Below are 57,671 nucleotides of genomic sequence, written 5' to 3'. Positions count from 1 at the left end.
TACCCCCCATCGTGTATAATCCTCGCCCAATTGCACCCTGTTCTTTTGCACACCACTTCTACTGAGGATGCTTATGTCATCCAATACCGAGTCATCCAGCACTGGCTCAACCATTACCGGGTCCTCTGCTAACGGCAAAGTGATTGTCGGTATGTCCGGCGGCGTCGACTCGTCCGTTTCTGCCCTCCTCCTCATGCAGCAAGGCTATGAGGTAGAAGGCCTGTTTATGAAAAACTGGGATGAAGACGACGGCACCGAATATTGCACGGCTAAAGAGGATCTTGCCGACGCCGAGGCGGTTTGCGCCAAACTGGGCATTAAGCTGCACACCGCTAATTTTGCCGCCGAGTATTGGGATAATGTATTTGAGCACTTCTTAGCTGAATACAAAGCAGGTCGCACGCCCAATCCCGATATTCTGTGTAACCGGGAAATCAAGTTTAAGGTGTTCCTGGAGTACGCCGAGATGCTGGGTGCCAGCAAAATCGCGACTGGCCACTATGTACGCCAGGGCGTGCGTAACGGTCGCCCGCGTCTGCTTAAAGGCCTGGATGGCAATAAAGATCAAAGCTACTTCCTGCATGCGGTGCCGGAAGCTGCTATTGCCCGCACTCTATTCCCTGTGGGTGAGTTGGAAAAACCCGCCGTGCGTGCGCTTGCAGAACAGCACGGGCTGATTACCGCCAAGAAAAAAGACTCCACCGGGATCTGCTTTATCGGCGAGCGGCGCTTTCGCGACTTCCTTCAGCAGTACCTGCCCGCCCAGCCCGGCACTATTGAAACGCCGGATGGCGATGTCATCGGCAAGCATATGGGGCTAATGTACTACACCCTGGGCCAGCGCCAGGGGCTAGGCATTGGTGGGCTTGCCAACTATTCAGAAGAGCCCTGGTACGTGGCGGCGAAAGATCTTGATCGCAATGTGCTGGTCGCGGTGCAGGGTAAGCATGATCAGTTGCTCTATTCCGACACATTGGCTACAGAGGCCATGGACTGGGTGGCAGGCGAGCCGCCGGTTCAGCAGGGCCGCTTTACCGCGAAGACGCGCTATCGGCAAAGCGACTGCGGCTGTGAAATGCGCGTTCTGCCTGATGGCGGCGTAGAGGTCACGTTCGATGATCCTCAGTGGGCGGTCACCCCTGGTCAGTCGCTGGTCCTTTACGAGGGCGACATTTGCTTAGGCGGCGGCGTTATCCGCTCGACCTGGAAGAAAGCCGCGGAGGCCGCTGCATGAGTCCAATCACCCCGATTCATCGCGCCCCTGATTCCCCGGCCGCTCGCCAAGCGCTTGCCCTAGCGGGGGTGTTTCAAGCCGCCAGCCTAGTTGACGAACTCGCCCGCACCGGTCAAGTCGACCCGCGCGCCTGGGAAACGCTGATTGAAGCCACCGTGGATACCAACCCGGAAAGCTTCGAAGCGATCTATGGCGGGCACCCCAACAATCTTCGCCGCGGTCTGGATACTTTGGAAGCCCTGGTGGGGCGTAAACAGGCGAATCCGGTGGTGCTGCGTTACGGCTTCTCGCTGCTGATGCTGATGAACAAGCTGCGCACCAATAACGACATGATGGATTCGCTAGGCCAAAAGCTAACCCGCATTCAGGGTCAGGCCGAACACTTCGGCCCCACTCATGAAAACGTGATCGCCAGCCTAGGGGAAGCGTACCAGGAGACGATCTCCACGTTTAAAACCCGTATTGTGGTGCAGGGCGACCCTTCGTTACTGCAAAGCCGCATGATGCCCGAGCGGGTGCGCGCCTGTTTAATGGCCGGCATTCGCTTTGGGCTATTGTGGCACCAGCAAGGCGGGCGGCGCTGGAAGCTGGTTTTCCAGCGCACAGCGCTACGCCGGGCGCTGGACAGCCTCAGTTAAGCCACTATCGAATCGATTAATCTGCTCTCGACTAATTTTCTTTCGACCCTCCTGGAAACGATGCCATGCAACTCTCCGCTTTAACCGCCCTCTCTCCCGTTGACGGCCGCTACGCCACTAAAGCCGCCGCCCTGCGCGAACACTTCAGTGAATTTGGCTTGATCCGCGCCCGTGTGATTGTGGAAGTTCGCTGGCTACAGCGCTTGGCCGAGCACGCGCAAATTACCGAAGTGCCGAGGCTGTCCGCTGAAGCTACCGCGTTTCTAGAGCGGTTGATTCGTGAGTTTTCGCTCGAAGATGCCGAGCGCATCAAAGAGATTGAGCGCACCACCAATCACGACGTCAAAGCGGTAGAGTATTTCTTAAAGGAGAAGATTGCAGGTCAGGCCGAGCTACATGCAGTGACCGAATTTATTCACTTTGCCTGCACTAGTGAAGATATCAACAACCTCTCATACGGCGTGATGCTCAGCGATGGTTTAAATGCCATGCTGCCCACCATGCACGAGGTCGCCGACGACATTGCCAAACTAGCAATTGCCCACGCCGCTCAGCCGATGCTGTCGCGTACTCACGGCCAAACGGCTACCCCAACCACGCTGGGCAAAGAGATGGCCAACGTGGCGTATCGTTTAAAGCGCCAGCTTAAGCAGATTGAAGCAGTGGAAGTGCTGGGCAAGATCAATGGCGCCGTGGGCAACTATAACGCCCACCTGACCACCTACCCTGAGATCGACTGGGAAGCCAACGCCCGCACCTTTGTGGAAGGCTTAGGATTGACCTTTAATCCTTATACTACCCAGATCGAACCCCACGACTACATTGCCGAACTGTTTGATGCCATTTGCCGCTTCAATACCATCCTGATCGACTTCGATCGCGACGTATGGGGCTATATTTCTCTGGGCTACTTTAAGCAGCGCACGATTGAGGGCGAAATTGGCTCATCCACCATGCCGCATAAAGTGAACCCGATTGATTTTGAAAACTCCGAGGGCAACCTGGGCCTGGCCAATGCAGTACTTAGCCACCTAGCCCAGAAACTGCCGATCTCGCGCTGGCAGCGCGATCTAACTGACTCCACCGTGCTGCGCAATCTGGGCGTGGGCTTGGCGTATGGTCTGATTGCTTACCATGCCAGCCTGAAAGGTATCAGCAAGCTGGAAGCCAACCCTGAGCGTTTAGACGCTGACCTGGATAACAGCTGGGAAGTGCTCGCCGAGCCTATCCAAACGGTGATGCGCCGCTACGGCATTGAGAAGCCTTACGAAAAACTCAAGCAGCTGACCCGTGGCAAACGTATTGACCAGGCGGGCTTTGCGGCGTTTATTGATACACTTGAACTGCCCAGCGAGGTCAAAACCGAATTGAAGGCGCTCTCACCGGCCAACTATATTGGTAATGCCCAGGCTCAGGCCGAGGCGCTGACACAACAGCTTGGCTCTTTATAGCAACATTTTATAAAGACATTTAATAACGCCACCTTATTTCGCCATCTTACTAACGCCAGGGCATGCCATGAACCATCACGATAAGCCGTTAACCCTGCTGGGCGACCTTACCGCCGCAGACTTTCTGGCCAATTATTGGCAGCAAAAGCCGCTGCTGATCCGTGGCGCGATGCCAGACTTCATCAGCCCTATTGAGGCTGACGAGCTGGCAGGTCTCGCCTGCGAGCCTGGCGTAGAAGCACGCCTAGTCGAAGAAGAAGGCCCGGATGGCCCTTGGCAGGTCTCCCACGGCCCCTTTGATGAAGCCACTTTTGAACGGCTACCGGAAAACAATTGGAGCCTGCTGGTACAGGCAGTTGATCACTATGTGCCCGCAGTGGCGGCACTGTTGGACGAGTTTAACTTCCTGCCGCGCTGGCGGCTTGATGACGTAATGATCAGCTACGCGCCTCCTGGCGGCAATGTGGGCGCGCATATCGACCAATACGATGTGTTTCTGCTCCAAGCCAGCGGTCATCGACGCTGGCAATTGGGTGGCAAGCTCACGGAAGATGCGCCGATCATCCAAGGTATCGATCTCCGTATCCTGAAAGAATTCACCGTAGAGCCCGACTCCGACTGGGTGCTTGACCCCGGCGATATGCTGTATCTCCCCCCCGGCTGGGCACATCACGGCGTTAGCCAGAGCGATGACTGCATGACCATTTCGGTGGGATTCCGGGCACCTTCCGCCGATGAGGCGATCACCTCCTACGCAGACTATTTAGGCGAGCAGCTTCCCGCCTCCCAGCGTTACAGCGATGCGGGCATGGCGCCTGCACAGCAGGTCGGTGAATTGGACGACGCCGCCGTTGAGCGTATGCGTCAGTTGATCATGTCGACGCTGGATAACCCCACCCAGGTCGCCCAGTGGTTTGGCCGGGTGATGACCCAGCCAAAATATGTTGATCAAGTGGTCCCCCTTGAAACACCGCTAACCGAAGCGGCGCTTGTTGCTCAATTACAAGAGGGTGAACCACTTTACCATATGCCTGGCTCGCGCTTTGCCTGGCGTAGTGATGCCAGCGGCACCACGCTGTTTGTCGACGGTGACGGCCACGCCTGCTCAGCGGAGTTAGCCAAACGACTTGCCGACACCACCCCACTTTACGCCGAAGACCTTGAACTTGACGGCGCAGCGGCGCTCATCACCCAGCTGGTCAATACCGGCAGCCTCGGCTTTATGAGTGATGAAGGTGATGACGACGAGGAGTATTAATGGCGATTACCCACATCAGTACGGGTGACTGGGAGACGTTGGGCCAGGCTGCCAGCGAGATCCGGCGCCGGGTGTTTATTGAAGAGCAAAACGTGCCCCAGGATGAGGAGTGGGATGGTCTGGATCCTGAGTGCCAGCACTTTTTGGCCCTTCTCGACGGGCAACCGGTAGGCACCGCACGGCTACTGCCCGATGCTCACATTGGCCGTGTTGCGGTACTTTCCGAAGCTCGCGGCACAGGCATTGGCGTACTGCTGATGCAAGCTGCTATCGAATCGGCTCGCCACGCGGGCCACTCACAGGTAGCCCTCAGCTCACAGGTGCACGCGCTGGCGTTTTATGAACGGTTAGGCTTCGTCGCTCACGGCGATGAGTTTCTGGATGCAGGCATCCCCCATCGAGAAATGACGCTTTCGCTCGCATAAGCTATCTTGATTGATCCCAAGCACTGCCTCGGCAGTGCTTTTTTATGTCTTCCTGCCGAAAAACCACTACACAAACCCACCGCTTTCGCCCCCCTCTGTAGTCGGGTTACAACGACCTGTGCCCCCAAGTGTCAATTGTTCATTGAGCCATCCTCGTGGATAGTTGTTGCATTGCAGCGCTATGGCGACGAGGTAAATGCATCAATCCCACGACGCTGTATCAGATGCACTTAGTTCTGATGTCTCTAGTACCCAATACGATTGGCTTAGAGACGATTGGCTTAAAGACAAAAACGCGAAATTCAATGATGCTGAATACAACTTCGCAGGTGCAGCATTAGCAAGCACTGATTGGCGAGACACCATTAGCATTGAAGCACTGCTATCACAACCGAAGAGGGTAAGCTCATGACAGGACTGCTCGACGATATCAAAGCCATGGCCCAGCTACGCGAAGCACAAGGCGGCAAATGGGAAGCCATCAAACCTGAGTATGCTGCCCGTATGCGTGCTCAAAACCGTTTTCATACCGGCCTGGACATTGCTCGCTACACCGCCAAAGTCATGCGCGAAGATATGGCCGCTTACGATGCTGATACCACAAAGTACACCCAGTCACTGGGCTGCTGGCACGGCTTTATTGGTCAGCAGAAGCTTATTTCGATCAAAAAGCACTTTGGCACCACCAAGCGTAGCTACCTCTACCTGTCAGGCTGGATGGTGGCCGCGCTGCGCTCCGAATTCGGCCCGTTGCCCGACCAGTCAATGCACGAAAAAACCTCCGTCGCGAACCTGATCGAGGAGCTCTACACCTTCCTAAAGCAAGCCGATGCCTGGGAACTTAACCATCTGTTCCGCGACCTGGACGAAGCCAAAGAGGCTGGCGACAAATCAAAAGAGCAGGAACTGATCAGCAAAATTGATAACTACGAAACCCATATCGTCCCCATCATTGCTGATATCGACGCCGGCTTTGGAAACGCAGAAGCCACCTACCTGCTAGCCAAGAAGTTTATTCAAGCGGGCGCCTGCTGCATCCAACTGGAAAACCAGGTCTCCGATGAGAAACAGTGTGGTCACCAGGACGGTAAGGTCACCGTGCCTCATGAAGACTTCCTGGCCAAAATTAACGCTGTGCGTTACGCCTTTTTGGAACTCGGCATTGAAGATGGCGTTATTGTGGCGCGTACCGACTCACTGGGCGCTGGTTTGACGCAAAAAATTGCCGTCACCAATGAGCCCGGTGACCTAGGCGATCAGTACAACAGCTTCCTGGATGGCGATGTGATCGAAAACGCTGCCGACATTAACAACGGCGACGTGGTCATCAAGCAGAACGGTAAGCTGGTCAAGCCCAAGCGTCTCGCTTCAGGCCTCTACCAGTTCAAACCGGGCACTGGCGAAGATCGCGTCATTCTTGACTGTATCACCAGCCTGCAAAACGGTGCCGACTTGCTTTGGATCGAAACCGAGAAACCCCATGTTGGCCAGATCGCCAGCATGGTTAACCGGATTCGCGATGTCGTGCCGGATGCCAAACTGGTCTACAACAACTCGCCGTCGTTCAACTGGACGCTGAACTTCCGCCAGCAGGTGTTCGATGCTTGGCAGGAAGAAGGTAAAGACGTTTCAGCTTACCAGCGTGACAAGCTGATGAGCGCCGAGTACGACAACACTGAGCTTGGTCAGTTGGCCGATGAGTGGACGCGCAATTTCCAGCGCGACTCGTCGCGGGAAGCGGGCATCTTCCACCACTTGATTACGCTACCGACGTACCATACCGCTGCCCTGTCCACCGACAATCTAGCGAAAGGCTACTTCGGCGACGAAGGTATGCTGGCGTACGTGAAAGGCGTACAACGCCAGGAAATTCGCCAGGGAATCGCCACCGTACGTCACCAGGACATGGCCGGTTCCAATATCGGTGATGACCACAAAGAGTTCTTCCACGGCGATGCCGCGCTCAAGGCTGGCGGCAAAGACAACACCATGAACCAGTTTGGCTAATGAGCAGGCTTTAAAAGCTTAACTCACCATGCAAACCCTGCAACAGGAGGCCTTCAGGCCTCCTGTTTTTGCTTGTCTAGCGATATTTGCACACTGTTTTCTTAATACACTGTTAGACTCCCGTTTAAGCTTTTTTGGGCTACTACTCGATCAGCTTTGATCTTTTTACATGATCGCTGGTCAAAGCCATTAGCATCGGCTATCTTTGGCGAACACTGTTCTATAACTGCAGTCTATCCTTTGCCCTTCTTACAAATGGCAAGTACCTAGATGGCAGTTGTAAAAAATAGATACCCTGGAGGTTTTAATGAAACGTCTTCTTTTACCTATTGCCGCAATGAGCATTCTCACGCTGGCAGGCTGTGCCAACACATCTGGTTACTCTGGCGATGTCTATCGTGGTAGCCAAGCCAAAACCGGTCAAAGTGTTACTTACGGCACTATCGTGGCGGTTCGCCCGGTACAGATCCAAGCAGAAAGCCGTGCCGGCGGCCTTTTAGGTAGCGGCGGTGGCGCGATTATCGGTGGTCTTCTAGGTAACCAAGTGGGCGGTGGTTCTGGTCGTCAATTGGCGACTGTGGCAGGTGCACTCGGTGGTGCTGTAGCGGGTACGGCCGCTGAAGATGCCACTAACCGCGTTAATGCGCTGGAGATGGAAATTCGTCGTGATGACGGTACCGACGTTGTTGTTGTTCAGCGTGCGGATCGCCAGTTCCAAGCCGGTCAGCGTGTGCGCTTGATTGGTAGTGGCGCCAGCATGAGCGTTGCGCCCTATTAATCGAGAGCGTTAATCTCGCGCTTAAGTATCAAAAAAGCCCGGCCATCTCCTTTGATGGCCGGGCTTTTTATCGTGCTCAACTTAATGGCGGGTTTTGTTACCTGCCCAGTTAGCTAGGGCCATGATTCCGAGGCCAATTAAGCCTAGTAGTAATACCACCAGCAACATCTCTACCGGCTGTACCAGTGTCGTTGCGCCCAGCACTGCCAGCGTAATCACCCATAAATAGCGATTGTCACCATGGCTTTTCAAAAAGCTTGGCAACACCTTGTCTAAGCCCTGGCTGACGCCGCTGTTCCAGCGCTGATAGGCAAAATAAGCAATCAGGCAAAATGCGATAAGCCAAATAATAAAGATTGTCATTGCATGCTCCAGAAGTAATAGGGCAAAAGAAAAAGTGGTGGTCGTAGGGTATCCCTGGTCACCCTGGTGCGCAATACCGTCAAAAGTGGTGAGTAGGAAAAAGCGCCGCTACCCCCTGACAAGCCAGCCCACACGCGTTACCATATTGGGACATGCACTCACCGAAAGGTTATTCCATGCAAATTGCGCAAAACTCGGTTGTCGCGTTTCACTACACTCTGACCAACGATGCTGGTGAAGTGCTAGACAGTTCCGAAGGCCGTGAGCCGCTTACCTACCTTCACGGCGCCGGCAACATCATTCCGGGTCTTGAGAAAGAGCTTGAAGGTCGTGCTGCGGGCGAAAAGCTGAATGTTAGCGTCTCTCCTGAAGAAGGTTACGGCGAGCTACAAGAGCAGTTGATGCAAGAAGTACCGCGCGATGCGTTCCAAGGCGTTGAAAGCATTGAGCCGGGCATGCAGTTCCAAGCCCAGACTCAAGGCGGCCCGTTGATGGTTACCGTCAAGAAAGTCGAAGGCGATACGGTTGTTGTCGATGGCAACCACCCGCTGGCTGGCCAGCAGCTCAACTTTGATGTTGAGATCGCTGAAGTACGTGAAGCCAGTGCTGAAGAAGTTGAGCACGGCCACGTGCACGGCGAAGGCGGCGTTGAGCACTAAGACGCTCACGCTAGCGCTTAGAAAAGGTGACCTCAGGGTCACCTTTTTTTGTGGCTAACCAAAAACCTTCTTATTCATCGGGTATCAGTACCAACTGCCCGTGGCGTACGCTGCGCGACGAGGTAACTTCGGCGGCAAACTGCTTGAGCGCCCGCCCCTGACCTTTGAGCAATGCTACTTCCAGACAACTGTCATGGTTGATATGCACATGCAGGGTCGAAAGCGTGAGGTCATGATGATCATGGGAGTGGCGCGTTAAGCGCTTGGATAGCTCCCGAGCGGCATGATCATAGACATACACCAGTGCGCCCATGCAGGGCGAGTCCGGCGCAGCCTCTTCTCTCACCTGCTTTAAACCACTGCGGGTCAAATCGCGAATCGCTTCCGAGCGGTTTTGATAGCCACGCTCGCGCATCAACGCGTCCACTTCCGCCACCAGCTCCTCATCAAGCGTTACCGTTACACGCTGCATTCACGCCCCCTGTACTGATTAACTTTTCATGCGCTGACGCCGCCGTTAGTATGATGTTATTGTAAAAACATCATACTAGTGACGCTAACAGCATAAAGGATAAAGCGATGACTAAACCAACTAGGCCCATCTTACTGGGTATTGCGCTAAGTTGTTTAGTCATGGCCTCCGCGGTGCAGGCAAAAGAGCAGCTAGTGCTTGCCATTGGCGGCGAACCTAAACAGGGTTTCGACCCGCTACTGGGCTGGGGGCAGTACGGTAATCCACTGTTTCAGTCGACGCTGCTTTCACGGAGCAAGGATCTTGCACCGCAGCCAGAGCTGGCCACAAAGTGGTCGCTCTCTGAAGACCGCTTGGCCTGGACGCTAACACTTCGCGATGATGCCCGCTTTTCCGATGGTACGCCGCTGACCGCTGAAGATGTGGCTTACACCTTCAATACGGCGGCGCAGGCGGGAGGTCGGGCTGACTTAAGCGCGCTCGAAGTAGCCACAGCGGTTAATGCGCATACCGTTTCCCTCCGCCTGAAGGCCCCGCGCATTACCTTTATCGACCAGCTGATGACGCTGGGCATTGTGCCCCACGCCGAGCGTGACAACGGCTATAGCGAGCAGTATGGCCGCAATCCCCTGGGGTCTGGGCCCTATCAACTGGTCGAGTGGCAGGAAGGCGAGCAGCTCATTGTTGAACGTAACCCTTACTTCTACGGCCCTACGCCCGCTTTTGAACGTCTGGTATTCCTGTTTACCGGTGAAGACGCCACGCTCAGCGCCGCCCATGCCGACCAATTGGATGTCGCCTCGGTTCCCCCTGCGCTGGCGGCCAATGTGCCAGCACATATGCAGCGGGTGATTATGGAGAGCGTCGACAATCGCGGCATTCTGTTCCCCATGCGGCCTGCTAATGGCGAGCACGCCGCCTCCGGCGCGCCGATTGGCAACGACGTCACCGCTGACCTTGCTATCCGTCAGGCGATTAACCTTGCCGTTGACCGCCAGACGCTGGTCGAGGTGGCGCTTCACGGCTACGGACGCCCCGCCTTTGGCCCGGCGGACAGCCTGCCCTGGAGCGATAACGATGAAATCCTTGCCGCGCCCGACCTTACCCAGGCAGGGGAGATACTCGACGCCGCAGGCTGGCAGCTAGGTGACGACGGACTGCGCTATAAAGAGGGCCTACCCGCTAGCTTTCGACTTACCTATCCTTCCAGCGATTCCACCCGGCAACTGCTCGCGGAAGTCAGCGCCGAGATGGTGCGTCCACTGGGGATTGAGATGCAGCCCACCGGCCGCCACTGGGACGAAATCCAGCGTGAAGCCCTGCATCAGGATGCCATTATGTTCGGCTTTGGTAGCCATAGCCCCCAGGAGGTGTACTACCTCTTCCACAGCCAGCATGCGGGCAATGGTTTCTACAATAGCGGCTTCTACGCCAATCCAGCGGTAGACGCCCACTTGGACGCCGCCCAGGCAGCGTCTAGCCTTGAGCAGGCCAACCGCGAGTGGCAAGCAGCGCAGTGGGACGGCACCAGCGGCTACGGCGTACGCGGCGATAGTAGCTGGGCCTGGCTGGTCAACCTTGAGCACGTCTATTTTACCGATACCTGCTTAGATGTTGGAGAACTAGGTGTAGCGCCCCACGGCCACGGCTGGCCGATCACCGCCAACCTGCTTGAGTGGCGCTGGACGTGCGACTAATCGCGCCTATCGCCAAGCGCCTGGCTCGCCTGGCACTGGTATTAATCTGCGTCGCCCTGGTGTCGTATGGGCTGATGATGGCCTCACCCATTGATCCCGTTGATGCCTACCTAGGCCCGCAAATGGCCCAGGTAAGCCCAGAGCAGCGAGCACTGATTGCCCAGCGCTGGGGTTTCGATGAGCCACCTACCGTCCAGTTTGGCCACTGGCTGCGCCAGCTAGTCAGTGGTGACTTAGGCTGGAGCCATGTGTATAACCAGCCGGTTATTGAGGTCATCGTTCAGCGCTTTCAGCGCTCCATTGCGCTACTGGGCAGTGCCTGGCTCATTTCAGCGCTGGTGGGATTTAGCCTGGGTGTGGTGGCAGGGGCCAAAGAGGGTTCCAAGCTGGATAACATCATCAGTATCTACGCCTTCATTACCGCCTCCACGCCCGCCTTTTGGCTAGCAATACTGGCGGTGCTGCTGTTTTCGGTAACCCTGGGCTGGACACCCACCTGCTGCGCGGGGCCCGCCGGGAGTTTGAACCGGGAGGTCGCCCTCGCCACACGGGTGCACCATTTACTGCTACCGGTGGCTACACTGGCAATGCTGGGCATCGCCAACATCACCCTGCACACACGCACCCGCATGCTTGAGCTAATGCGCTCAGACGTTGCTACCCACGCTTTTGCCCAGGGCGCCAGCCGAATTGATGTGGCCTGGCGCCACGGCCTTCGCCACGCCAGTTTACCGGCGATTACGCTGGCGTTTGCCTCGCTGGGCGAGCTCTTCGGCGGCTCCATCTTAATCGAACAGGTATTTGCCTACCCCGGCTTAGGCCAAGCCACGGTGGCAGCGGGCCTGCGCAGCGACGTTCCGCTGCTGCTGGGCATAGCGCTCTTTACCGCCCTGTTTGTCAGCGTCGGCAATATGCTCGCCGATAGCCTCTACGCCTTTATTGACCCACGCATTCAGCCAGGTGAGCTATGAGTCAGGCTCAACCGCGCCTTCGTGCCGCCTTCAGTCTGGGCCTCACCGCGCTGCTGGTGATTGGGTTGACCGCCAGCCAGTGGCTGCTGGGTGATTCACCGCAGCAGATGCAATTTAACGCCCGGCTGGCACCGCCCAGCGTTGACCACTGGCTGGGCACCGACGCCCTGGGCCGTGAGCTCTGGGCGCGGACCCTCGCGGGACTGGCGCTAAGCTTTTGGGTGGGAAGCTTGGCGGCGCTACTGAGCACGCTGATTGCATTGAGCCTGGCAGCAATAGCCACCCTGTCAACTCGGCTGGATGCGCTGGTGAGTCTGCTGATTGATACGCTGCTCAGCGTGCCCCACCTGATTTTACTAATGCTGATCGCCTTTGCCCTGGGGGGTGGTACCCAGGCAGTGATTATTGCCGTGGCCGTGACCCACTGGCCAGGCCTGGCCCGGGTGCTACGCGCCGAGCTATGGCAGTTGCGGCAGGCGCCCTATGTGCGCATCTCTCGCGCTCTGGGCAAATCGCGCTGGTTTGTGCTCCACGGCCACCTGCTTCCCCATCTTATTCCCCACTGCCTGGTGGGCGCACTGCTGCTGTTCCCCCACGCGATCCTACACGAAGCCGCGTTGACCTTTTTGGGCTTTGGCTTAAGCCCCAGCCAGCCCGCTATTGGCGTGTTACTGGCCGACGCCATGCGCTACTTAAGCGGCGGCTACTGGTGGCTGGGGGTATTTCCAGGTTTGGGGCTGTTACTGATGGTGCTGGGTTTCGAGCGCCTCTCCAGCCATCTCCGCCGTGCGCTTTAACGTCGCTGGGAAAACCACTGACTGTAAAAAGATTATTGGGAGGCCTACCGTGTTAACGATTGAGCAATTATCGCTACAGCTACCGTTATATACCTCCTGGTGGAAACGCGACTGGGCCACCTGCCTGGATAACTTTTCGCTCCGGGTTTCCGATGGCGAGGTACATGCAGTGGTGGGTGCATCAGGTGCCGGAAAAAGTCTGTTGGCTTATGCGATTATGGGTTTACTGCCAACCCCTGCACGCTTAAACGGTCAACTGTACTATCAAGGAAAACCGCTGAATGCGTCACGCCAACGCCAGCTTCGCGGCCGGGAGCTGGCGCTGATTCCCCAATCGCTAAGCGCCTTGGACCCACTGGTGCGAACTCAGCGTCAGGTAGCCTGGGCGGCCCAACGTGCAGGCCAAGCATCAGCACACGCTTGGCACGCCTCCCAACAAGCCCTCGATCACTACCAGTTAGACGCCCGTGCACAGCAGGCCTATGCACACGAGCTTTCCGGCGGCATGGCCCGCCGCGTGTTGACGGCCATGGCCCACGTCAGCCAAGCCAAGCTGGTGATTGCCGATGAACCCAGCGTGGGCCTTGACCCTCAGCAGCGCCAGCGGGTGCTGGATGCACTGCGCGAACTGGCCGACCAGGGCAAAAGCGTGATTCTGATTACCCACGACCTGCGCCATGCGCTGCCGATTGCCGACCAAGTCACCATTATGCGTGACGGCAAGCGGGTCGAAACTGCGCCCGCCTGCGCTTTTCAAGGCAGCGGCGCTTCGCTTACCAATGCTTATTCACAGGCATTGTGGCTCGCGCTGCCGGACAACGCTTTTGCAACAACCGGAATGAGTAAACGAAAACAGGAGGTAAACGTTGCTTAAAGCACGCCAGCTTAGTTTTCACTTCTCCCCCAACGTACCGCTACTCCAGGACGTTTCGCTAACGCTACGCGCGGGTCAGTGGCTGGGGTTAAGCGGCGACTCGGGGGCGGGTAAATCAACGCTGGGCCAGCTGCTAGCGGGCTACTTAGCGCCCCAGGCGGGTGATGTCACCCTGGATGGCAAGGCGCTACCGAAAAGCGGCGTGCAGCCCGTGCAGTGGCTACCGCAATCACCCGAGCTCGCGGTGAATCCACGCTGGCGGGTAGGTAAGATACTGCGTGAAGCTTGGGCGCCTTCTGACGCACAGTACCAAGCGTTTGGTGTGCAAGCAAAATGGCGCTCACGCTTTCCACAATCGCTATCGGGGGGAGAGCTACAGCGGGTATGTGTATTGCGGGCGCTCGCGCCAGAGGTTCGCTTTCTGGTCGCCGATGAGATCTCCACCATGCTCGACCCGATTACCCAACTTGAGCTTTGGCAGGCGTTAAAACGGGAGGCTGAACAACGCCAGCTTGGCGTGCTGGTGATTAGCCACGACACCGCCCTGCTGGAACGGCTTTGCACACAGCGTTTGCACTTAAGCGAAGGGCAACTAAAGCCATGGTAGCTGATGAAAGTTAGCCAACCACGTGGCGACGCTCAAAACGCCACAGACCGCAGGCAATTATCAGCGTGATACTCAGCAGCAGCCACGAACCGACGCTCACCCCTGGCCAACCGGCCCATTGCCAGAACGGCTCCAGCCAGAAGCCGCCCAAACTGGCCCCCACGTAGTAAAACACCAAGTAGAGCGCCGAGGCGCTGCCCCGCGCCCCCTGGGCATAGCGCCCCACCCAGCTGGAGGCCAACGAATGAGCCAAGAAAAAGCCGAAGGCATTGACGGTTAAGCCGACAATAATCAACAACAGCGAATCCGCTAACGTGATCGCCGTGCCCAGCATTAAAATCACCACCCCCACCATCATGCACGTAGCGGGAGAAAACCGCCCAGCCAATCGCCCAGAGATCATCGAGCCGAAGGTACCGCCGAGATAGGTCAAAAATATCAGCCCTAGACCGCTGGCGGCTAATTGATACGGCGCTGCCGCCAACCGAAAAGTGATATAGCTGTATTGATTGATAAAAATCAGGAAGTTAATACCACCCAGGCAGTAAGCGGCGAGCAGCACTGGATTGCGCAAATGACTGACTAAATCGCTTGCTGCTTTGCGCAGTTCAAAGGGCTGGGGTGTAAAGGCACGACTATTGGGCAACAGGCGCCAAAAAACCACGCAGCCGATTAGCGTCATAATACCGACCGCTAAAAATGCCGCCGTGGGACCGCCTATTTCAGCGGCGCCGCCACCGACGATACGCCCACTGATTCCGCCGAGTGAATTAGCACCAATATAGAGCCCTACGGCGCTTAACAGCGCAGGCTTCTCAAACTCATCGCCCATCCAGGCGATCGCCACCGCCGGCAGCCCGCCCAGCACAAAGCCCTGCACCAGGCGCATCAGCAACAGGCTTTCAAAGGTAGGCGCAAATGCCAAGGCAATGGAACAGCCACCGGCTAATAGCAGCGTGATGCGCATTATGCCTTCACGACCAATGGCATCCGAGAGAGGCCCGAACACCAACAGCGCAATGGCGAGAGAGAGGGTCGACACCGACATGAGCAGGCTGACGCCTAAGGTAGAGACCTGATAGGTCTCCTTTAACCCTGGGAGCAGCGGCTGTGGTGCGTATAAATTGATAAAAACAAGAAATGAGCCGAGGCAAAGCGCCAAGGTAGCGCGCCACCAGGCGCGCGATTTGGCTTCAATCATGCCGTTCCTAAAACGTGGTCGGTCTGGCTACTGGAAAACACTGCCACCCAGTTGGGCCATATGCGTTGGTTCCAGCGCCCTGCGTGACTGCCAGTAGTAACGCTGCCAATAGCTATTGTCCAAGCGGGACATGATTACCCCTTTGGAGGTCGACGCGTGAAGAAAATAGCCATCGCCCACGTAGATACCCACATGGTTATAGCGACCCGGTGGGCGGAAGAACACCAGATCGCCCGCCTGCAGCTCTTGGCGGTCGATCGAGCGTCCCTCGTGTATTTGCCCACGGGTGGAGCGCGGAAGCTCTAAATTGAAAGTGTCACGGTAAACATTGCGAACCAGGGCCGAACAGTCGATTCCTCTCTCTGAGGTACCGCCTATTCGGTACGGCGTTCCTGCCCAGCGCTGGTGCTGTGCCAGCAGCGCCTCGCGAATCACTGTTGGCGGCGGCACTTGCAAACTGCGCAGGTGCGCATTGATGGGATCAACCGGGGACATTTGCGGATTCGCCCCCATACCCGGCAACGTCATCGAGAAGTAATCCTCGGGGGCCTGCATATTACCCTGTCGCGCAGAACCTGCGCAGCCAGCGACCAATGTAACTAAAAAACAGACACTTACAATACGAACAGCGGTCACAGCGGGGCGTGGCAACGCAACCATGCGATTAACCTCGTGACATTGATAAAAAGGCGGTTTAACAAAACTAATTTTTCTATGCGTGACTATAAGCTAATTATCATATGTTTGGCGAGCATCAATGTAACGTGCGTTGATCGCCCGGCAGTGTATCTATATGCAGTGGCGCAAAATGGCGTGGTTTATTGCCGGGAAAATCCAGGCTTACCCATGGGCCAGCCAAGACCGGCGCGCCACATATCCAGGCCACAAGCGCCTGCCGAAAACCGGCTAAAAAGCTTTCCCGCTCGGGGGTTTCGCCCATAAAAAACGAAAAGCCGGCGTACATCCCCATGGCGAACTCCTGCCACCCGGCATAGTGATCCGCTGCCAATTGATAAGCGCGATCCAACACCTTGGCGAAAGCAGCGCTATCCAGCCAGCCTAGCTGCCGCGCGGCAATGGCCAGGTCGACCAATTGGGCAATATCCCAAGCCGCCATATCCACCTCATTACAGCCATCTTCGTTGTCACGGACGCGGCGTAAGCGAAGCAGGTGGTGGCGCTCATCTTCAGCACAGTCGCCGGATTCAAGAATGGCAATTTCAGCGCTTAACCGCTCTGTGTTGAGGGTGTAGGGCGCATAGTTAATCTGATACTCCTGGCGATCCCCCGATTCGAGCATGTAGGTCAAAAACTCCTGCATATCGCCTGCGTTGCTCAAGTGGTAGTGGCTCTCCACCCACTCACGAATCTCGGCGCATTCGCGGGCACTCTCGGGCTGGGGCTCACTCCACACCGCACTATTCAGCGGGCCCACCAGTGACATGGCAGTGAAGTGGTTCAAGGTGGGGCGACTACCCGGCTCACGCCAGGCGTCGTGGCGCCAATCCAGCCAGTGAAACAGGCTGCCGGGGTCTTCAATGTGCCAAATGATTTCATTTACCAGCGAGGTGTGCTCTGGCTCGGGCAGACAACTCTCCCACGCAAACCACGCTTCTAACAGGCGCTTGGCATTAGGGTAAAACCGGCACAGGCAGCTGCGCAGTGCACCGGCATACTCCATTAACGGCGCGCGATCGAATAAGCCGCTGTCGAGGGACATATGCAGATAAAAGGCGAATTTTTCGGCCATATGGATCGTCGCCGCATGGCGACTTACCCCTTTAACCGCATTGCGCTGCTTAAGCTCTTCCGGGGTCGGCTGACCAAACCAGCTTTGCGAGGGGGGTAAAACGCCGTGCACGGCGTCGGCCGCCAACTGATTTAGATGGTGCGCCTGGGCAGGCAGCCAGTAACGCGCCAGCGCATGAGCACCTTCATCGGCATGTAAGCCAAGTGACTCTTGCAAATAGAGCGCCGCGTCGGCACGTTGCTCTTCCGGCAGCGCCGCAGAGGGGTCTATCTGGCGCAGCATGGCATCCGGTTCGCGTACGCTGGCCAGTGCTAACAGCCAATGATGAGATGTGTTGCGCCATTGCCGAATGCGCGTTTGGGATGCCTTGCGCGTGGGCTCATCCAACAGCTCCCCCAGCAAACGTTTCCAGGGGCTATGGGCGCTATGCAGCAACAACTGGTGCCGCTCGCTGGGTGTTTTACCCCGCCGGTCGATGCCGTCAAACAGGCTTTGCCCGCGCCCGTAAGCGTTAAGCACAGCATACCAATCATGGTAGCGGCGACTCATCAAATCGGCGGCATGCGCCGCTAAGTCATCGGCCTCTTCCTGGCTAAGCAAGCCACAGCAGGCGCCGGCCCATGCAAGTTCAACAATTCGCAGCCAATCCCAAGCCGCCCACTCCAGAGGCTCACCTTGGGTGACGAACTTATTCAGCACCGGCGCATAGGGCGACTCTTCTACCACGCTACGTTGCCATTCCATGCGTTGGGCATTATCCATACCGAGCAATTCACGTGCTTCGATATCCCAGCGCTGGCGCTCGCCCTGTGCGCCTAGCCAAAGTATCGCACCAATAAGCGCGTCACGGTCATGGACATCCCACACATGGGCCAGCCACTCGGTGGCTTCAGGCCAATCGGTTTGACTGGCGGGATAGGTAATAATCGGCCGGAAAAGCGCGCATAGCCGCCAGCTCTGTGCCTCGGGCTGTTGGGGCCAGAGTGGCGCCGGAGCCGGCAGTTCAGCCAGGGCGTTTTCGAGCGCATCCCAGGTAATGCCTTCGCCATCGGTTTCAAGATTGGCCAATGCCTGGCAAGCGTCGATAAAACGGTCGTCGCCCCCTACTTCCCAGCCCCGCGCGCCTAATGCGCGGCGTAGATCCGCCAGCCAGGCACGCAGATCGCTGTAATCGCTGGTGATACGACGGGTTAGATGGTGCGCCCATTGGCGGGCCTGATCGGCTTCTAGCCAGCCCGCCGCCCCTGCCAGCGCGGCCCACTCAAGCGCGCCTAGCAGGCGGTCAGCACTACCTGCGGGCGCCCCCAACCCGTGGAACAGCTGTTCGGCCAGCTCACCCCGGCTGGTGATCCCCAGTTGTAACAGGCGCTGCTCCGCCGCCCCTGCATCGACCGCCAACGGATGAGGAGTAAACGCCCAATCACACAGCACCAGCTGTTGGGCCCACCAGGCATTTAACGCGTCGATCAAGAAGCACCTCGAAAAAGCACAATGACACCAGCCAATAGCCGGAAGTAAAGCTGCCTAGTGTAACGGAAAGTGGTGTGAACACCGATAGCCCAGGTATCGGTAGCCTTAAAACGACACCGCCCGACACAAGGCCGGGCGGTGTTTTACAGGTAGCAACTCAATCTCAATCGCTACGCTTTTTTAACCTTACTGATGACCCAAAGCAGTACCACAGCACCCACGGTTGCGGTGACTAGCGAACCGATAAAGCCACCGGACGAGAGGCCAAGAAGGCTGAACAGAAAACCACCCACGACCGCACCAACGATACCGACACCGATATTACCCAGGATGCCAAAACCGCCGCCGCGCATGATGTTGCCAGCAATCCAACCAGCTAAACCACCAATGATTAACCATGCAATAAAGCCCATATAGTCTCCTTACTATTTAATGACGGGTTTCAACTACGTATTTCAACTACGCATTTCAACTACGTATGTTAGTAGGCGTTTTACCTACTAGTCACGCTTGTTCTACCATAGCACACAGCGTTAGTGTTCGGCGCCTATCGGTATAGCTGCTTGGCAACTCTTAAAGGAAAATTCATGATCCCCGACTCGCTCAATCAACTGGTTAAAAGCACTCAAGGGCAACAAACGGCCCAGTGGGAAGGCAGAGACGTGGTACTTTTCAATATGCCGTGGGGCGAGTTGGCAATTGGCCTACAGGGCGCTCAAGTGCTGCACTTCTGCCCTGTAGGCGACACCAACTGGCTATGGCTGACGCCTACGCCCCAGGCACTGCCGGGTGCTATCCGCGGAGGTATTCCGCTCTGCTGGCCGTGGTTCGCCGACGAGCGCTATGCCGATGAGAGCCCCAATCACGACGGCCCCTTCCATGGCCTTGCCCGCCACGCTGAATGGCATTTGGACGCCGTCGATGAGCACGCTGAGGGAATTGAACTCCACCTCTCACCGGCGCAGCCCCTGCATACAATGCTCACCGCGCGCCTGGTGGTACAAGCCAATGCCCAGCGCTTAAACGTTGAGCTGATTAGCGAAAACATCGGCGAAACGCCGATCAAAACCAGCGGTGCGCTGCACACCTATTTAGCCGTTGCCGATACCCATCAGTGCCGCCTGGAAGGCCTTTCCGGCGCCCGCTATCTCGACAAACTACGCGACTTTGCTGAGAGTGAACAGCAGGGCACGCTGGCCGTTCAGGGTGCCGTTGACCGCATTTATCACACCAATGAAGCCGTGCTGCTCAACGATGGCGAGCGCAGCCTGCGGATCGGCAAACAGTCCAGCGACTCCACAGTGGTGTGGCACCCCAACAACGACCTGCCCAGCGACACTCCCGCCGAAGTAGCGCGCCACTTTATCTGCGTTGAAGCCGCCAATACGCGCCTTGACCCGGTATGGTTAGTGCCCGGCGCTCAGCATCTACTGGGCACCACCCTCAGCCGCGGTTAATCTTCGGTTCATCAATGCTTTGTTATCATGCATTTACTATCATTTGTGTTAGGGAGACCCAATGGATCCGCAGCAATGGCTAGAAGCAGCCACCCTGGCCTTTAATTTAATCGGTATGGTGGTGTGCTTAGTGGGGCTAACCCTGGCACAGAAGATGACTCGGCGCTGGCCAGGCTACACTCTGGCAGGGGTTGGCTTTTTGATCGCCACCCTGCCCATGCTTTCGCAACTGGTATTAATGTTTAGCCAATAAAGGCTAGGCAAGAGCCAAAAAGGGATCGAAAGGATGCGTCAGCCGTTAAGTCGCGAACTGAGCAATTTGTTAGAGCGGGGGCGGGATCGCCAGTTGCGCTTAGCGGTCACCGGCCTCTCCCAAGCGGGGAAAACCGCGTTTTTAACCTCATTGGTCAACCAACTGCGTCATGCGGGCGTTGAGGCACGGCTCGATTTACTGCCCGCTGCCCGGGAAGGACGCCTGCTGGGCGCCCAACGGCTTAACCAGCCCGACCTGGGCGTGCCGCGTTTTCCCTACGACCCCGGCATGGCGGCACTGCGCGATACGCCGCCGCGTTGGCCGGAGCCCACCCGCGGCATTAGCGAGTTACGCTTACAGCTGCGCTATCGCCCGGCCCGCAGCGGTTGGTTAACCCCTGAAATAGCCCACCTTACTCTGGATCTATTCGATTACCCCGGCGAGTGGCTACTTGATTTACCGCTTCTTCAGCACGACTTTTACAGTTGGAGCCAAGCCCAAGCACTGCATGAAGGCGAACAGCGTCGCGGCCTATTTAGCGAATGGCTTGCCGCAGTGGAGCAGCTCGACCCCGCTGGTGAGGCCGATGAAGCCCAGCTCGCCGCCCTGGCCGAGGAGTATGCCCAAGGCCTTCGCCGCGCCAAAAAGGCCGGTTTTTCCGACCTGCAGCCGGGGCGATTTTTGCTTCCTGGCGAACTTGAGGGTGCGCCGGTTCTACAGTTTTTCCCGCTACCGCAGCTCGATACCTCTCAACACAACACATCGAGAGAAACGCTGGAAGCACTGCCTGCCAACAGCCTTTACGCTACCCTGGCAGCACGCTTTCGCTACTACCAGCAGCAGGTGGTCAAGCCCTTTTATCGCGATCATTTCCGCCGCTTTGACCGCCAGATTGTACTGGTAGATGTGCTGGGCGCGCTCAATGCCGGGCCGGAGCGCTTTGAAGACCTTTCCCGTGCGCTGCGCCAGTTAATGCACAGCTTTGACTATGGCCAACGCAGCCTACTGACGCGCCTCTTCGCGCCTAAAATTGACCGGCTAGCCATTGCCGCCACCAAAGCCGATCACGTCACTCCCGATCAACACGGCCATTTGGTGCAGCTGTTAGAGGCCCTGCTGGCAGAACCTCTCAAAGACCTACGCTTTGCCAACGTGCCGGTTAAAGCGCTCTCGCTGGCAGCGATTCGGGCCACTGAAGCCCGTGAGGTAACCCATGAGGGTAAGCGCTCACCTGCTCTGCGAGGCACCACATTGGAAAACGAAGAGGTACTGGTTTACCCCGGCGATGTGCCCGCTCGATTGCCCGCTGCCGATTTCTGGCAACAGCAGGGCTTCGACTTCCCCGGCTTTCGTCCGATGCAAACCACGTCAGAAGCGCTGGATCATATCCGCATGGACGCCGCCATCGACTGGCTGATTGGAGATAAACTGACATGACCACCCCACAGCCACGTCGTCACTTTACGCTGGATGACACGCCCGAAGAGGCCGCTGATGCAAAGATAGCCCTACGCCAGCGCGAAGCCTTTGCTGGCACTAGTGAGCATCATCCACTAGCGCCTCTACCTGAAGATAAAGCGCTACCTGCTGCCAGCTTAGGCGCGCCGCGTAAACGCCGCTGGGGGCTACTGTTTGCCCTGGTGGGTGGTGCCGGGCTAGGCACGGCAGAGCTGGTCACCGGCATTCCTGATGCGATGGCTCAGTCGCAGTGGCTCGCCATGGCTTGGCAACTGTTCGGGATCAGCCTGATTGGCCTAGGGGGCGTGTCACTGCTGAAAGAATTGGGCCGTTTGCGCCGTCTTAAGCGCCACGACAAACTGCGCGGCGACCTTGCCGAGCTGCCGCTACGCTCACCCAAGCAGGCCCGGGCGATGGCCGAGCAGCTAAGACGCCAACTTAAACTCGCCGACGATGACCCGCACTGGCTGGCCTTTCAACGCGCTTGTCAACCCCACCATAGTGGTGAGGAGATCCAGACACTGCTGCGTTATCACCTGCTAGCGCCGCGTGACCGTGAGGCCCAGCGACTGGTTACGCGTATGTCCGGTGAAACCGCCATCATGGTCGCGATCAGCCCGCTAACGCTGGTGGATATGGCGCTGGTGGCCTGGCGCAGCTTGGCGATGGTGGATCGACTCTGCCGCCTTTATGGCCTTGAGCTCGGTTACGCCAGCCGCCTGCGGCTGTTTCGTAACGTACTGCATAACATGGCGTTTGCCGGTGCCAGCGAACTGGCCACCGACGCCAGTATGGATATGCTCTCGCTGGATTTAGCCAGCCGCCTCTCCGCACGCGCAGGCCAAGGCCTCGCCACCGGGTTGCTGAGCGCACGGCTGGGGTTACGCGCCCAGCGGCTCTGTCGTCCGGTGCCCTTCACTGCCGATGAGCAACCCAAGATTGCCGACCTACGCCAAGACCTTTGGCGGCAAATCAAGCGGCTCGACAAAGAAACGGTGCCGCAAAACCGCTAATCACGTAGTCGACAACCAGCCTGTTTTCGGTCACAAGATGGGATTCAACGCTACTTATCCTCATGATGCATGTTTAACATAGCATCCTCCAATGAGGAGACGTAGTTTATGAACCATACCAATGAGCCTGAGTCGCCTTCGGTAACGAGCGACATGCAGACCGACTATGTCGTCGGTCAGGACAATATCAAGGGGCAGTTTGGCCCCATCGGTTTCGACATCCATAACCGCGTTTTTGTGGTATCCGCGCTTGCCTCCGCTATCTTCATCGTCCTCACCCTGCTGTTTCCAGAGCGAGCGGAGAGCGTTTTTCAGTCCATTGTTGCCTTCTCTACGGGCACGTTGGATTGGTATTTCATGATACTGGTCGATTTCTTTATTCTGTTTTGCTTAGCGCTGGTGGTTCTGCCCTATGGCTCCGTCAGGCTGGGCGGGGCCGATGCCCGACCGGATCACAGTTACCTCTCCTGGTTCGCCATGCTGTTCACCGCGGGGATCGGTATCGGTCTGCTGTTCTTCGGCGTGCTCGAACCGGTTTACCACGCCAATGTCTCGCTTCCCCTGGGCATCACATCACCCTTCGGCGCCGATGGGGCGCTGAACCCAGCGGCTATTGATGACGCCAGCGCCATGGGGCTTGCGGGTACCTATCTGCATTGGGGTATCCATGGCTGGGCGGTGTATATCGTCATGGCGCTGGCGCTGGGGCTATTTACCTACAACAAGGGCCTGCCTTTCTCGATTCGCTCGGCCTTCTTTCCCATTCTCGGTGAGCGTGTCTGGGGCTGGTGGGGCCATGTGATCGATATCCTGGCGGTGTTTTCCACCCTTTTTGGGCTGGCAACGTCCCTTGGGCTCGGCGCCCAACAGGCCAATGCGGGGATGAACTTCGTCTTTGGATTGGAAGTCAGCATCTTGACCCAGGTTATCGTTATCATTCTAGTGACGGCGGTAGCACTGGTGTCGGTTTGGCGTGGTCTTGAGGGTGGCTTGAAGAAGCTCTCCGAGATCAACATGATTCTGGCCGTTCTGTTCTTCTTTTTTGTGCTCTTCGCTGGCCCCACGCTTTTGGCGCTAACCGGCTTCTGGTCGGGGCTGACCACCTATGTCACGGATTTTATTCCTCTATCCGCGCCCTTTGGTCGTGACGACGATGCCTACCGCCAGTCTTGGACGATTTTCTACTGGGCTTGGTGGATTAGCTGGGCACCTTTCGTGGGGATGTTTATCGCCCGCGTTTCTCGGGGCCGCACGGTGCGGGAGTTTATTCTGTGCGTTTTGCTGGTTCCCAGTCTGTTTATCTTTATCTGGATGGGCGTCTTTGGCTCAACCGCGCTTGAACAGCTCTATGCTGACCCGGCGGCTAGCCTGGTGAAAGAGTATGTGATCGATAACTACAGGCCCGAGCTATCGCTGTTCGGCATGTTGAACGAACTGCCGTTGACGGGCCTGATGTCGACCCTGGGCATCGTTCTTGCGCTGATCTTCTTTGTCACCTCCTCGGATTCCGGTTCCTTGGTCATCGATACCATCACCGCCGGTGGCAAAATCGACGCGCCGCGGCCGCAGCGGATGTTCTGGGCAGTCATTGAGGGCCTCATCGCGATTGTGCTGCTGATTGGCGGTGGTCTGACCGCCCTTCAAGCCGGGGTCACCGCCACTGCTATTCCGTTCTCGATTGTGATGCTGCTGATGTGCTACTCGATCATCAAGGCGCTCAATGGCGAGCTGCGGCTTATTCGAAAGTAACCCCAGAAACTGACACCGTTAGACAAGTGTAAAAAAGGCCCCTTCGCTGCAATCAGCAAGGGGCCTAATTATTCAGACCAAGTTCGAATCAAAGCGCTTAAGCAATACGCTGCTCGGTCTCGGCATCAAACAGAATCGCCCGCCCCATATCGACCCTCAGCGATAGGCGCTCCCCTGCCGCCACCGCGCATTTAGGCCCAACACGGGCGGTCACTTCCTGTTCGCCAAGGGGTAAACGCAGCAAGATATCCGCCCCGGTAGGCTCTACCACCGCCACACTGGCGCTTAGCAGCGTTCCTTCGGCTTGGGACGTTAACCGCTCATCCTCTTCGCTGAAGTGCTCTGGGCGTAGGCCAAGAATGACCGGCTGGTTAAGCCGTTCGGCCATATCTGGGGCAATACGCTCTTCCGGCCAGGGCAGCACCAGCTCCTCCTCACCCGGCGTGGTAATGCGCAGTTGATAACCGCCGTTGTTATCTTCCAGCTTGGCGCGAACGAAGTTCATCGAGGGCGAACCCATAAAGCCCGCCACAAACATATCCACCGGGTTGTTGTAGACCTCATCCGGCGAGCCCAACTGCAGAATATGCCCGTCGCGCATCACTGCAATGCAGTCGGCCAATGTCATGGCTTCGACCTGGTCGTGGGTGACGTAAACAATGGTGGTGCCCAGGCGCTGGTGAAGCTTTTTGATCTCGGTGCGCATATCCACGCGCAGCTTGGCGTCCAGGTTGGAGAGTGGCTCGTCGAACAGATACACCTTGGGCTCCCGCGCCAACGCACGCCCCATAGCCACCCGCTGGCGCTGCCCGCCGGAGAGTTGGGCAGGCTTCCGTTCCAGCAGGTGAGTGATCTGCAGTAGATCGGCTACCCGCTCCACCGCGGCTTCCCGCTCGGCTTTGGGCACCTTGCGCATCTCCAGCCCGAAGCTGATGTTCTGGCGTACAGTCATGCTGGGGTAAAGCGCGTAGGACTGAAATACCATGGCGATATCCCGATCCGCGGGGGTGCGCCAGGTTACGTCTTCACCATCGATATAAATATTGCCGGACGTCACTGGCTCAAGCCCGGCAATGGCGTTCATCAGCGTGGACTTACCGCAGCCTGACGGCCCAACCAGAATCAAAAACTCGCCGGAATCGATGGAGATACTAACGTCTTTGAGCACCCGCTCGCTGCCGAACTCTTTACGCACGTTGTGGATTTCTAAAGCTGCCATAATGAAAATCCTATTCTAAAGCGACTGACAAACTCCATTCATCTGGATTGGTCAGAAGCAGCCCTCCGCGGGGGCGCTGTGAACCCATCCCTGGGCGCTACTTTCGCCATCCTTGGCGAAAGCCCCCCGCTACGGGCTGCTTCTGACCTTCTAAAAATGGTTGCCACTCACCTAGTTGTTATTAGCCTTTAACGGAACCGGCTGTCAGCCCGCGCACGAAGTATTTTCCCGCCAGCACGTACACCACTAGGGTGGGCAGCGCGGCAATCATCGCCGCCGCCATATCCACGTTGTACTCGCGCACACCGGTGGAGGTATTCACCAGATTGTTGAGCGCTACGGTAACGGGCTGGGTGTTGTGGGCCGAGAATGCCACCCCAAACAGAAAGTCGTTCCAGATTTGGGTGAACTGCCAAATCACTGAGACGACAATAATCGGCGCCGAAACCGGTAGCAGAATGCGCCAGAAGATGCGGAAAAAGCCCGCGCCATCCAGCTTTGCCGCCGATACCAGCTCGTTGGGGATACCCACGTAGAAGTTGCGGAAAAACAGCGTGGTGAAAGCGATGCCAAAGACCACGTGAACCAGGATCAACCCGGCGCGGGAGCTGGAGATGCCCAGCCAGCCAAGGGTTTGCGCCATGGGTAGCAGCACCACCTGGAAAGGAATAAAACAGCCAAACAGCATTAATGCGAAGACTAATTCAGACCCTTTAAAGCGCCACTTGGTCAGCGCGTAGCCGTTAAGAGCGCCAATGGTGGTGGATATCAGCACCGCTGGAATCACAATCGCGAAGGAGTTCCAGAAGTAGCCGCCAACGCCATCGCAGCGCATGCCGGTACAGGCTTCACCCCAGGCTTTTGTCCACGGTGCGAAGGTGGGATTTTGCGGAAATGAGAGCAGCGACCCGGCGCTGATTTCGCTCAGCGGCTTCACCGAGGTCATTAGCATGACTACCAGCGGTAGAATATAGAACAGCGCGGCGAGGATCAGCACGCCATAGAGCAGGCCACGGCCCAGCCGCGCAGCGGGCGTCTGACGACGAATCACATTAGCCATGCTTGCGGCTCCTTAATTCGGAGTAGAGATAAGGAATCAAGATCGCCAACACGCCGCCCAACATCAGCATCGCGCTGGCCGAGCCCAAACCTATCTGCGCCCGGGTAAAGGCGTGGGCGTACATAAAGGTGGCAGGTAAATCGGTGGCATAGCCCGGCCCACCGCCGGTGAGCGCGACGACCAGATCAAAGCTCTTAATGGCGATATGGGCCAAGATCATCACCGCGCTAAACACCACCGGACGCAGGCAAGGCATTACCACACGCAGATAAATCCGCGGCAAGCTGGCGCCATCTAGTTGTGCTGCTTTGATAATGCTGTCATCGATACCCCGCAAGCCAGCTAAAAACAGCGCCATCACAAAGCCTGACGCCTGCCATACGGCGGCAATCACCAGGGTATAAATGGCCATATCCGGGTCGACAATCCAGTCAAAGCGAAACGACTCGAAGCCCCAGCCTTGAACCATCGCTTGAATGCCCAGCTGCGGGTTGAGTAGCCACTTCCACACTACCCCGGTCACGATAAACGACAGCGCCATGGGGTAGAGGTAAATCGTGCGCAGCGCGCCTTCCTGGCGAATTTTTTGATCGAGCAGTATCGCCAGCAACGCGCCTATCACCAGGCAAACCACCACGAACAGCACGCCAAAAATCATCAGGTTGGTCGAGGCGACCCACCAGCGCTCATTAGCCATCAGGCGTGCATATTGACCAAAGCCGACAAAGTCGTAGCTGGGCAGCATGCGCGAGCTGGTGAGCGAGAGCACGAACGTCCACAGCATGAAGCCGTAAACAAAGAACAGCGAAATGGCCACCGACGGTGCCAACACCAAGCGAGGCAGCCACGCCTGCAAACCGCCGGATGGCGTCGACCGCTTAGCGCCAGCCCCTAAAGGCGTCGCAGAGGTATTTTTCATGGGGAGGGAATCTCTCATTGGAGAAGTATCCTTGCCAAGCAACATAGTGTCCTTGCTAAGCAACATAGTGTCTTTGCTAAGCAAAATAGGCGCCGCCGTTGCAGCGGCGCCTGAAGAACGCTAACGCTAGAAAAGCCTAGAAAGAGGCCGCTTCGGCAGCGCTCACCATACGTTCTGCCGCTTCTTCAGCAGGCATATCGGCGTCGTTGAAGTAGTTGGTGACCACGTCAAAAATGGCGCCCTGAATATCCGCACGTACGGCCATGCCGTGAGCCATACTGGGCACTAGACCACCCTCTTCGGCAGTGCGCTGGAAATCAGCCAACGACTGCTGGGCACAGCTATCGAATTCGCTCATGTCCAGATCAGGCCGCGCAGGAATCGAGCCTTTGGCAAGGTTAAACGCTTCCTGGAAAGTAGGCTCAAGCACCAGGCGGGCTAACGCTTGCTGCGCTTCGCGCTCCTCGTCGTCGCTGACCCGGAACATGGCCAGACTATCGATATTGAAGGTGAACGCATCTTCGGTGCCAGGTGCTGCGGCACACAGGTAATCTTCCCCGGCGGTCAGGCCAGCCGCGGTGAATTCGCCTTTCGCCCAATCGCCCATCAGCTGAAAGCCAGCAACCCCCTGAATCACCATGGCGGTAGCGACATTCCAGTCGCGCCCTGGCATGCCTTCATCCATCAGCTCACGGGTACGTTTGAAGTCTTCAAGGGCATCGATCATTTGCTCGCCACCCAGGGCCTCTGGGTCTAGTTCTACCAATGCCTGCTGATAAAACTCGCTCCCCTGGCCCCCTAACAGCACGCTTTCGAAGACCGTCGCGTCCTGCCAAGCCTGACCGCCGTGAGCCAGCGGTACGAAGCCCGCTTCGCGGATCGCCTCACCTGCCTCGAATAGCTCATCCAGCGTGGTGGGCATCTCTACCCCTGCCGCGTCCAGCACTTCCGGGTTGGCCCACAGCCAGTTTACCCGGTGCACGTTGACGGGTACCGCCACGTATTGACCATCGTGACGCATGATATCGGCCACGACGTCTGGCAGCAGTTCATCCCAGCCTTCCGCCTCGGCAACATCGTTCAGGTCACCCAGCAAACCAAGCTCGCCCCACTCCTGAATCTCGGGCCCTTTGATCTGGGCGGCGGAGGGCGGGTTGCCTGACATGGCACGAGACTTAAGCACCGTCATGGCGGTCTCACCGCCACCACCGGCCACGGCAAAATCCTGCCAGCCGTAACCTTCGGCTTCCATTAACTCTTTAAGCACGTTGGCAGCGCGAGCTTCACCACCGGAAGTCCACCAGTGCAGCACTTCGACTTCATTCGCTTGAGCGGTGGTGGCGAGCGTGGCACCTGCCAAAGCAAGCGCGAGGGTCGTCTTCTTAAACGTCGACATGGAGTCACTCCTTATATTGTTATTGTCCTCTCGGACGTGCGACATCCAAGAGGTTACGCCAAGGCGAGCGTCAACGTGAGTTACCGAGTACTGCATAGTGTTGGGGTTTTATTACAAACCTGTAATAGTTTCCTGGCGGGGCAGTATCAGCGTTACCACAAGCCCACCATCGGCATGGTTGGCGAGCGTAATATCGCCACCGTGGGCACGGGCAATATGCCGGGCAATACCCAACCCCAAGCCGCTACCGCCAGTGTGTCGGCTGCGAGAGGGCTCCAGGCGAACAAAGGGCGAAAACACCCGCCCCAACTGCTCTTCGGGTATACCTGGGCCGTGGTCACGAATACGCATGGTAACCGCATTACCGTGATCAACGAGTTCCACATCCGCTTGCTTGCCATAGAACACTGCATTCTCAAGCAGGTTCGCCAGGCAGCGCTTAAGCGCCAGCGGTTTGGCAATCAGTGTTGCGATGGGGTGAGTGCTTTTAATCTCGATAGTGACCTTACCGCCTTGAAGGCTAAGCTCTTCGACCAACTCTTCGAGCAGGTGCGTGAGATCAACGGGCGTGGGTTCCTCATGCAGATCCAAGCCTTTCACCGAGGCCAAGGCGCCTTTAACGAGGCTATCCAGTTCATCCAATGAAGCGCAAAAGCGCTCGCGCTGATAGTCGTCATCAAGCATCTCGGCGCGAAGGCGCATGCGGGTCAAGGGGGTCTTTAAATCATGGGAAATCGCCGAAAACAGCCGTTCGCGCTCCTCAATCTGCTCGCGAATACGCCGCTGCATACGATTGAACGCTACGGCGGTGGCGGCCACTTCTTTGGGGCCGCTCTCCCGTAGCGGCGGCATATCCAGGTCATCACCCAACTGATTCGCTGCCCGCGAGAGCCGCGCCAATGGCCGGGTCACGCTGGTAATACCCAATAGCGAGAGCGCCAGCACGCTCAGCAGCACCAGCAGCCCGACCAACAAACGCTCTTCAGAAAGCCAGCGATAGCCGCTGAAAATATCCGGTACGCCCAGCAGCGTGGCGACATACAGCCAGGTGCCTGGGGCAAGTTCCAGTTGAACCACTAGAATCGGCGGAGAGAGCGGCTCCATCAGCAGGCTGTGCTGTCCCCAGCGCGGCGGCAGGTCGTAAAGCAGTACTTCATTATTCAGCACTCGCAGGTTTTCCGGGCGGGAGAACTCGACAATCACGTCGTCAATATTGAGCTGCTGGGTGAGCACCGAACGCACGTTGTTCACCACCACCTGTTTTTCCGGCCCCGAGCCGATATCGTCGATGGTCAGCCTGCGCTCGTTGACGCTAACAAAAAAGCGCGTGCCGCCCATATTACGCAGTTGATCGAGCACAATATGGCGGTAGTCAACGGGCAGTGAGCGGAAAAACTTCATGGTGGAGGCGATGCTAAACGCCATGTTGGTGGACAGCTCATCCAGCTGTGCCAAGTGGCTGGAGCGCACCTGGGAAGTCCATATGGCGTAGCTGGCCCCTTGGGCGACCAGCACACCGGCGATCATAATAATCACAAAGCGCCCGCGCAGCGACGCCGGGAGCCAGCGGGCAGCTCGTCGGGATAAGCGTCGACAAATGGTTGCCCACTCCAAGCGTCTCACGTTAATGCATCTACCTGGGCGGTTAACACATAGCCTGCCCCGCGCACAGTGCGAATCAACTGCGAGTGTTGGGCGTCTTCACCCAGCCGTTGGCGTAGGCGACAAACGTGGACATCAATGGAGCGGTCTAGCGGCGGCGCATCCCGCCCCCGGGTAAGCGCATAGAGATCATCCCGTGTTAGCACCTTGGCCGGGTGCTCTAAAAACACCTGCAGTAGTTGAAAATCAGCCCCCGAAAGCGCGGCGCGCTCGCCCTGCAGATCAATCAGCTCGCGGGTCATGCGGTCGAGCTGCCAATTGCCGAAACTGACCCAGCGCGCCTGCCCCGCAGGCAACGCTGGCGGAGCACAGCGGGTGCGCCGCAGTACCGCTTTGATGCGCGCCAGCAATTCGCGGGGATTAAACGGCTTGCCCAAGTAGTCATCAGCACCCAGCTCCAAACCCAGAATGCGGTCTGTCTCATCGGCACTGGCGGTGAGCATTATGATCGGCACATCGCTGTGCTTTCTAACGTCGCGGCAAATGGTAAAGCCGTCATCACCGGGAAGCATTAAATCGACAATCAGCAAGTCGGGGGCGTGTTCAGCACGCAGCGAATGCAGCGCTTGGGCGCCGTCCGCTGTGAATACCCGGTAGCCATGGCGCCCTAGGTAGTCAGCAAGTAGTTCACAAATTTCCGGGTCATCGTCGACCACAATCAAAGTGGCAGGGGTTGTCGTCATCGCAGCGGGTTCAGCCCTACACTGTTGTCGTTATTGGGCCTTGATGATGGTCGAGGAGATAAGTAGTAGCAATACGGCTACGACCAAGGTTGCATTAGTTTTTACCGTTGCCTTTACCTAGTCGCTAAAGCCCAAACCGTTTTTTCAACCACTCGGCAACAGCCGCTTCGCTGTGGTGGCCGATGCGCTCGGCGCCCTTTATACGTTCGAATAGCTCAAGGTGAGCGTTGGCCATTACCTGGGCTTCTCCGGCTAACACAAGCATTTCGGTGTCATTGAGATTGTCACCAAATGCCATGCAATCGGCTGCCGTTAATTCTAAACGTTCCAGCAGTGAGGCTAGCGCGACGCCCTTGTTAACGCCGCCCGCCATGATCTCCAGGGAGTCAATCGTCGAGTAGGTGATGTGTAGCGCATCGCCATAGGCTTCATGAGCCTGCTTTTCCAGCTGTTTCAGCGCCTCTGGATCGCCTAGATAGAGCACTTTGCCCACGCCATTAATATCCATCTGATCCGGCGGCACGACGTCATACCCAAACCCGGTAGAGGCATGAAGTGATAATAGATGTGGAGCCTCTGCATCTATATGCCAGCCGCTTTCACGGTAGAGGTTCAAGCGCACCTGGGGCGGGCGTGGCAAACCAATCAGCGTTTTCGCATGTTCAGGCTCAAGGTGATTAGCCGCCAGCAAGGTATCTTCCGGGTCGTGAACATAGGCGCCGTTGGTGCTGATCAAGTGTGCGGGAATATCCAACTGGTCACGAAACACCTTCATATCGTGATAGTGGCGGCCAGAGGCGAGCGCGATATGATGGCCTTGCTTCACCAATGCTCTTAGCACATCGATGGTGCTTTCGTGCAGAGTATGGTCGCTTCCTAATAGGGTGCCATCCAGGTCAGAAACAATCAGGCGGGGTGTCATAACGCGCTCCATGAGTATGGGCATTTAGCTTAACCGATTCCCTTGAACGCATGTAAGCCTTTGACGTGCCGTCACTGGGGCCAACTTCGCATGGCGACAATTGGCGCAGCCAGCGGGAATCCGTATAGTGGCACCCTAACTCTCGCCAACTGATTGAGCTCATGCTTCAGAATAACTCCATGCTTGCCCAGCTCAAGCAACAGATTCGTCAAACCACCCCCCGTGCTGAAGGGGTGATCAAAGCCACCGACAAGGGTTTCGGCTTTCTCGAAACCGACGACGGTGAATCTTATTTCGTGCCACCGCCCGCCATGAAGCAAGTGCTTCACGGTGACCGTGTAGAAGCGGTTATTCACGAGAACGGTGACAAAAAATCCGTTGAGCCCGAGAAGCTGATTGAAGCTGGGCTGGATCGGTTTGTTTCCCGCGTGCAGAAGCGCGAAGGCCGCTTAGCCGTGGTTCCCGACCATCCGTCGATTAAAAACGTTATCAAGGCACGGATTAAGAACAACCTTGATGAAGACACCTTTGCTGACGGCGACTGGGTCGTTGCTCGCTTGGTGCGCCATCCGCTAAAAGCCGATGACCGCGCCTTCTTTGCCCAAATTGATGAGCTGGTCGCTAAAAGCGATGATGCGGCAGTGCCATGGCGCGTCACACTTGCCCGCCATGCGCTGGAGCAAGAGTGCCCCGATGCGGGCACCGACTGGCCGCTGATGGATGAAGGCCTGACTCGCGAAGATTTAACGTCCACGCCCTTCTTCACCATCGATGGTGAAAAGACCCGCGATATGGACGATGCGCTGCACGTCGCTGTTCGTGCAGAAGGCGGCTGGCAGTTGAGTGTCGCGATTGCCGACCCTACCGCTTATGTGGAAGAGGGCCATGCGGCTGATTTAGAAGCCCGCACTCGCGCCTTTACCGTTTACCTGCCCGGCCAGAACGTCACTATGCTGCCAGAGCAGCTAGCGGATGATCTCTGCTCGCTGTGGGAAGGCAAGGATCGCCCCGCGCTGGCGTGTACGCTGGATATCAATGCCGACGGTAGCCTGGGCGAGTACCGCTTTTTTGCGGCGAACGTTAAATCTCACGCCAAGCTCGTTTACGACAATGTCTCCGACTGGATCGAAGGCCAAGGCGACTGGGCACCCGCAGATGAGATCGCCGAGCAGCTCACCGCGCTGCGTGATTTGACCGAAGCGCGTACCGCTTGGCGCAATGAACATGCGCTGGTGTTTAAAGACCGCCCCGACTACGTGTTTGACCTCGACCCCGCTGGCAACGTATTGGCGGTGCGCACCGAAGAGCGTCGCATTGCCAACCGCATGATCGAAGAGTCGATGATCGTGGCTAACGCCTGCTGCGCGGACTTCCTGGCCCAGCATATCGGTCACGGTATCTTTAACGTGCACCGCGCCTTTGAGCCAGAAAAAGCCGAAGCCGCCCAGGAGTTCCTGGCAGGTCAGGAGATCGTGGTCGAACGCGAAGCGCTCACCGAGCTGGCCCGCTATACCGAGCTGAAGCGTGCGCTGGAAAGCCGCGATGATGCCTGGTTGGATGCGCGTCTGCGCCGCTTCCAGGGCTTCACCATGATGTCCGCACAGCCCGGCCCGCACTTTGGCCTAGGCCTGGCCGCCTACGCGACATGGACCTCGCCAATCCGTAAGTATGGCGATATGGTCAACCACCGCCTGATCAAGCGCGTGCTGAAAGGCGAACAGGCGCCTGCCGAGGCTACCCAGCAGCTCACCGAGCAGTTGACGGAGCGTCGCCGCCTGAATCGCATGGCCGAGCGCGATGTAAAAGACTGGCTCTATGTACGTTACCTGACGCCCGCTGCGCAGAACCAGGATACGTTTGAAGCCGAAATCATGGCTATCAACCGTGGCGGCATGCGCGTTCGGCTGCTGGAAAACGGCGCAACAGCGTTTGTGCCCGCCCCCCTAATGCACAGTGACCGCAGCAAAGTGGTCATTGATGATAAAGAAGGGCGTATCCAGATCGAAGGCGAAGAGCGCTACAAACTTGGCGACCCGCTTCGCGTCATCTTGACCGAAGCCCGCGAAGAGACCCGCTCGCTGGTAGCTAAACCCGCTGCGTAAATTGCACGTGATCAATCGCAATAACCAACAACGGCGCCCTGGGGCGCCGTTATTGGTTCTATCGTTCAGGCCGTTATTTGGTCAGCCCTATCGGCCACATCAAAGTAAATACATAGCTTCTGATTTAAAACTCTGCTTGTCTTGCCGCCGAGGGTAAGGCCATTTTCGGTTTATACTCTGATGCCTTTTGCACAATTGCCTCATCTATTTGAAAGGCAGCTACCAGCTCGCGAAGACGACCAGCCTGATCTTCCAGGGAAAATGCTGCATTAGTCGATTGCTGAACCAGTGTGCTGTTTTGCTGCGTAGTAGAATCCATTTCAGTAATAGCAGTATTGATTTGCTCAATGCCGCTACTTTGCTCCCGAGTAGCAGAGGATACCTCGACCATCAACATAGCCAGGCGCTGGATCACCGCTTCCGTCTCACCTATGGTCGCAGCGCCTCGCTCCGCTTGATCAGAACATAGCTTTATTTTGCTACGCGTATCATCGAGCATGCTGCGTATTTCACCTGCTGAAGCGGCACTGCGGCTTGCTAACGCACGAACTTCTGTTGCCACCACCGCAAACCCACGGCCTTTATCACCCGCACGCGCCGCTTCAACGGAGGCATTTAAAGCCAGGATATTGGTTTGAAATGCAATGGTATCGATGGCCTCCACGATCTTATCCATGCTAAGCGATGCGGCTGTCACTTCGCGCATTAATTCCACGCTACGGGACACTTCTTCACCACTGGTTTGCATCTGCTGCGAAGCATTATGGGCCAGCGTATCAGCCTCTTTGGTTGAATCACTGTTCTGGCGAACAGTGGCCGTCATCTCTTCCATGCTGGAAGCCGTTTCCTGCAAGGCAGCTGCTTGCTGCTCAGTACGAGCGGCAAGCTCCTGCCCGCCTTTGGCAATCTCATTGGCACCGTGCAAAACATTTTCGCTTGAGTCACGTAGCGAGGCGACCAGCGTCGTAAGCTCTTTGCTCATGTGAGCCATAGAACTCAATAGCTGTGCTGTTTCATCACGTCCGGTGAATACAACATCGTGGCGCAAATCTCCTTCTGCTACACGCTGGGCGACCTCAACGGCTCTTCGCAACGGCAGTACGATACTTCGCGTAATGGCAATAGCCAGTGCCACTGCCATCAACAGCGCCACTCCCGCGAAGATGCACAGTTGCCAAAGTGCTAACCGGTACTCAGCGTTTATCGTTTCATTAGCGATTTGAACGCCCGAGTCCGCCACCGAGCTGATCTCATCAGCTAATTCCTCCAGCCGATAGATACTATCTTTATGTTCACCAAACGCTTGGTTGGCTTGGGAGGTATCGGAAATACTGCCTCCCTCGATTCGACGAAACACCTGCATGAAGCCCTCTTCATACCCCTGAAGAGCGCCTTGTGCCTGTTGATAGAGAGAATCTAAACTATCTTGGCTCGCGATTTCTTCTCCCTCCTGAAAGGCAGTCCGAATTGCCTCAATGGCCGCCACCCAACGTTGCTGATAGTCCTCTACCCGTTCGGGACTGTCGATATTGATAAACATATCCTTTTCATAACGCCGAGCAAGCAATGCCAACCGCTGAATCTCAGCAGCATTACTGGCTAGAGCAACATCCGTGTCCAAGGTTTTTTGAGCCGTATCCTTAGTAACGGTGATACCTACCACCCCCGCCACTAAGGTCCCCAAAAGAAAAAGCGAAACTAAGCCAAACGCTAACGCTAAGCGAGTGCCGATCTTGAACCGGGAAAGCATAGCCACATCCTAATAAGTAAGAGAGCTAGGATTTTAGGCGACAAAAATGAAAACTGTAACTCACCCTTTGCAAACTATTGTCAACTTTTATACAGAGTTAAAGAGTATCTACCCTACCCGCGCGTGAGCGAATATCGGCCAGTTCTATGACACTATCTGCCGATGCTGAAGGAAGAACCGCAGCATTTCCCGGGTAGCGTCAGGGCCTTGAGGGTCGGTATAGCTGCCCTTTTTACTACCTCCTGACCAAGCATGGCCCGCGCCGTGGATGCACCACTGCTCCATGTGTGGTTCGCCCTTCTCATTATGATGCGTGGTACGGGTATAGGCATGGCCATTGGCCACCTTCCCCTGCTCTACCGTCGCCCCTGCTTGGCGCGAGGTGCTGTACTGGGCGGCTACGCGATCCGCATTGCTGGGGTGCACGGTGGTATCACGATCACCATGAAAGATAATCGCTGGCACATCCGACGCCCATCCGGCTCCTTTTGCTTGATTACCGCCACCGAGCGGCCCTGTGCCGCCCTGCATTGCCCCCAAGGCATCGGGAAGACTCTGGGCCACGCCGTGGGGTAGTCCGGAGTGCACACCTACCGCCGCAAACAGATCTGGGTAGGTCATCGCCAGGGTGGTTGCCATGGCAGCGCCTGCCGAAAGGCCTGCAACATAGACTCGGGACCCATCAAGGCCATGGGTATCAATGATCTGGCGAGTCATGCCGGCAATAATCGCGGGCTCACCGCCCTCGCGCTGCTGATCTTCGGCCTTGAACCAGTTCCAGCACTTAGAGTGGTTGGCAGTCATCGGCTGGGCCGGATAAAGCACACAACACTGCTGCTCTTCGGCCAGTCGGTTCATCTCGGTTCCGACAGCGAAGTCATCGGGGTTCTGCGTGCAGCCATGCAGCATAACCACCAGCGGCAGCGCCTGACCGGTATAGCCGCTGGGGATATACAGTTTGTAATCACGGGTACCCACATGGTGGGTAAACCGACCGGCAGTGAACGCTCCTGGCTTTGCTTCCTCACTGGCACTCGATTGCTCGGGTTGCGCTATTCCACCGCGAAACTTCATCCACTTATCGCGCCAAACAGCAGGCACCTTAATATCGTTGGGCGTGAATGCTCCCGTTGGCGACGTAGCAGGCTCTGGCTCCGTTACCGTGTCTTCTTTATCGTTTACCTGCCAGGTTCCGTCGAAGGTATTGCCACCTCGGTAAGCGTTATCCGGTGTTTCCTCACGCCCAGCTTCGGGTACGTCGCCATGGAGGAGGGCCATGGCCTCGTGGAGCTTCCCTGCACGGGTGAGTCGCGTTGCTTCTTCCATTCGTTTCGACATAGTGGCGTCAATCATAATCAATGTCCCTATTTAGTCATTCAGTGGTGAGAGTTTCAGTGGATTCGATCCGCCAGAGCGGCCTTGACCGCTTTGCTGGCATTGAGTGCCCCCAATACAACCACCGACTCGATAGTGGCAAGAGCAAGCTCTGGTGTGACGTCGTCAGCTATGCTGGCCATGCCCAGCACCTGAATCTGTAACTTCTCCCCGGCTAACTGCAGGGCCTCTAGATCCGCACGGCTGTAATGCTCAAGACCCAACACAAACGCTTTACGGGTCACGGTTTCCTTAACGACCTCGGCATGGGTCGACAATTGATTACGAATAGCGGTGCGAATCAGATCGGTTCGATTGGAGTAAAAACCTTCCTGAACCAACAGATCGATCTGCCCCAGGTCGACCACCCCAAGGTTGATAGTGATTTTTTCACTGGAATCTCCGCCCTTGCGGCGCATTTCATGCACGCTCATGTGTCGTTCCTCGTTGTGCTTAAAGCATCCAATTGGATTCCATATACCATCCATATGGATGGTATATTAGTTCAGCCCTGCTAAGAGTCAACTAATAAGCAAATCAGAACGGCACATAAATCCAAGGAGATCGCCGGAATAGAAGTAAAGGAAGGGGCGTTGAAAGGGATTAACAGGAAATAAAAGCCTCGGCTCAACTGTCGCTGAACTGACTTATTTCTCCTTTATGGTGAAACGATGACAATCTTTGTGGTTGGAGGTTAGCTTGCACATTGCCGATGTGACGATGTTTCATGCACCCGCCAGCGGCGGTGTACGTACCTATTTACAGGCAAAACACCGCGTTTTTGCACGTGTTCCACAGCTGCGTACCAGCCTGCTGGTGCCGGGAGCAGAGCGCGATAGCCTGGGTGACCACCACACTTTACCAGCACTACACCTGCCTCTAGGCCAGGGCTATCGTTTTCCATTACGCTCCTCCCCCTGGCGGGATGCCCTGGTTGATCTCAAGCCTGACCTTATTGAGGCTGGCGACCCGTACGTAACCGCATGGGCCGCACTCGCAGCAGGTCAGCGGCTCGGCGTGCCGGTGGTAGGCTTCTATCACTCTGATCTTCCACGTTTGATGGGCGATCGCTTAGGGCGCTACATTGAGAAGCGCTTAACCCGCTATGTCACGGACCTTTATAGTCGGTTCGATAGCGTATTGGCGCCCTGTAACGCGATGGCGGATCGGTTGCGCGACTGGGGCGTCGATAACGTTCGCGTGCAGCCGTTAGGTGTCGATTTAGCGCAATTTAATCCTCAGCAGCGTGACCCGTCTTTCCGACAGACCATGGGCATACCCAGCGATAAAAAACTGCTGATCTTTGTGGGACGAAACTCACGCGAGAAAAATATCGATGTACTACTTTCAACGATGCGTCAGCTAGGCAGCGATTACCATTTGCTGCTGATGGGTCCCGGCATGCCGCATCATGTACCCAGCAACGTCACCATTGTGGATCGCTGCTGTGGCGCCCACGAGGTAGCGACAGCTCTGGCTAGTAGCGACGCACTATTGCACGCCGGCACCCGCGAAACCTTCGGCTTAATTGCCCAGGAAGCCATGGCCTGCGGCATTCCAGTGGTGGCAGCCAGGGCCGGGGCGCTGGCCGAAAACGTGCCGCTGGGTGCGGGTATCTTATGCAAGCCGCTCGACCCCACTGCCATGGCTGAGTCCTGTGTAGCGCTGTTTAGTAATGATGTCGCTGCTAGCGGGCGCTATGCGCGCCGCCATGTGGAGCGCCACTTCAACTGGGATGGCGTTATGCACTCACTGCTTGAGCACTATCAGCAGCTTTGCCACGGCAGCCAATCCTATGCACTCCACCAACACCACTAGTCGTCGCCAGCTACTAAAGTGGCGGCCTATCCACGGTGTGATGATTGCCTTGGCGCTGATTGCGCCGCTGGTGCTCACCGCCTGGCTGGGAGGGGACGAGGCGCTTCAGCACGTCAAACACTTCCCACTTGGATTGCTGCTATTGATGCTGGTGATGGCCTTTCTGTGCTGGAACCTAAATGCGGCGAGACTGCGTTTGATGTTGGGTGGCCGGGCAGGCAGGCTCGGCCAGCGCGGCGCGCTAGGTATTGAATTGGCGTCTAAGTTTGCGCTGTGCGCCACCCCAGGCGGCAGCGGTGGCCCAGTCATCCTACTGATGCTGCTTGCCCAGCGCGGCTTTCCACCTGCCAAAGGCGCGGCAGTGTTTCTGATTGATCAAGGCTGTGACCTACTGTTCTTCATGGCCATGCTGAGCGGCCTAGTGCTCTTTTCGGTGCTCAGCGATGCCCAATGGCCACACCAAACGCTCGTACAGTGGGCGCTGGTGGGGTTGGCGTTCATGGCGACACTGGTCAGTGTGGTCATGCGCTATCTGCCAAGTCTACTGCGCTCCCCTGGAGTGAACACGTCGTGGCCAAGCCAGTATCGCCGACGCTGGCTCGCACGGCGCCTATTGCGCTGTCGGCATGCGCTCAAGGTGACGCTAGAGCTGCCGCGCACGACGCTTCTCGCGATGATGCTGTTGACCACCGCCCATTGGCTGATGCGCTATAGCCTGCTCTATTTGGCGGTATTGGGAGTAGGCGGTCATGCAGATTGGATGTGGACCTTCTTAACTCAAATGCTGGCGATGGCCGCGAGTCAGCTTAGCTTTCTGCCTGGCGGTGCGGGCGCTGCGGAGGTAGGCGTGGGTGGTCTGTTGCTGCCGTTAATGGAGCGCGAGCAGGCTGCTGCAGCGGTGTTGGTGTGGCGGTTGGTCAGCTACCATCTCTACTTGGCAGCAGGCGCACCGTTATTTGTTTTATATAGCTATCGGATACTGCGCCGCTCATCAGCGCCATAGCTATTGAAAAGTGGCGTGCAACAACGAATAAGGGCGCCCCGAGGGGCGCCCTTATAGCGTGCAGCTAAACGTTCATGGCTTACCAGCCAGTCACTTCTTTCAGCGCATCGCCGATTTCAGCCAAAGAGCGCACGGTTTTAACACCGGCGTCCTCAAGGGCAGCAAACTTCTCGTCAGCGGTGCCTTTACCACCAGAGATGATCGCGCCCGCGTGGCCCATACGCTTGCCAGGAGGTGCAGTCACACCAGCAATGTAGGAAACCACTGGCTTGGAAACGTTAGCTTTGATGTAAGCTGCCGCTTCTTCTTCAGCCGTACCACCGATTTCACCGATCATGACGATGGCTTCGGTTTTCGGGTCTTTCTCGAACATCTCAAGGATGTCGATGAAGTTGGAACCCGGAATCGGGTCACCGCCGATACCTACACAGGTAGACTGACCAAAACCGTGATCAGTGGTCTGCTTAACGGCTTCATAAGTCAAGGTACCAGAGCGCGATACGATACCGACACGGCCCGGCTGGTGAATATGACCCGGCATGATGCCGATTTTGCATTCGCCCGGGGTGATAACACCTGGGCAGTTCGGGCCGATCAGGCGTACGCCCAGCTCGTCGCACTTCACTTTGGCTTCGAGCATGTCTAGCGTGGCGATGCCTTCAGTGATGCACACAATCAGCTTGATACCGGCGTTGGCCGCTTCAAGGATTGAGTCTTTACAGAACGGCGCCGGTACGTAGATAACGCTGGCCTCCGCGCCGGTTTTCGCTACCGCTTCTTTCACGGTGTTGAAAACGGGCAGACCGAGGTGCTCCTGGCCGCCTTTACCCGGCGTAACACCACCGACCATTTGCGTACCGTAGGCAATCGCCTGCTCGGAGTGGAACGTGCCCTGGCCACCGGTAAAGCCCTGGCAGATGACCTTGGTGTTCTTATCGATCAGGATGCTCATTACTTGCCCTCCGCCGCTTTAACGACCTGCTGAGCCGCGTCGGTCAGACTAGTAGCCGCGATGATGTTCAAACCGCTAGATGCCAGTTTTTCAGCACCCAGTTCGGCGTTGTTACCTTCCAGACGTACGACAACAGGTACATTGACGCCGACTTGCTCAACGGCACCGATAATGCCTTCAGCAATCATGTCGCAACGTACGATACCGCCGAAAATGTTAACCAGTACGGCTTTAACATTGTCGTCAGAGAGAATGATTTTGAACGCTTCTGCCACGCGCTCCTTGGTAGCGCCGCCGCCGACATCCAAGAAGTTAGCGGGCTTGCCGCCGCTTAGGTTGACGATGTCCATGGTGCCCATGGCCAAGCCTGCGCCGTTAACCATGCAGCCGATGTTGCCATCCAGTGCGACATAGTTAAGTTCCCACTTCGCCGCATCGGCTTCGCGCTGATCTTCTTGCGAAGGATCACGCATGGCCTGCAGGTCAGGGTGACGGTAAAGCGCGTTGCTATCCAGACCCAGTTTGGCGTCGAGGCAGTGCAGGTTGCCTTCGTCGGTAATAACCAGCGGGTTGATTTCTAGCAGTGCCAGGTCTTTGTCATGGAACAGCTGAGAAAGACCTAAGAAAATCTTGGTGAACTGCTTGATCTGGTCGCCTTTCAGGCCCAGCGCAAAGGCTAGCTCACGCGCTTGGTACGGCTGTGCGCCGACAAGCGGATCGATTTCGGCTTTGAGAATCTTTTCTGGCGTTTCTTCCGCAACCGTCTCGATCTCTACACCACCTTCGGTAGAGGCCATAAAGACCACGCGACGGGTAGTACGGTCGACAACGGCACCGAGATATAGCTCGTCGGCGATGTCAGTGCAGGTTTCAACCAAAATCTTGGCAACCGGCTGACCTTTTTCGTCAGTCTGGAAAGTGACCAAGTTCTTGCCCAGCCACTTTTCAGCAAATGCTTTAGCTTCAGCAGGATCTTTGATCAGCTTAACGCCACCCGCTTTACCACGGCCACCGGCGTGCACCTGGGCTTTAACCACCCACATGTCACCACCGATTTTTTTGCAAGCCTCTTCCGCTTCTTCGGGAGTGTCGACTGCAAAGCCTTTAGACACTGGTAGACCATAATCGGCAAACAGCTGTTTACCTTGATACTCGTGAAGATTCATCGATTCATGCCATTGGTTGCATGTGACTCGAACGATGATCAGTTCTTTTTTAAGAGCAGTCTTACAAGAACAGTCTTAAAAGAACTGGCCATCCCCGTTCTCTCGATCTTTGTGGATTAAGACAAAGCCGAAAGTTTGCGCCACCCTTAAAAGGTGGCGCTTCGTTGTTCAACTAAATTACTTACGCTTCTTGCGATTGGCCATATGAATCGCGTGGCCTTCTACCGCAAGCGCTGCTTCGTGAACAGCTTCCGACATGGTCGGGTGCGCGTAGCAAGTCAGGGCCAAGTCTTCGGCGCTAGAGCCGAATTCCATGGCAATCACGCCTTGGGCGATCATTTCGCCAGCGTGCTGCCCCACGATGTGCATACCCAGAATACGGTCAGTTTCCGCATCAGCGATGATTTTGGCACTGCCTTCGGTGGCATTGTTAGCCATCGCACGGCCGCTTGCCGCGAACGGGAAGGTGCCGGTTTTGACTTCGATGCCTTTCGCTTTAGCGTCTTGCTCGGTCATACCCACCCATGCAACTTCCGGGTAGGTGTAGATAACGCTAGGAATGGTGTCGTAGTTCATCTCGGCTTTATGGCCAGCGATGATATCCGCCACCATAATGCCCTCTTCAGAGGCTTTGTGCGCCAGCATCGGGCCACGGACACAGTCACCGATGGCGTAAACGCCCGGGACGTTGGTACGACACTGGTCGTCGACAAAGATGAAGCCACGCTCATCCAGCTCAACGCTAACGCCGTCGGCAATCACGCCTTTGGTGTACGGACGACGGCCAACACAAACGATGAGCTTGTCGAAGGTCATCTCTTGTTCGCCGTTGCCATCGCTGTACTTCACAACGACTTCGTCGCCTTTGACGTCAGAACCGGTCACGCGAGCGCCCAGTTTGATATCCAGACCCTGCTTCTTGAGCAGCTTCTGCGTCTCTTTAGCGACAGTGGCATCCACCATCGGCAGGAAGGAGTCCATGGCTTCAAGTACGGTGACTTCAGAGCCAAGACGGTTCCATACGCTGCCTAATTCAAGACCGATAATACCAGCACCGATAACGCCTAACCGCTTAGGTGTTTCGGTGAATTCAAGTGCGCCGGTAGAGTCGACAATCAAGCCTTCGGTCAACGGGGTCGGCGGAATTTCCACCGGTACTGAGCCTGCAGCGATCACGATGTTGTCGGCATCATAGGTAGTGGTGTTGCCGTCGTTGTCGGTGACTTCGACCTGCTTGCCGGAAACCACTTTACCGGTACCTTCAATAGCGGTAACGCCGTTGGCCTTGAACAAGCCTGAAATGCCGCCGGTCAAGTTCTTAACGATCTTGTCCTTGCGCGCCATCATCTTGGTAACGTCCATGGAGACGTCGCCAGCCTGAATGCCCATATCGTCGAAATCGTGCTTGGCCTCAACGAACTTGTGGGAGGCTTCAAGCAGCGCTTTAGACGGAATACAGCCCACATTCAAGCAGGTGCCACCGTGGACAACATTGCCTTCTTTACCGATCCATTTTTCAATACAGGCCGCTTTTAGGCCCATCTGTGCAGCACGAATGGCGGCAACGTAACCACCAGGGCCGGCACCGATAACGATCACATCAAACTTATCAGCCATGTTGGCTCCTTTAGCTTGCTGGCCTCCCCCCATTTTAACTCGAACCGGGCGGGAGGCTGTGTGCGATTGCAGATAAATCCTGGTTAAGCAGTAGCGCAATCAATACGACGCTTATGCTTTAGACATCCAGCAGCAGACGAGCCGGGTCTTCCAGCAACTCTTTAAGAGTGACTAAGAATTGAACAGCGTCTTTGCCGTCGATCATACGGTGGTCATAGGAGAGCGCCAGGTACATCATCGGACGGATCTCGACCTTGCCGTTGACTGCCATCGGACGATCCTGGATTTTGTGCATGCCCAAAATAGCGGTTTGCGGCGGGTTGATGATCGGGGTCGACATCAACGAGCCAAAGGTACCGCCATTGGTGATGGTAAAGGTGCCGCCGATCATGTCGTCCATGCCCAGCTTACCGTCACGACCACGCTTACCGAAATCAACAATCGTGCGCTCGACATCAGCAATTTTCATGCTGTCCGTGTCGCGCAGTACCGGCACGACCAAACCACGGTCGGTGGAGACAGCAACGCCGATATCCTGATAGCCGTGATAAACGATGTCGGTGCCGTCGATAGAGGCGTTCACATCCGGATAACGCTTGAGCGCTTCTGACGCCGCTTTTACAAAGAAGCCCATAAAGCCCAGCTTGATATCGTGAGCTTTTAAGAAAGTCTCTTTGTACTGCGCACGCAGGGCCATGATTTCGGTCATGTCCACTTCGTTGTAGGTGGTCAGCATCGCAGCGGTTTGCTGCGCCTGAACCAAGCGCTTGGCGATGGTCTGACGCAGACGGCTCATGGGTACGCGTTTCTCGATGCGCTCACCTTCGGCAGCCGGTGTAGCGGCTGCTTTCGCCGGTGCAGCCGATTTCGCTGCTTTCTTGGCGGAACCGTCTTTGACCGCTTTCTGAACGTCTTCTTTCAAGATGCGGCCACCTTTGCCGGTGCCCTCAATCTTGGCGACGTCCAGATCGTGCTCGGCAACCATTTTACGTGCCGCTGGAGCGAGGATTTTGCCACCGACTTTCTCGTCGGCGCCATCATCGTCACTGCCGCTATCGGCTTTAGCAGGCGCTGAATCGCCGCCGTTTTCGCTACCACTGTCGCCACCGGCACCTTCGGTGAAGGTCGCAAGAATCGCTTCGGATTCGACCTGGCTACCCTCTTCGGCTTTAATTTCAGCCAGGGCGCCATCCGCCGGTGCAACCACTTCCAGCACCACTTTGTCGGTTTCGATGTCGGCCAGCACCTCATCGCGCTTCACCGCTTCACCGACTTTTTTGTGCCAGGTAGCCACGGTGCCTTCCTGAATCGACTCAGGGAAGCTGGGAGCTTTTACATCGTGCTGCTTGCCGCCACCGCTAGCTTTTTTGTCTTCTTTCTTATCGTCAGACGGTTTGTCGTCAGATTTTTGCTCGGTTTTCTCAGCGCTGTCATCGCTAGAAGATTTCTCTTCTTTACTGCCAGATGCGCTGCCTTCACCGATTTTGCCTAATACCTGCTCTGACTGAACGGTATCGCCCTCTTCGGCCATTACGTCGGTCAGGGTACCCGCTTCCGGTGCGACAACTTCGAGTACTACTTTGTCGGTTTCGATCTCAACAATCAGCTCGTCACGCTCAACGCTGTCACCCGGCTTTTTATGCCACGCCGCCACTGTGCCTTCGGCAACGGATTCCGGAAATGTTGGCGCTTTGATCTCAGTAGCCATGTCGTTTCCCTTATATGTTCTCTAAACCCGGTGGCCGCTTATAAATTAAAAGCGTCTTCCACCAGCTGGCGCTGCTGTTCAGTGTGGACGGACATATAGCCAGCTGCCGGTGCAGCAGAGGCAGGACGTCCTGCAAATTTCAACTCGCGACCGAGGCCATCTTTCAGCATATCGGCCACTGCACGCATATTGTGCTGGCTAGAGTACCAAGCGCCCTGATTAAGCGGCTCTTCCTGGCACCACACAATATCTTCTACGTTGGTGTAGTCTTGCAGCGCTTCCAGGAGTTCTTCTTTCGGGAAGGGGTAGAGCTGCTCAACACGTAAGATTGCCGTGTCATGACGCTCATTCTCTGCGCGCCAAGCGGCTAAGTCGTAGTAGACCTTGCCAGCACATAGCACAACGCGGGTGACCTTCTCCGCCGCGAGATCTGCCTGGTCGGCGAGCACCATGTGGAACTTGCCGTGGGCGAGATCTTCAAGGCTCGAAATCGCTTCTTTATGACGCAGCAGCGATTTGGGTGTCATCACCACCAGCGGCTTACGCAGCGGACGAATCACCTGGCGACGCAGCAGATGATAAATCTGCGCGGGCGTAGTCGGTACACAAACCTGCATATTGTGCTCAGCACACATTTGCAGGAAGCGCTCCAAGCGTGCCGAAGAATGCTCGGGGCCCTGGCCTTCGTAGCCGTGTGGCAACAACATGGTTAAACCACACACGCGGCCCCACTTCGTTTCACCCGACGAGATGAACTGATCCACAACCACCTGGGCGCCGTTAAAGAAGTCACCAAACTGGGCTTCCCAGATCACCAAGTCATTCGGGGCGGTGGTTGAGTAACCGTACTCAAACGCCAGCACCGCTTCTTCCGAAAGGAAGGAGTCATGAATGGTGAAACGCGGTTGACCATCGGCCATGTTCTGCAGCGGAACATAGGTGGTGCCATCTTTCTGGTTATGCACCACCGCATGACGGTGGGAGAAAGTACCTCGCCCAACGTCTTGCCCGGTAATCCGAATCGGGTGGCCCTGCTCTAGCAGCGTGGCGTAGGCCAACGTTTCCGCAAAGCCCCAGTTAAGTGCCAAACCACCGGCCTGCATTTTACGGCGATCTTCATAAATCTTGGCCACTTGGCGCTGAACGTCGACGCCATCAGGCACCTCGCACATGCGAGCCGCTAACTGCTGCAGACGTTTCATATCAAACGTCGTATCGGCATCGCCAGACCACTCGTGGCCCAGATAAGGTGCCCAGTCAACGAACAGCGAAGCGTTGGGCTCTTGCACCAATGCATTGGCCACGTGGTTGCCTGCGACCAGATCATCACGATAAGTTTCGACCATCGCTTTGGCGGACTCTTCAGAGAGCACACCCTGCTCAACCAAGCGCTTGGCATACAGCGAACGCGCAGAGGGATGATCTTTGATCTTGGCATACATCATCGGCTGCGTGCCTGACGGCTCGTCAGCTTCGTTGTGGCCACGACGACGGTAGCAAACGAGATCAATCACCACGTCCTTTTTGAACTGCTGGCGATAGTCGAGAGCGACTTGAGTGGCGTGCAGCACTGCGTCCGGGTCATCGCCATTGACATGGAAAATAGGCGCTTGAACCATCTTGGCAATATCAGTGCAGTATTCGGTGGAGCGTGCATCCAGCGGATGCGAGGTGGTGAAGCCCACTTGGTTGTTAATCACAATGTGGACCGTGCCACCGGTTTTAAAAGCACGGGTCTGGGACATCTGGAATGTCTCCATCACCACGCCTTGACCGGCAAACGCCGCATCGCCGTGGACGTTGATCGGCAGCACTTTGCTGCCCTCTTCGTCGTTACGGCGATCTTGGCGGGCACGCACCGAGCCCTCTACAACAGGTGCGACAATTTCCAGGTGCGACGGATTGAACGACATCGCCAAATGGACTTCGCCGCCCGGAGACATGACGTTCGAACTGAAGCCCTGGTGGTACTTCACATCACCTGAGCCGCGCTCGATGACTTTCTTGCCGTCGAACTCATCGATCAAGTCAGTTGGGTTTTTACCCAAAATATTGACCAACAAGTTGAGTCGCCCACGGTGGGCCATCCCGATGACGACTTCCTTGGTGCCATAACCGCCAGCACGCTGGATAAGCTCGTCCATCATCGGCACAAACGATTCACCGCCTTCAAGACCAAAACGCTTGGTACCTGGATACTTGGATGCCAGGTAATTCTCCAAACCCTCGGCGGCCGTCAATCGCTCCAGGACGTGCTTACGCACGTCGGCGCTGAAATCAGGCGCACTGCGTACCGACTCAAAACGCCGCTGTAACCAGCGTTTCTCTTCCGTATCGACGATATGCATGATCTCGCAGCCGATGGAGCGGCAGTAAGTGCGCTCCAACGCATCCACGATGTCACGCAGTGGTGCTTTGTCGATACCTAAAAAGAAAGAACCGGTTTGGAACTCGGTATCCAGGTCAGCTTTTGAAAGCTGATGAAAGGACAGATCGAGGTCGGGGACGGGGGTGGGATTACGCAGTCCTAGCGGGTCGATATTGGCCTTTTGATGGCCACGGAAGCGGTAAGCGTTAATCAGTTGCAGGACTTTTACCTGCTTTTTGTTTTCACCGCTATCGGCAGCGGCGACTACACGGCCCGGGCGGCTTTCGCGCCCCAACTGGTAGAACTGATCACGTACGGGGCTAAGTGGAACATCGTGGGAGGCACTGCCCTCGGGGCGCGGCAACTGGTCAAAATAGCTGCGCCATTCGTCAGGGACAGACTCTGGATCGGCGAGGTACTGCTCGTAAAGCGCTTCCACGTAGTGAACATTGCCGCCACTAACGTGAGAGGAACGCCACATCAACTCCATTATGCCTTGTTGCATCTCTCGTTCACCCTGCACTGATGGGGTGGTATCGGTATCGTCGCAAACGTGCGGCGACATCGCTATTGCCCTGCCGGCGGGGCGGGACATTTGCCGGCGGCGCCGGCCAACGGCCGGAAACCCTATTCATCTAGCTATTCGTTCTCGAACCTTTCATACGGTGTTTCGTCTTCAGTTCATGCTCGAAAGCCGGTACCCCAGGCACCGGCTTTCAAACTTGTCTGATCAGCGGTGCGACGTGACGCCGCACCGCGTGACAAACCCTATGATAACAAGCGAAGCGCCATGATTTAAGTGGCATTATCACCCAACTTAAGTGGCAGACGCTTTTTTACTAAGATGTCATAGGCTTAGGTAGCATCAGCGAGTAACATTTCGCGAATTTTACCAATTGCCCGGGTAGGGTTAAGCCCTTTTGGACACACCGCTACACAGTTCATGATGCCACGGCAACGGAACACCGAGAACGGATCTTCCAGGTTGCTCAACCGCTCGCTGGTAGCCGTGTCACGTGAATCGGCCAGGAAGCGGTAAGACTGTAGCAAACCGGCTGGGCCAACGAACTTCTCAGGGTTCCACCAGAACGATGGGCAAGACGTTGAACAGCATGCGCACAGAATACACTCATACAAGCCATCTAGCTTGTCACGTTCTTCTGGCGACTGCAGGCGCTCAATGGCCGGTGCAGGCGTGTCGTTCTGCAGGTACGGCTGAATACGCTCGTACTGCTTATAGAACAGCCCCATATCGACGACCATATCGCGAATAACCGGCAGGCCCGGCAGCGGGCGTAGGGTCAGCTTGTTGTTTTTGACAACGTCTGACAGCGGCGTGATACACGCCAAGCCGTTTTTGCCGTTCATGTTCATGCCGTCAGAACCGCAGACGCCTTCACGGCAGCTGCGACGAAACGCCAAACCGCTGTCTTGTTCTTTCATCATATGAAGAACATCCAGCACCATCACATCGCGGCCTTTGGTATCGACCTGAAACTCCTGCATGTAAGGTGCGGAGTCGGTTTCCGGATTGTAACGGTATACGGATACCTGAAGATTGGACATAGTGACTCCCTCTCGTCTATGCGGCGTTTAGTAGGTACGAACCTTAGGCTCGAACGTATCAACAGTTTTCGGCTTGAAGTTAACGTCGCGTTTTTTCAGTTCTTTCGTCGCTGGGAAGAAGAGCGAGTGCTTCAGCCAGTTGACGTCATCACGGTCTGGATAGTCGTAGCGCGAGTGTGCACCGCGGCTCTCTTTACGCTCAAGGGCAGCGATCGCCGTCGCTTCAGCCACTTCCATCAAGTTATCAAGTTCCAGTGCTTCTACACGGGCAGTGTTGAAGGCGTTGGACTTGTCAGGCAGGTGGGCATTGGCAATGCGCTCGCGCAGCAGCGCTAGCTTATCAACACCTTCCAGCATGTTTTTCTCTTCGCGGAATACGCCGAAAGAGGTCTGCATGATTTCCTGAAGCTCAGCTTTCAGCTCAGGAATGCTTTCGCCACCCTCTGACTCGTTCCAGCGCGTGATCCGCTTCATGGCCGACTCAATGTCAGACTCGGAAGCGTCCAGATACTCGATACCTTCGTTCAGCGCGCTTTCGATAAACATACCCGCGGCACGACCAAAGACCACCAGATCCAGCAGCGAATTACCGCCCAAGCGGTTGGCACCGTGAACCGATACACACGCCGCTTCACCACAGGCAAACAGACCGTTAACGATATGATCGTTACCGCTTTCGTCCATGGTAATCGCCTGACCATGAATGTTGGTCGGGATACCGCCCATCATATAGTGACAGGTCGGTACGACCGGGATCGGATCTTTTGCCGGGTCAACGTGGGCAAAGGTCTTAGAAAGCTCAACGATACCCGGCAGGCGCTTACCAAGTACTTCTTCGCCCAGGTGATCGAGTTTCAAGAAGACGTGATCGCCCTTCTCACCACAGCCACGCCCTTCCAGAATTTCCATGACCATCGAACGCGCAACAACGTCACGGCCAGCCAAATCTTTAGCATTCGGCGCGTAGCGTTCCATGAAGCGCTCGCCGTCTTTGTTGATCAAGTAGCCACCTTCACCACGGCAACCTTCTGTGACCAGCGTGCCCGCACCGTAAATACCGGTCGGGTGGAACTGCCACATTTCCATGTCCTGCATCGGGAAGCCCGCACGCAGCGCCATGCCGATGCCGTCACCGGTGTTGATCAACGCATTGGTTGTGGAGGCGTAAATACGGCCTGCACCGCCAGTCGCAAGTACTGTGGCCTTGGATTTAACGTGCACCACTTCGCCTGTCTCGATGCACATGGCGATACAGCCGACCACGTCACCGCTGGCGTTTTTAACCAAATCAACCGCGTACCACTCGTTTAGGAACACGGTATTGTTCTTCAGGTTGTTCTGGTAAAGCGTGTGAAGCAGCGCGTGGCCGGTACGGTCAGCCGCCGCACAGGTACGTGCCGCCTGGCCGCCTTCGCCGAAGTTTTTCGACTGGCCACCGAACGGACGCTGATAAATACGCCCGTTATCCAGACGGGAGAACGGCAGACCCATGTGCTCGAGTTCGAATACCGCTTTCGGGCCTTCGGAACACATATACTCAGCCGCATCCTGGTCAGCGATATAATCGCCGCCTTTAACGGTGTCGTACATGTGCCAGCGCCAGTCATCATTCGGGTCATCAGACGCGATGGCACAGGTAATGCCACCCTGGGCAGAAACGGTGTGAGAGCGGGTCGGGAAAACTTTCGATAACACGGCCGTCTTTTTACCGGACTTCGCCAGTTCCAAAGCGGCTCGCAGGCCAGAGCCACCGCCACCAATAATAATGGCGTCAAACGTCAGGCTACGCAGATTAGACATGTAATCAAGCTCCCCACAGAATTTGAATGCCCCACACCAAGTACACGAAAATGCCCAGGATGATGACAGCTTGGACACCCACGCGCAGGCGAGTGGACTTGAGATAGTCGGTGGTGACGGTCCACAGACCGATCCAGGCGTGTGCCGCTATGGCGACGAAAGCCAATAGCGAGAAAATGCGCATCCACGTATGGCTGAATAGGCCGCTCCACGCGTAGTAATCGAGGTTCGGATTAAAAAGCAGGAAGGCAACGATAAAGACCGTGTAGAGGGCCAAAATAACAGCAGAAACGCGCTGCATCAGCCAGTCAGAAAGCCCACTACGGCCAAAACTTGTAATGTTAGTTACCATACCCAAACTCCTGCCAGAATAATCAGAACGGCGCTGACCACGACGGTGATCTGCGCTTTTTTAACGCCACCCTCAAGGGTTACCCCAATGTCGGCATCCATCAGCAGGTGCTTGATACCCGCTACAAAGTGAAATGCCAGTGCGGATAACAGCCCCCAAGCAATCAACTTAGCCAAAAAATTATTGGCCAGCGCATCGCTAACGGCGTCGAAACCCGCAGGAGATGACAAGGATTTATCCAGCGCCCAAAAAGCGAAGATTAGGCCAACGAACAGGATGACACCGGTGATACGGTGTGTGATCGACGTCAGCGCCGGCAGTGGGAAATGTATCGTAGTAAGGTCTAGGTTTACGGGTCGTTTGCTATTCACGGCTTTGTACACACTCTCTTGGCCCGCTCTGCGACAGGTCGGGCATGGCCCGAGCGGGCGGTGGTTGCTGGAAGGGGCTCGGCCGTTGCCAAGTCGGGCACGACCACCTACCTGCCGGTCGCGCGCCGTGGATTATAAGAACCTTCGCCCTCGCTTACAAACCGAACTCAGGTCTAACTCGACTATGGTGCAATAAAATTGTCTTCTTCCTGAGTCGATTTTGCGCTGCAGCATGGTTATAGTGACAGTAGATTAGCAACTTGATAAGCCTGTTAACATATCATATTAGCCTATCGTCAATCTTCTGGCGTTTCGCCATAATGTAGGCTTTTTCATCATATACAAAAACTATTCATAACAACAACACCTGTACAATCTACGGCTAGCGTTTAGGCTAATTGACAAAATGTCGCACGCTTCTATAGTGGGCAAGCCTTTTCGCCGGCGCGGTATGCGCAGCAATGACTTTACGTCCCAACCCGAATTCGAAAGGAGGCCAGCATGGCTGACAGGAAAGCGACATTAACGGTAGACGGTCTGGATAACCCGATCGATCTACCGATGTACTCTGGCACACTTGGCCCTGACGTCATCGACGTGCGCGGCTTAGGCGCAGAAGGCCTGTTCACCTACGACCCCGGCTTTATGGCCACCTCTTCCTGCCAGTCTGCCATCACTTATATTGATGGTGGCAAGGGCGTGCTGCTACACCGCGGCTACCCGATTGATCAACTGGCCAAAGAGTCTAACTTCGTTGAAGTGTGCTACACCCTTCTGTTTGGTGAGCTACCCAACGACGAGCAGTACGCGGATTTTGAATCGCGCATTCGTAACCACACCATGGTTCACGACCAGATTAACAACTTCTTTAAAGGGTTCCGCCGCGATGCGCACCCGATGTCTATCCTATGCGGCGTAGTGGGTGGTTTAGCAGCCTTCTACCATGACCACATGGACATTACTAAAGAGGAAGATCGTGAGATCAGCGCTATTCGGCTGATTGCCAAAATGCCTACTTTGGCGGCGATGTCGCACAAATACAATGTCGGCCAACCGTTCAACTACCCGCGCAACGACCTGAGCTATGCAGAGAACTTCCTCTACATGATGTTCAGCAACCCGTGCGAAGAGTACAAAATCAATCCGGTATACGCGAAAGCCATGGACCGCATCTTTATGTTGCATGCGGATCACGAGCAGAACGCCTCTACCTCGACGGTACGCCTGGCAGGCTCCACGGGGGCTAACCCGTTCGCCTGCATCAGTGCAGGTATCGCGGCACTTTGGGGCCCCGCTCACGGTGGCGCTAACGAAGCTGTGCTGGCCATGCTTGACGAAATTGGCGATGACTCCGAAGAGAATATTCAGCGCTTTGTCGATAAAGCCAAGGATAAAGATGACGGGTTTAAGCTAATGGGCTTTGGACACCGCGTATATCGCAACTTCGATCCGCGCGCCAAGGTAATGAAAGAGACCTGCGACGAAGTACTTGCAGAACTCGGCATGGCCGACGATCCGCAGCTTAAAATCGCCAAGCGTCTTGAGCAGATTGCCCTCGAAGACGAGTACTTCATCGAGCGTAAGCTATACCCGAACGTAGACTTCTATTCGGGCATCATCCTGAAAGCGATGGGCATCCCAACCAATATGTTTACCGTGATCTTCGCGGTATCTCGCACCATTGGCTGGATCTCTCATTGGAATGAGATGCTTAGCGAAAGCTATAAAATCGGCCGTCCGCGTCAGCTTTACATTGGTCACGACCAGCGCGACTACCCGAAAAAATAAATCAATACCCCGCATGATCAAAGGCCACCTTCGGGTGGCCTTTTGCGTATGGCTGAGTAACCCTCTGCCTCTTGGGCCATCAACGCGCCACACCAACGATCATGCTACTGCACCTCAGATGCCCTTAGCCAGCTCGCTACCTACCAAGCCACCCTTTGGCCTCACTGACCTCCCGATGCAATAGCAGAGCCGTCAGCCGATGGCTCCGCTTGATAGCGCTTTACCTACTACCTTTTGAATCACTCTTTCGCCTATATCGCGACCATTAAAAACGCCTAAGCAGGCCCTAATAACACTTGACTTTTCTGCCTTGAGGTATTGAACAGGGTTTTCCACACTATCTGTGGATAACCCTGTTCACAACCACTTTAAAACGTCCCGAAATCGCCATGGGCAGTGGGTCAGCCTTAAATTGGTTATTTTTTGATCTACCATAAGTGACTGTTTTTAAACAACTTAAGTTCTGTTAAAGATTTTTTGCGTCAACAACAAGGGGTTGTGCACAACCTTAAAAGCAGATTAACAAAAGTGGACAAGTCAAGCACAAAATCGTCCAAAAAATGTCGATTTGTAGCTTTTTTGTGAACGTCAGGAATACAAAAAACCAGCAGATGAGAGAGCTCATTGCTAGAGAAATAAACGTTTAGGAAGGGTACTGAAGTTTTGGCGTCCCATAGGGGGTTCGAACCCCTGTTACCGCCGTGAAAGGGCGGTGTCCTAGACCACTAGACGAATGGGACGTATATCGAGCCGCTTCGCGAAAGCGATTACTGATTGGTGGAGCCTAGCGGGATCGAACCGCTGACCTCAACACTGCCAGTGTTGCGCTCTCCCAGCTGAGCTAAGGCCCCACATGTCGCGAAGACGGAGCGTATAATACTGATTCCGCTGACCTTCGTCAACATGAAAAACGCCAATTCCCTAAAGATAAGAAATTGGCGCTAATGCTATATCAATTGTGGTTAGCTGGTTTTACTAAACTATTTCACGAAGCTATTTCTTCACGGAGCTATTTCCCGGTACTCCTTTTCAAAGCGCTTCGCCTGTTTTTTAGAAACGCCGCCTAAGACCTCTATTGCACTGCGCAGGCGTGCCCGGGTAACGTCTGAACCCAGAATCGCCATGGCGTCCATCACGGAGGTACTGGACGTACTGCCGGTAATGGCAATAAATACTGGCGCCAGGAACACTTTCATTTTTAATTCAAAATGCTCGGCCAGCAGCTTAACTTCGTTCAGCAGCGCCTCTTTATTCCAAGCCGTAACGCCCTCGAACCGCCAGACAAGGAACTGAAGCAGCTTGACCAGCTCTTCTTCCTCAAGCTTCACGCTTTCAAATGATTCTTTTGTTAGCGTCGGAAGGCCCGAGAAGAAGTGCCCTGCCAGCGGCATTACCTGGGATAGCGTTTCTACCCGCGGCCTTACCTGCGGCAGTATCTGCTTCACATAGGCTTCATTGAAGGCCCAATCGCGCAGTGCGCTCAACAGTGCATCGTCGTCCAGATCTTCACGGATATAAACACCGTTCAGCCACGTCAGCTTCTCCAGGTCAAATACCGGGCCACCTAACGAAACACGCTGAACATCGAATTCCGCCATCATTTCCTGGAGGCTGAATTTCTCGCGCTCATCGGGCATCGACCACCCCATCCGTCCCAAATAGTTGGTAACGGCCTGGGGTAAAAAACCCATCCGACGATAGTAATTGATGGAGGTCGGGTTTTTGCGCTTAGAAAGTTTGGACTTGTCCGGGTTGCGCAGCAGCGGCATATGGCAAAGCTGCGGCATCTCCCAACCAAAATACTCATATAGCAGTTGGTGCTTTGGTGCTGAGTTAATCCACTCTTCCCCACGCAGTACATGAGTAATCGCCATGAGATGATCGTCGACCACATTGGCTAGATGATAAGTGGGCATACCGTCTGATTTAAGCAGTATTTGCGCGTCCACCTGCGCCCATTCGACTTCAATCGTACCGCGCAACATGTCATTGACCACACAAACACCTTCGGCGGGCACGTTCATGCGCACCACGTAAGGCCAGCCTTCCTGTTCACGGCGTGCTTGCTCTTGGCTATCCAGCGCCAAATCAGCGGGCTTTAAAGCTAAGTGCAGGCCAGCGGCTTTGCGAGTTTCACGCAGCTCATCCAGCTCTTCACTGGTGCGATAACACTTAAACGCATGTCCAGCATCCAACAGCTGCTGGGCGTACTGGGCATAAATATCGCCACGCTCACTCTGCCGATAAGGGCCATACGGACCACCCACATCGGGGCCTTCATCCCACTCAAGACCCAGCCAACTCAATGAATCGAGAATCATCTGTTCGGATTCAGGCGTCGAACGCACCCGGTCGGTGTCTTCAATACGGAGAATAAACTGGCCGCCATGCTGACGTGCAAAACATAGATTAAAAAGCGCGATGTAAGCCGTACCAACGTGGGGGTCTCCCGTGGGAGAAGGTGCGATGCGAGTACGTACAGTCATGAAAACGTCCTATTGGCAAAAATGCATGGCGATATTATACGCACCTTAGGCGCAACCAACAGCGTCACGCAGGGAACAACTAGCGGAGGAAAGCGTCGGAGAAATTAACTCAACGTTATTTGTCCACTAATGCGCGCTAAAGCACAATCGCTTAGTATGGCTCTGCAGCAACACCTTGGGCGCATACCCCAAGCTTGAGACAGACCAATAAAGTATGTTCAAAGCACCACTATCTATAGTAGAGAAAATTATTATAGTGGAAGACATTCAACGAGCTTGTAAGCTCATTATCAGGAAGACGAAATGGAATCGCTAGGCTCACGTATCAAGCAACTGCGGCTTAGGGCCAAGCTCAATAAGGCTGCCCTTGCACGCAAAGTTGGCGTGTCAGATGTCACCATTTCTTATTGGGAGTCTGGGGCGATCAAACAGATCGGTCACGAACGACTTGTTGCGCTCGCTGATGCCCTCGACTGCTCCCTAGCAACTCTATTGGAAGGTGATAGCGCCCCCGAGCTATTGACGTTGACCCACACTGGCCCCCTCCCTTGGGAACAGGTACAGGCAACGACCATTAAAGTACCCAGTCATCTCCCGCTGAACATTGACTGGAAAGCACCGTGCGTTATGGCAACACCGGGCAAAGGCACAGATTTTTCGCCAGTTAACGCTGGTGACCTGCTGCTGCTCGGGCCGACTCATGTGTTTCACAAAGCGGGCCACTATGTAGTGCAACGCGACGATCGTTTCGTCATTGAGCACTTCGTCAAAGCCCCAAGCGATACTTCGATTCATGCAATACTGTTAGCCCATTGGCATCCTGCCTAAAGCGTCTACCTCCCCGGACTCTCTAGCACCTCCACCTGGTCACGCGTTTGCCTTGGTTCACTCCCCACCAAGAAGCGTCGTGAGTAGGTGGCCACTTGGCCCAGCCCATGGCGGGATTGGCTTACCAGCTCTCCTGCCAGGTGCTGGCCCTCGTGGCCAATACGCGCCTGAACATCTTC

At 56.0% G+C, this 57,671-nt stretch carries 50 protein-coding genes and 2 tRNA genes (1 of these 52 cut by a window edge); 23 read left to right on the top strand and 29 right to left on the bottom strand.

Annotation, left to right across the window (positions count from 1 at the left end; all coding sequences use genetic code 11):
* Positions 1-73: 73 nt before the first annotated feature.
* The 7 genes from mnmA (at position 74) to QEN58_RS05640 (ending at position 7,791) form a co-directional block, all read left to right on the top strand.
* Positions 74-1,234 carry a tRNA 2-thiouridine(34) synthase MnmA gene (gene mnmA / locus QEN58_RS05670; protein WP_280106167.1) on the top strand — a complete coding sequence of 387 codons (1,161 nt, stop codon included), beginning with the start codon at positions 74-76 and terminating at the stop codon, positions 1,232-1,234.
* On the top strand, positions 1,231-1,872 hold the full coding sequence (hflD, locus tag QEN58_RS05665; protein ID WP_280106166.1) for a high frequency lysogenization protein HflD: 642 nt from the start codon (positions 1,231-1,233) through the stop codon (positions 1,870-1,872). Before mnmA ends, hflD begins: the two co-directional genes overlap by 4 nt.
* 65 nt (positions 1,873-1,937) lie before the next feature.
* Positions 1,938-3,323 (top strand): adenylosuccinate lyase, encoded by a 1,386-nt coding sequence (gene purB, locus QEN58_RS05660; RefSeq protein WP_280106165.1) that lies wholly within the window; start codon positions 1,938-1,940, stop codon positions 3,321-3,323.
* 67 nt (positions 3,324-3,390) lie between these two features.
* Entirely contained in the window at positions 3,391-4,581 is a 1,191-nt protein-coding gene (locus tag QEN58_RS05655) for a JmjC domain-containing protein (protein ID WP_280106164.1), read from the top strand.
* A complete protein-coding gene (locus QEN58_RS05650) occupies positions 4,581-5,006 on the top strand; it encodes a GNAT family N-acetyltransferase (RefSeq protein ID WP_280106163.1) in 426 nt (141 codons plus the stop codon). Before QEN58_RS05655 ends, QEN58_RS05650 begins: the two co-directional genes overlap by 1 nt.
* Before the next feature lie 408 nt (positions 5,007-5,414).
* Positions 5,415-7,013, top strand: a complete 1,599-nt coding sequence (locus QEN58_RS05645) for an isocitrate lyase (RefSeq protein WP_280106162.1) — start codon at positions 5,415-5,417, stop codon at positions 7,011-7,013.
* A gap of 307 nt (positions 7,014-7,320) precedes the next feature.
* Complete coding sequence (locus QEN58_RS05640) at positions 7,321-7,791, top strand: outer membrane lipoprotein (RefSeq protein WP_280106161.1); 471 nt, start codon at positions 7,321-7,323, stop codon at positions 7,789-7,791.
* A gap of 81 nt (positions 7,792-7,872) precedes the next feature.
* Here the strand turns inward: QEN58_RS05640 and QEN58_RS05635 are convergent, their stop codons facing one another.
* Complete coding sequence (locus tag QEN58_RS05635; protein ID WP_071695752.1) at positions 7,873-8,154, bottom strand: hypothetical protein; 282 nt, start codon at positions 8,152-8,154, stop codon at positions 7,873-7,875.
* A gap of 176 nt (positions 8,155-8,330) precedes the next feature.
* Between QEN58_RS05635 and QEN58_RS05630 the strand changes: the two genes are divergently transcribed.
* Complete coding sequence (locus tag QEN58_RS05630; RefSeq protein ID WP_071695751.1) at positions 8,331-8,813, top strand: FKBP-type peptidyl-prolyl cis-trans isomerase; 483 nt, start codon at positions 8,331-8,333, stop codon at positions 8,811-8,813.
* 70 nt (positions 8,814-8,883) lie between these two features.
* Here QEN58_RS05630 and nikR read toward each other — a convergent pair whose 3' ends face one another.
* Positions 8,884-9,285 (bottom strand): nickel-responsive transcriptional regulator NikR, encoded by a 402-nt coding sequence (gene nikR / locus QEN58_RS05625; RefSeq protein ID WP_007111085.1) that lies wholly within the window; start codon positions 9,283-9,285, stop codon positions 8,884-8,886.
* 107 nt (positions 9,286-9,392) lie between these two features.
* Here nikR and QEN58_RS05620 point away from each other — a divergent pair, with 107 nt between their 5' ends.
* From QEN58_RS05620 to QEN58_RS05600, 5 genes are read left to right on the top strand one after another with little or no spacing between them, the layout of a single operon-like run.
* Positions 9,393-10,982, top strand: coding sequence for an ABC transporter substrate-binding protein (locus QEN58_RS05620; RefSeq protein ID WP_280106160.1), 1,590 nt, complete (start codon positions 9,393-9,395; stop codon positions 10,980-10,982).
* Positions 10,973-11,953 (top strand): ABC transporter permease, encoded by a 981-nt coding sequence (locus QEN58_RS05615; protein ID WP_280106159.1) that lies wholly within the window; start codon positions 10,973-10,975, stop codon positions 11,951-11,953. Before QEN58_RS05620 ends, QEN58_RS05615 begins: the two co-directional genes overlap by 10 nt.
* Positions 11,950-12,750 carry an ABC transporter permease gene (locus tag QEN58_RS05610; RefSeq protein WP_280106158.1) on the top strand — a complete coding sequence of 267 codons (801 nt, stop codon included), beginning with the start codon at positions 11,950-11,952 and terminating at the stop codon, positions 12,748-12,750. Before QEN58_RS05615 ends, QEN58_RS05610 begins: the two co-directional genes overlap by 4 nt.
* 49 nt (positions 12,751-12,799) lie before the next feature.
* The gene (locus QEN58_RS05605) at positions 12,800-13,624 is read left to right on the top strand and encodes an ATP-binding cassette domain-containing protein (RefSeq protein ID WP_280106157.1); all 825 of its coding nucleotides are present in this window, start codon (positions 12,800-12,802) and stop codon (positions 13,622-13,624) included.
* Positions 13,617-14,231, top strand: a complete 615-nt coding sequence (locus tag QEN58_RS05600) for an ABC transporter ATP-binding protein (RefSeq protein ID WP_280106156.1) — start codon at positions 13,617-13,619, stop codon at positions 14,229-14,231. The genes QEN58_RS05605 and QEN58_RS05600 overlap by 8 nt, the downstream gene beginning before the upstream one ends.
* A 10-nt stretch (positions 14,232-14,241) precedes the next feature.
* Here QEN58_RS05600 and QEN58_RS05595 read toward each other — a convergent pair whose 3' ends face one another.
* The 4 genes from QEN58_RS05595 to QEN58_RS05580 all read right to left on the bottom strand — a co-directional run bounded on the left by QEN58_RS05595 (position 14,242) and on the right by QEN58_RS05580 (position 19,065).
* Positions 14,242-15,432 carry an MFS transporter gene (locus QEN58_RS05595; protein WP_280106155.1) on the bottom strand — a complete coding sequence of 397 codons (1,191 nt, stop codon included), beginning with the start codon at positions 15,430-15,432 and terminating at the stop codon, positions 14,242-14,244.
* Positions 15,433-15,459: 27 nt separating this feature from the next.
* A complete protein-coding gene (locus QEN58_RS05590) occupies positions 15,460-16,092 on the bottom strand; it encodes a C40 family peptidase (RefSeq protein ID WP_280106154.1) in 633 nt (210 codons plus the stop codon).
* Positions 16,093-16,186: 94 nt separating this feature from the next.
* Positions 16,187-18,652, bottom strand: coding sequence for a DUF1266 domain-containing protein (locus QEN58_RS05585; protein ID WP_280106153.1), 2,466 nt, complete (start codon positions 18,650-18,652; stop codon positions 16,187-16,189).
* A gap of 170 nt (positions 18,653-18,822) precedes the next feature.
* Positions 18,823-19,065 (bottom strand): GlsB/YeaQ/YmgE family stress response membrane protein, encoded by a 243-nt coding sequence (locus tag QEN58_RS05580; protein ID WP_035555944.1) that lies wholly within the window; start codon positions 19,063-19,065, stop codon positions 18,823-18,825.
* Between the two features lie 174 nt (positions 19,066-19,239).
* On the opposite strand from QEN58_RS05580, the gene QEN58_RS05575 reads away from it, so the two are divergent.
* The 5 genes from QEN58_RS05575 to QEN58_RS05555 all read left to right on the top strand — a co-directional run bounded on the left by QEN58_RS05575 (position 19,240) and on the right by QEN58_RS05555 (position 24,582).
* Positions 19,240-20,109 (top strand): D-hexose-6-phosphate mutarotase, encoded by an 870-nt coding sequence (locus QEN58_RS05575; protein WP_280106152.1) that lies wholly within the window; start codon positions 19,240-19,242, stop codon positions 20,107-20,109.
* Positions 20,110-20,170: 61 nt separating this feature from the next.
* Complete coding sequence (locus tag QEN58_RS05570; protein ID WP_022520445.1) at positions 20,171-20,362, top strand: hypothetical protein; 192 nt, start codon at positions 20,171-20,173, stop codon at positions 20,360-20,362.
* Between the two features lie 33 nt (positions 20,363-20,395).
* Complete coding sequence (locus QEN58_RS05565; RefSeq protein WP_280106151.1) at positions 20,396-21,799, top strand: YcjX family GTP-binding protein; 1,404 nt, start codon at positions 20,396-20,398, stop codon at positions 21,797-21,799.
* Positions 21,796-22,833: a YcjF family protein gene (locus QEN58_RS05560; RefSeq protein ID WP_280106150.1), complete on the top strand. Its 1,038-nt coding sequence runs from the start codon at positions 21,796-21,798 to the stop codon at positions 22,831-22,833. The genes QEN58_RS05565 and QEN58_RS05560 overlap by 4 nt, the downstream gene beginning before the upstream one ends.
* 108 nt (positions 22,834-22,941) lie before the next feature.
* Entirely contained in the window at positions 22,942-24,582 is a 1,641-nt protein-coding gene (locus QEN58_RS05555; RefSeq protein ID WP_280106149.1) for a BCCT family transporter, read from the top strand.
* 97 nt (positions 24,583-24,679) lie between these two features.
* On the opposite strand, the gene QEN58_RS05550 is transcribed toward QEN58_RS05555, so the two are convergent.
* From QEN58_RS05550 to QEN58_RS05520, 7 genes are all read right to left on the bottom strand, one after another.
* A complete protein-coding gene (locus QEN58_RS05550; protein WP_280106148.1) occupies positions 24,680-25,801 on the bottom strand; it encodes an ABC transporter ATP-binding protein in 1,122 nt (373 codons plus the stop codon).
* 181 nt (positions 25,802-25,982) lie between these two features.
* A complete protein-coding gene (locus QEN58_RS05545; RefSeq protein ID WP_009287309.1) occupies positions 25,983-26,861 on the bottom strand; it encodes a carbohydrate ABC transporter permease in 879 nt (292 codons plus the stop codon).
* Positions 26,854-27,780, bottom strand: a complete 927-nt coding sequence (locus QEN58_RS05540) for a carbohydrate ABC transporter permease (protein ID WP_280106147.1) — start codon at positions 27,778-27,780, stop codon at positions 26,854-26,856. The genes QEN58_RS05545 and QEN58_RS05540 overlap by 8 nt, the downstream gene beginning before the upstream one ends.
* Positions 27,781-27,916: 136 nt before the next feature.
* The gene (locus QEN58_RS05535; RefSeq protein WP_280106146.1) at positions 27,917-29,176 is read right to left on the bottom strand and encodes an ABC transporter substrate-binding protein; all 1,260 of its coding nucleotides are present in this window, start codon (positions 29,174-29,176) and stop codon (positions 27,917-27,919) included.
* A 111-nt stretch (positions 29,177-29,287) separates the two neighbouring features.
* Entirely contained in the window at positions 29,288-30,799 is a 1,512-nt protein-coding gene (locus QEN58_RS05530) for an ATP-binding protein (RefSeq protein ID WP_280106145.1), read from the bottom strand.
* Positions 30,796-31,521, bottom strand: a complete 726-nt coding sequence (locus QEN58_RS05525) for a response regulator (RefSeq protein WP_280106144.1) — start codon at positions 31,519-31,521, stop codon at positions 30,796-30,798. The genes QEN58_RS05530 and QEN58_RS05525 overlap by 4 nt, the downstream gene beginning before the upstream one ends.
* Positions 31,522-31,645: 124 nt before the next feature.
* The gene (locus QEN58_RS05520) at positions 31,646-32,443 is read right to left on the bottom strand and encodes an HAD family hydrolase (protein ID WP_280106143.1); all 798 of its coding nucleotides are present in this window, start codon (positions 32,441-32,443) and stop codon (positions 31,646-31,648) included.
* A 161-nt stretch (positions 32,444-32,604) separates the two neighbouring features.
* Here QEN58_RS05520 and QEN58_RS05515 point away from each other — a divergent pair, with 161 nt between their 5' ends.
* Entirely contained in the window at positions 32,605-34,545 is a 1,941-nt protein-coding gene (locus QEN58_RS05515) for an exoribonuclease II (protein WP_280106142.1), read from the top strand.
* Positions 34,546-34,669: 124 nt separating this feature from the next.
* Here QEN58_RS05515 and QEN58_RS05510 read toward each other — a convergent pair whose 3' ends face one another.
* The 3 genes from QEN58_RS05510 to QEN58_RS05500 form a co-directional block, all read right to left on the bottom strand.
* Complete coding sequence (locus QEN58_RS05510) at positions 34,670-36,295, bottom strand: methyl-accepting chemotaxis protein (protein WP_280106141.1); 1,626 nt, start codon at positions 36,293-36,295, stop codon at positions 34,670-34,672.
* 144 nt (positions 36,296-36,439) lie between these two features.
* Complete coding sequence (locus tag QEN58_RS05505) at positions 36,440-37,648, bottom strand: extracellular catalytic domain type 1 short-chain-length polyhydroxyalkanoate depolymerase (RefSeq protein ID WP_280106140.1); 1,209 nt, start codon at positions 37,646-37,648, stop codon at positions 36,440-36,442.
* Positions 37,649-37,686: 38 nt separating this feature from the next.
* Positions 37,687-38,103 (bottom strand): CopG family transcriptional regulator, encoded by a 417-nt coding sequence (locus tag QEN58_RS05500; protein ID WP_280106139.1) that lies wholly within the window; start codon positions 38,101-38,103, stop codon positions 37,687-37,689.
* Between the two features lie 265 nt (positions 38,104-38,368).
* Between QEN58_RS05500 and gpgS the strand changes: the two genes are divergently transcribed.
* Positions 38,369-39,487 carry an N-acetylglucosaminyl phosphatidylglycerol synthase gene (gene gpgS, locus QEN58_RS05495; RefSeq protein WP_280106138.1) on the top strand — a complete coding sequence of 373 codons (1,119 nt, stop codon included), beginning with the start codon at positions 38,369-38,371 and terminating at the stop codon, positions 39,485-39,487.
* The gene (gpgF, locus tag QEN58_RS05490; protein ID WP_280106137.1) at positions 39,465-40,490 is read left to right on the top strand and encodes a glucosaminyl phosphatidylglycerol flippase; all 1,026 of its coding nucleotides are present in this window, start codon (positions 39,465-39,467) and stop codon (positions 40,488-40,490) included. The genes gpgS and gpgF overlap by 23 nt, the downstream gene beginning before the upstream one ends.
* 79 nt (positions 40,491-40,569) lie before the next feature.
* Here the strand turns inward: gpgF and sucD are convergent, their stop codons facing one another.
* The 9 genes from sucD to sdhC form a co-directional block, all read right to left on the bottom strand.
* Positions 40,570-41,442, bottom strand: a complete 873-nt coding sequence (sucD, locus tag QEN58_RS05485) for a succinate--CoA ligase subunit alpha (protein WP_009287300.1) — start codon at positions 41,440-41,442, stop codon at positions 40,570-40,572.
* Positions 41,442-42,608, bottom strand: a complete 1,167-nt coding sequence (sucC, locus tag QEN58_RS05480) for an ADP-forming succinate--CoA ligase subunit beta (protein WP_035577585.1) — start codon at positions 42,606-42,608, stop codon at positions 41,442-41,444. The genes sucD and sucC overlap by 1 nt, the downstream gene beginning before the upstream one ends.
* A gap of 177 nt (positions 42,609-42,785) precedes the next feature.
* Positions 42,786-44,225: a dihydrolipoyl dehydrogenase gene (gene lpdA, locus QEN58_RS05475; RefSeq protein ID WP_280106136.1), complete on the bottom strand. Its 1,440-nt coding sequence runs from the start codon at positions 44,223-44,225 to the stop codon at positions 42,786-42,788.
* A 118-nt stretch (positions 44,226-44,343) separates the two neighbouring features.
* Positions 44,344-45,933: a 2-oxoglutarate dehydrogenase complex dihydrolipoyllysine-residue succinyltransferase gene (odhB, locus tag QEN58_RS05470; protein WP_280106135.1), complete on the bottom strand. Its 1,590-nt coding sequence runs from the start codon at positions 45,931-45,933 to the stop codon at positions 44,344-44,346.
* A 38-nt stretch (positions 45,934-45,971) separates the two neighbouring features.
* Entirely contained in the window at positions 45,972-48,806 is a 2,835-nt protein-coding gene (locus QEN58_RS05465) for a 2-oxoglutarate dehydrogenase E1 component (RefSeq protein ID WP_280106902.1), read from the bottom strand.
* A gap of 350 nt (positions 48,807-49,156) precedes the next feature.
* A complete protein-coding gene (locus tag QEN58_RS05460; RefSeq protein WP_009287296.1) occupies positions 49,157-49,867 on the bottom strand; it encodes a succinate dehydrogenase iron-sulfur subunit in 711 nt (236 codons plus the stop codon).
* 27 nt (positions 49,868-49,894) lie between these two features.
* Positions 49,895-51,667, bottom strand: coding sequence for a succinate dehydrogenase flavoprotein subunit (sdhA, locus tag QEN58_RS05455; protein ID WP_280106134.1), 1,773 nt, complete (start codon positions 51,665-51,667; stop codon positions 49,895-49,897).
* A 4-nt stretch (positions 51,668-51,671) separates the two neighbouring features.
* Positions 51,672-52,019: a succinate dehydrogenase, hydrophobic membrane anchor protein gene (gene sdhD, locus QEN58_RS05450; protein ID WP_280106133.1), complete on the bottom strand. Its 348-nt coding sequence runs from the start codon at positions 52,017-52,019 to the stop codon at positions 51,672-51,674.
* On the bottom strand, positions 52,013-52,390 hold the full coding sequence (sdhC, locus tag QEN58_RS05445; protein ID WP_088701073.1) for a succinate dehydrogenase, cytochrome b556 subunit: 378 nt from the start codon (positions 52,388-52,390) through the stop codon (positions 52,013-52,015). The genes sdhD and sdhC overlap by 7 nt, the downstream gene beginning before the upstream one ends.
* Positions 52,391-52,891: 501 nt before the next feature.
* Here sdhC and gltA point away from each other — a divergent pair.
* Positions 52,892-54,178, top strand: coding sequence for a citrate synthase (gene gltA / locus QEN58_RS05440; protein WP_280106132.1), 1,287 nt, complete (start codon positions 52,892-52,894; stop codon positions 54,176-54,178).
* A gap of 664 nt (positions 54,179-54,842) precedes the next feature.
* Here the strand turns inward: gltA and QEN58_RS05435 are convergent.
* The 3 genes from QEN58_RS05435 to gltX form a co-directional block, all read right to left on the bottom strand.
* A tRNA-Glu gene (locus tag QEN58_RS05435) sits at positions 54,843-54,918 on the bottom strand.
* Between the two features lie 35 nt (positions 54,919-54,953).
* Positions 54,954-55,029 (bottom strand) — tRNA-Ala (locus QEN58_RS05430).
* Positions 55,030-55,179: 150 nt separating this feature from the next.
* Positions 55,180-56,664 (bottom strand): glutamate--tRNA ligase, encoded by a 1,485-nt coding sequence (gltX, locus tag QEN58_RS05425; protein WP_280106131.1) that lies wholly within the window; start codon positions 56,662-56,664, stop codon positions 55,180-55,182.
* A gap of 303 nt (positions 56,665-56,967) precedes the next feature.
* Between gltX and QEN58_RS05420 the strand changes: the two genes are divergently transcribed.
* The gene (locus tag QEN58_RS05420) at positions 56,968-57,492 is read left to right on the top strand and encodes a helix-turn-helix domain-containing protein (protein ID WP_280106130.1); all 525 of its coding nucleotides are present in this window, start codon (positions 56,968-56,970) and stop codon (positions 57,490-57,492) included.
* A gap of 5 nt (positions 57,493-57,497) precedes the next feature.
* On the opposite strand, the gene QEN58_RS05415 is transcribed toward QEN58_RS05420, so the two are convergent.
* Positions 57,498-57,671: the end of a hypothetical protein gene (locus QEN58_RS05415; protein ID WP_280106129.1), read on the bottom strand. The gene runs 423 nt beyond the window's last position; only the last 174 of its 597 coding nucleotides appear in the window; the start codon falls outside the window, past its right edge; its stop codon occupies positions 57,498-57,500.

It is taken from the genome of Halomonas alkaliantarctica, assembly GCF_029854215.1.
GTDB lineage: Bacteria > Pseudomonadota > Gammaproteobacteria > Pseudomonadales > Halomonadaceae > Vreelandella > Vreelandella alkaliantarctica_A.
Note: the sequence above shows the minus strand (reverse complement) of the source record. Positions and strands in the feature narration are given on the sequence as shown.

Coding starts and splice junctions, on each gene's coding strand:
- purB (WP_280106165.1), top strand. CDS start 1,938: ATGCAACTCTCCGCTTTAACCGCCCTCTCTCCCGTTGACGGCCGCTAC.
- QEN58_RS05595 (WP_280106155.1), bottom strand. CDS start 15,432: ATGATTGAAGCCAAATCGCGCGCCTGGTGGCGCGCTACCTTGGCGCTT.
- QEN58_RS05555 (WP_280106149.1), top strand. CDS start 22,942: ATGAACCATACCAATGAGCCTGAGTCGCCTTCGGTAACGAGCGACATG.
- QEN58_RS05575 (WP_280106152.1), top strand. CDS start 19,240: ATGATCCCCGACTCGCTCAATCAACTGGTTAAAAGCACTCAAGGGCAA.
- QEN58_RS05550 (WP_280106148.1), bottom strand. CDS start 25,801: ATGGCAGCTTTAGAAATCCACAACGTGCGTAAAGAGTTCGGCAGCGAG.
- sdhD (WP_280106133.1), bottom strand. CDS start 52,019: ATGGTAACTAACATTACAAGTTTTGGCCGTAGTGGGCTTTCTGACTGG.
- QEN58_RS05610 (WP_280106158.1), top strand. CDS start 11,950: ATGAGTCAGGCTCAACCGCGCCTTCGTGCCGCCTTCAGTCTGGGCCTC.
- mnmA (WP_280106167.1), top strand. CDS start 74: ATGTCATCCAATACCGAGTCATCCAGCACTGGCTCAACCATTACCGGG.
- QEN58_RS05510 (WP_280106141.1), bottom strand. CDS start 36,295: ATGCTTTCCCGGTTCAAGATCGGCACTCGCTTAGCGTTAGCGTTTGGC.
- QEN58_RS05535 (WP_280106146.1), bottom strand. CDS start 29,176: ATGTCGACGTTTAAGAAGACGACCCTCGCGCTTGCTTTGGCAGGTGCC.
- gltX (WP_280106131.1), bottom strand. CDS start 56,664: ATGACTGTACGTACTCGCATCGCACCTTCTCCCACGGGAGACCCCCAC.
- QEN58_RS05515 (WP_280106142.1), top strand. CDS start 32,605: ATGCTTCAGAATAACTCCATGCTTGCCCAGCTCAAGCAACAGATTCGT.
- QEN58_RS05590 (WP_280106154.1), bottom strand. CDS start 16,092: ATGGTTGCGTTGCCACGCCCCGCTGTGACCGCTGTTCGTATTGTAAGT.
- QEN58_RS05580 (WP_035555944.1), bottom strand. CDS start 19,065: ATGGGCTTTATTGCATGGTTAATCATTGGTGGTTTAGCTGGTTGGATT.
- QEN58_RS05655 (WP_280106164.1), top strand. CDS start 3,391: ATGAACCATCACGATAAGCCGTTAACCCTGCTGGGCGACCTTACCGCC.
- QEN58_RS05570 (WP_022520445.1), top strand. CDS start 20,171: ATGGATCCGCAGCAATGGCTAGAAGCAGCCACCCTGGCCTTTAATTTA.
- QEN58_RS05520 (WP_280106143.1), bottom strand. CDS start 32,443: ATGACACCCCGCCTGATTGTTTCTGACCTGGATGGCACCCTATTAGGA.
- odhB (WP_280106135.1), bottom strand. CDS start 45,933: ATGGCTACTGAGATCAAAGCGCCAACATTTCCGGAATCCGTTGCCGAA.
- QEN58_RS05500 (WP_280106139.1), bottom strand. CDS start 38,103: ATGAGCGTGCATGAAATGCGCCGCAAGGGCGGAGATTCCAGTGAAAAA.
- nikR (WP_007111085.1), bottom strand. CDS start 9,285: ATGCAGCGTGTAACGGTAACGCTTGATGAGGAGCTGGTGGCGGAAGTG.
- QEN58_RS05460 (WP_009287296.1), bottom strand. CDS start 49,867: ATGTCCAATCTTCAGGTATCCGTATACCGTTACAATCCGGAAACCGAC.
- QEN58_RS05640 (WP_280106161.1), top strand. CDS start 7,321: ATGAAACGTCTTCTTTTACCTATTGCCGCAATGAGCATTCTCACGCTG.
- gltA (WP_280106132.1), top strand. CDS start 52,892: ATGGCTGACAGGAAAGCGACATTAACGGTAGACGGTCTGGATAACCCG.
- hflD (WP_280106166.1), top strand. CDS start 1,231: ATGAGTCCAATCACCCCGATTCATCGCGCCCCTGATTCCCCGGCCGCT.
- QEN58_RS05645 (WP_280106162.1), top strand. CDS start 5,415: ATGACAGGACTGCTCGACGATATCAAAGCCATGGCCCAGCTACGCGAA.
- QEN58_RS05650 (WP_280106163.1), top strand. CDS start 4,581: ATGGCGATTACCCACATCAGTACGGGTGACTGGGAGACGTTGGGCCAG.
- QEN58_RS05545 (WP_009287309.1), bottom strand. CDS start 26,861: ATGGCTAATGTGATTCGTCGTCAGACGCCCGCTGCGCGGCTGGGCCGT.
- QEN58_RS05525 (WP_280106144.1), bottom strand. CDS start 31,521: ATGACGACAACCCCTGCCACTTTGATTGTGGTCGACGATGACCCGGAA.
- QEN58_RS05505 (WP_280106140.1), bottom strand. CDS start 37,648: ATGATTGACGCCACTATGTCGAAACGAATGGAAGAAGCAACGCGACTC.
- QEN58_RS05620 (WP_280106160.1), top strand. CDS start 9,393: ATGACTAAACCAACTAGGCCCATCTTACTGGGTATTGCGCTAAGTTGT.
- lpdA (WP_280106136.1), bottom strand. CDS start 44,225: ATGGCTGATAAGTTTGATGTGATCGTTATCGGTGCCGGCCCTGGTGGT.
- sucD (WP_009287300.1), bottom strand. CDS start 41,442: ATGAGCATCCTGATCGATAAGAACACCAAGGTCATCTGCCAGGGCTTT.
- QEN58_RS05565 (WP_280106151.1), top strand. CDS start 20,396: ATGCGTCAGCCGTTAAGTCGCGAACTGAGCAATTTGTTAGAGCGGGGG.
- QEN58_RS05540 (WP_280106147.1), bottom strand. CDS start 27,780: ATGAAAAATACCTCTGCGACGCCTTTAGGGGCTGGCGCTAAGCGGTCG.
- sdhA (WP_280106134.1), bottom strand. CDS start 51,667: ATGTCTAATCTGCGTAGCCTGACGTTTGACGCCATTATTATTGGTGGC.
- sucC (WP_035577585.1), bottom strand. CDS start 42,608: ATGAATCTTCACGAGTATCAAGGTAAACAGCTGTTTGCCGATTATGGT.
- QEN58_RS05560 (WP_280106150.1), top strand. CDS start 21,796: ATGACCACCCCACAGCCACGTCGTCACTTTACGCTGGATGACACGCCC.
- QEN58_RS05630 (WP_071695751.1), top strand. CDS start 8,331: ATGCAAATTGCGCAAAACTCGGTTGTCGCGTTTCACTACACTCTGACC.
- QEN58_RS05420 (WP_280106130.1), top strand. CDS start 56,968: ATGGAATCGCTAGGCTCACGTATCAAGCAACTGCGGCTTAGGGCCAAG.
- QEN58_RS05465 (WP_280106902.1), bottom strand. CDS start 48,806: ATGCAACAAGGCATAATGGAGTTGATGTGGCGTTCCTCTCACGTTAGT.
- gpgF (WP_280106137.1), top strand. CDS start 39,465: ATGCACTCCACCAACACCACTAGTCGTCGCCAGCTACTAAAGTGGCGG.
- QEN58_RS05635 (WP_071695752.1), bottom strand. CDS start 8,154: ATGACAATCTTTATTATTTGGCTTATCGCATTTTGCCTGATTGCTTAT.